This window comes from Thermogutta hypogea (genome assembly GCF_055386265.1).
Window position 1 is genome coordinate 3,056,592 of record NZ_AP042425.1, and the last position, 57,671, is coordinate 3,114,262.

Here is a 57,671-nt window from a genome sequence, read left to right on the forward strand (position 1 = left end):
CTCCGGAGAAATAGTACAAGCCGTAAATGGTGCTGAACCAATGGGGAGTGAGCGACATCAACCAGTCGATCGCCGCGACGGTGACGGTGAAAGCGTAGAGCAGCAGGGCCGGCCCGCTCCAACGCTCCATGGCTCGCGTCAGATCGGGGTCGCCGGTGGCATCTTGAAGCACCGAAGACCGCCGATAGAAACGGGCCAGCAACCACCACGCCGCCAGGCAGAATACCGCCCGAACCGTAAAGAAAGGCACGTTCAGATAAGGGGCCTTGTGCCGCAGCAATTCATCCTGCAAGACCGTCTGGCGATTCACCCACGGATACATCGCATCGCTTCCCAGCAGCACCGGCAGGCCCACCGGCAAAAACAAGACGCAGAGCACGGGCAGGGCCGCCGCGGCCTCGGCCGACCGCCGCACGGTCACGCTCCACCCCGCCCGGGTCGCATGCTGCAATATCACGAAAAACAGGGCGCCCAAGCCGATACTCAAGACCCAAGCGAACTGGGTGAGATAGGCGTGGAAGAAATAATCGCGGTTCTGGAACTGGAAGAAGGCCAAGGCGAAGGCAACCGCCAGGCAACCCACGCCGGCAAACCCTAATCGTCCGACCCAGGGCTTCAGCCCTTGCGGCGGTTCCGCCGCCGCAGCCGCGGCCGACACCGAAGTATGCACCGTTTCGATCGAATTGACGTTGCTCATGGCGCGTTTTGCTGACCGGTCTAGGATTGGATTCCCTGCATCGGGGCAGCCGAGCTTTCCGCCGAACTTTCCCCTGTTCCGCCTTCCGCCGCACGTGCCTCCTCCGGGGAGGTCGGAGCGGATGTCGGGGACGAGGCCGCCGTCCGGGAGGCCGCGCCGAAATCGTCGGGCGACGGCGTCCTCGCCCGTTGAAGGGCCAACAAGTACAAGATGATGGCCCAGCGATCGCGGGGCGGAATTTGCACGGCGTAGGGGGGCATGGAATGGCGTCCTTCCCGCACCACGCCGTGAGTGATGGTATCGAAGATTTTGCCCACCGGTTGTTCGCGGACGGATTGACTGGTGAGCGCCGCCGGGGGAAACCACAGCGTTTCGCCCCGCGCCCGTGCCCTCCGAGCCGTCATGCCTTCGTACATGCCGCCCTCTCCCGTCAATCCGTGGCAGGTGGCACAAAACACGTTGTAGCGTTCGCGCCCCCGCTGCATCAGAGCCGCATCGACGGGAATCGGGAACTCGGTCACGAATTGGTCGCCCTCGCGCCCGGTCTCAAAACGCCCGCGATCGATCGCCGGAGCGGGATTCGGATCGAAAGGCAGCGTTCCTGGGACCGGCGGGCGCATCCCCAGTCGATCCGGGAAAAACGTGCTGATCCGCTGCGTTTTCAACTTGGGTTGAAAATCCATGTCCTTGATGATGTGGATGCGGGGTTGCTCCTGGGGGGCTTCCAGGGTGTGATTGCGTGCCCGCGCTATGAACAGCGGCGGCAGCAAGGCCGATACCGCGATCACCGCCAGCGCCCAATAGACGCCGCGAGGTATCTCCGCCGCGCCCTTGGGGAGAGGACACAATTCGACCTCGACCGCCCCCAATTCGCGGAGAAACGCCGCGGTCCGTGCAGGATCGAACAAGGGATCGGTGGCTTGTACGGTGACGAAGAAGCCGTCCGAGGTGACGCTCGCAAACGATGCCGCCGTCGTGCCGGGCTGTATGAAACGCGGCAGTCCGTTGAGTAGCAGGGCGCCGAAAAAGGCCGTCAGAGCCGCGAAGAGCACGGTCAGCTCGAAGATGACCGGGATATTGGCCGGCAGACTGAACAAGGGCTTACCGCTGATTAGGAATGGGTAGGCCACCGCGTTGGTCCACCATTGCAAGAGCAGGGCGACCAAGGCCCCGGTCAATCCGGCGGTGAAGACCAGCCAGGGCAGGATCGTGGGCCGCACGCCCATCGCCCGTTCCAACCCGTGAATCGGGAAGGGGGAGTGACAATCCCAACGGCGGAAGCCGGCCTGATTCATGCGTTGGGCGGCGGCCAGCAGTTCCGCCGGGCCGGCAAATCGAGCGGCGGCGCCGAGCCATGGCCCGCCTTCCTGCGGACCGTCGTCGGGAGAAATCGATACGGCTTCGCGATTCATCTTCTTCGCTCAAATCGTCGTTTGTGCGATGGCGTTTTCAGCTTCTCAGTTCCGGTCGATCCCCGCCGGGCGTTCGAAGACGCCGAGCTTTATACCCCGTGCGCCCGGGCGGTCGCGACATCATCGCCGACGGGAGCCGCCGAGGCTTCGTGCTCCGCGTGATGGTGCACCTTGGCCTGCGGCAGGACGCCCTTCACCTCCGCCATGGCGACCATCGGCAAGTACCGGCAAAACAGCAGAAACAGGGTGAAGAACAGGCCGAAACTCCCGGCCAACATGCATAAATCCACCCAGGTCGGCATGAACATGCCCCAACTGGAGGGAAGATAATCCCGCGTCAACGACGTGATGATGATCACAAACCGCTCGAACCACATGCCCACGTTCACCAGAACCGCGATGATCCACATGGCCCAAGGCGTCGTACGGAAGTACTTGAACCACAAAAACTGCGGAATCACGACGTTGCAGGCGACCATCGTCCAGTAGGCCCAGGCATACGGGCCGAGGGCCCGGTTGACGAAGGCGAACAGCTCGTAGCGGCTGCCGCTGTACCAGGCCGTAAAGAACTCCACGGCATAAGCGTATCCCACCATGCAACCGGTGGCCAGGATGATCTTGTTCATGTTGTCCAAATGGCGAATGGTGACCAGCTCCTTGAGGCCGAAGAAGGCCCGTGCCGGCACCATCAGCGTGACCACCATGGCAAAACCGCTGAAGATGGCCCCGGCGACGAAATAGGGCGGAAAGATGGTCGTGTGCCAACCGGGGACCTGCGAGACCGCGAAATCGAAACTCACCACGGAGTGCACGCTCAGCACCAAGGGGGTCGCCAAAGCCGCCAAGAAAAGATACGCCCGTTCGTACACATGCCAGTGCCGCGCCGACCCCGTCCACCCCAACGCGAATAATCCGTACAGCAAGCGGCGGAGGGGCGTCACGGCGCGATCCCGCAGCGTCGCCAAGTCGGGAATCATGCCCAGGTACCAAAACAAGACCGACACCGTGGCGTACGTGCTGACGGCGAACACGTCCCAAAGCAGAGGGCTGCGGAAATTGGGCCACATCCCCATCGGGTTCGGATACGGGAAGAGCCAGTACACCAACCAGACGCGACCGACGTGGATCGCCGGAAACAGGCCCGCGCAGACCACGGCAAAGACCGTCATGGCCTCGGCGAAGCGGTTGATGCTGGTCCGCCAATGCTGGCGAAAAAGGAACAGGATGGCGGAGATCAACGTGCCCGCGTGACCGATCCCCACCCAAAAAACGAAGTTGACGATGGGGAAGCCCCAGAACACCGGGCTGTTGTTTCCCCACACGCCCACGCCCGTCAGGAACAAATATCCCACCAGGCCGAAGAACACGAGCATCCAAACGAAGGCCGCGGCGAAGCCGATATACCAGCCCACGGGCGGACGCGGCCGTTCCACGAGGCCGGCCACCCGATCCGTGACGGTCGCGAAATCCGCCGATCCGAGCACCAAGGGCGCGCGGCGCCGCGGATCGGTAAACGTGTTATCTTCCAAGGAGACGGTGGTAGCGCTCATCGCGATGTTTCGTTCCGCGTTCGACTAAACGACCTTGACTCCCCTGATCTCGCTTTATCGCCGCCGACTCCCGCAGGAGCCAATCCGGCCGGCACGACCTCACGCATGGCCGCCGTGCCCCTCGCCGCGGCGGTCCGCGGCCTCGTGTTCCGCCGCCAAAAGGGGATGGGGGTTACGGACCCGGGCCAGGTACTTGGTCCGCGGCTTGACGTTCAACTCGGCCAGCATCCCGTACGCCCGCGCGGAGGCATGTTCGCGACGGACCGCCGACTGCTCGTCCGCCAAATCACCGAAGACGATGGCTTGGGCCGGGCACGCCTGCTGGCAGGCCGTGCGGATCTCGCCGTCGGCGACGGCTCGACCTTCGTTTCGAGCCGCAATCTTGGCGCCTTGAATTCGCTGCACGCAATACGTGCACTTCTCCATCACGCCCCGGCTGCGTACCGTGACTTCCGGATTGAAAACCAGTTGGAGGAGCCGGTTATCGGGCTGTTCGACCCGCTGGTGATAATAGAAGTAATTGAATCGCCGCACCTTGTAGGGGCAGTTGTTGGCACAATACCGCGTCCCCACGCAACGGTTATAGACCATATCGTTCAGCCCCTCCTTGCTGTGGACCGTGGCGGCCACGGGACACACCTGCTCGCAAGGGGCCAATTCGCACTGTTGGCACATGACCGGCTGATGGACGGACTGGGGATTGTCTTCATCCCCGCGGAAATAGCGGTCCACGCGAATCCAATGCATCTCCCGGCCGCGGACGACGCGCTCCTTGCCGACCACGGGGATGTTGTTCTCGGCCTGGCAGGCCACCACGCACGCCCCGCAGCCCACGCACTTGGACAGATCCACGGACAGCCCCCAGCGGTGCCCGTCGTGGCTCGGCTCGGTCCACAGGGACTCCAACGGAGGATGGTGGACCTCGTGCTCGGCCGAGTAATGGGCGTCCGGATCATGGAGCCGTTGGAACGTGACTTCGCGGACCAACTCGCCCAGACGTTCCGTTCGCGAGGCCAATCCCACCGTGTCGATGAGGTGATGGTCCTGCACGCTGGGAATCGGAACGTTCTTTCCCAGCACACGGACCGGGACGCTCTCGCGGACGAACCAATCGGCCGAAGTGCGCAAGGGATGGACATTGACGCCCACCGGCGGGACGCCCTCATCGGCCAGGCCGCCCACATGTCCGGCCGCCTCGCGACCGTAGCCCAGGAAGACCACGGCCGTATCGTCCGGTACGCCCGGCAAGATACAAACCGGCAATTCCACGGAACGACGGTCGATCTCCAATCGCACCAGGCGGCCGTCTTCGCATCCCAAACGGCGGGCCGTTCCGACCCCGATCACGAGCGGATTTCCCCACGTCCAGCGCGTCATGGGATCCGGGAACTCTTGCAACCACCCGCTGTTGGCGAATCGACCGTCGTACACGGAGGCGTCGCGACGAAAGACGATGGTCAGGTCGGCCGTCGAGCCTGGCTGGGAGGTTCCCGTCCGAATCGATTCCTCGAAGGCCGCGACTGCGTCGCCGCTCGCTTCGGCCGCCGCCGCAAGGTCGGGCACCGCGTGATCTCGGGATGGGCGGTGGCAGCCTCGCTGCAACGTCGCCGCCCAGAGCGACTCGGCGTCCTCGCCCTCTTCGGCCGTCAGTGCGGCGAACGTCTCACGCACCCACTGTTCCGGCGAGCCTCCCAGGTCGCCGAGCATGGCGAGAATTTCCAGCGTGGATTTGCCGTTGCGGAGCGGCGCGATGGTGGGCTGCACCACGGAATACGTACCGTCCCAAACCTGCACGTCGCCCCAACTTTCGAGGAAATGGACCTGCGGCAAGTACCACCCGCACAAACGAGACGTCTCGTTTTCGTAACCGCTCAGATGTGCGGAGAATTCCAGTTTCGGCAACCGCTCGGCGAGGGGCACGTCGGCGGGGGCGTTGAACGCGGGATTGCCGCCCAGGATGAGCAAGCCGCGAATCTCGCCCGCCGCCATCGCCTCGGTCAGACTCGTAACGGCCTGCACGTGGGTCGGCCGGTCGGGGTCGGGCGCCGGGTAATAGAGCAAGGTCGTCCCGCGGTTCTTAAGCAGGTCATTGATCCGGGCGACGGCGGCATGGACCTCCGGCGGCATGGCGGGACCGGCCGCCACAAGCCCCCGCGACCCGGCGGCCCAAAGATCCATCGCCGCCACGGCCAGAAACCTGACCGGATCGGCCTTCCCGGAATTCCCGTCGGATTCGGCCTCGACTAATTGCGAGAGCGTCTCTCCCGCGGCGAGGCGTTTCACGGCCGCCTCCAGCGCCATTGCGAACAGCACGACCCGCCGCGGAGAGAGCGGCAAACGGTGATCGGCCGACGCGCCGGTAGTCGTGTGGCCCGACTCCACCACGTACAACCGACTCATGCGATCCGGGCTGCCGTCCCGCGTCGCGGCGAAATCGCGGGTCCAGCGGACGGACCCCGGCATCCCGCCGAACAAGTCGGCGTCCAACGAAAGGATGACGCGAGCCTGATCCAACCGATAAAACGGCTGCAACGGCCGCCCGAAAGCGGAAGCGGTCCCCAACCGGGCGTTATCGTCGCTCCACGGTTCGTATTCGAACCACGAAATACCCGGTAGGCGGGCGCTGATCGCGCGCCGCAGCCGCGCCAACGTAGGCGAGCAGCTCGCCTCGGCAAGGATCGCCAACCCTCGCCCTTCCGGCGCGGACTGCAAGATCCGGGCCAAGGCCTCGCGGAAGGCGTCCCACGATGCGATTTCCCGCTTCTTGCCTTCGCGCCGTACGACATCTTGCCCACGATCCGGATCGTACAGTTCCAGCACCGCCGCCTGGGCGAAGACGTCGGTTCCCCCCAAACTCATCGGGTGACCGGGATTGCCTTCCAGCTTGATCGGCCGACCGTCCACGCATGTGGCCACCAAGCCGATGGGAGTTCCCGCCAAGTCCATGGCGGTGGCGTAGTGTTCCGCCTTGCCCGGGACGCGACCGACAGGACGGTGCACGAAGGGGGCGATCTCCTCCTTTTCCCAGCGGCAACCGCCGAGACCTGCCAGGGCCAGCGATGCCCCCATCAATTGCAACCAGCGGCGACGGTGCACCCCCTTCAGCTCGATGCCGTGGGGAAACTCCTTCGCCAGCATCTCGCGAAACTGCGGCGTGTCGGCCAACTCTTCCAAGGTCCGCCAGTAGGGACTGCGACGCGCGGATGGGCCGTGATCTGGAGAAGAAATCGGGTCTAACGGTGACATGTCGAGCAATCGGTGGACGGTTGAATGTTGTTCCGGCGACGAATCTCTTGACCGATGCGAAGCTGTTCCTCGGGCGATTCGGCCTGCCAGCCCAAGTTGGTGATTTGATCTTGCGGACGGAGGTGCGGATCGGGGTTGCGATGGCACTCTAAACACCAGCCCATGCGGAGCGTCTTGGACTGGAACACGCGTTCCATGCGATCGACCCGATCATGACATTCCACGCAACTGACGCCTCGGTTGACATGGGCGCTGTGGTCGAAGTACACGAAGTCCGGCAAGTCATGGACGCGGACCCAAGGGACCGGCTTGCCGCTCGCATAACTGTCTCGCACGGCCGCCAGTTTGGGGCTCTCGGCCGCGATCGCGTTGTGGCAATTCATGCAGATTTCAGTCGAGGGGACGGCCGCATGCGCCGCTTTTTCCACCGTGGTGTGGCAGTAACGGCAATCCAGCCCCAGTTCGCCGGCGTGCAAGGCGTGAGAAAACGGGACCGGCTGGGCGGGCGCATAACCGATGTCGATGGTTTGAGGGTCCGCCGCGAACCAAGCCACGCCTAACACATAGATCGGCGTCAGCAATAAGACCGCGCCGAAGATCGGGCGAGCCTGATCGACCCACGGTGGCAAGATCGGTTTGGGCATATCTCAAGTCGAAAACGATTCGGTTTAAGGCTTCGCTATGCTTCCGTCGAAATCCGGCTCGGCAGAAAAGGGCCACAGGCGGCGTGCAACGGCGGACCTTGCTGCGACGGGTATCGCAGTCCGAGATATACCCGCCCGCGACGGCACCGGTTCGGCTCCGTCCCATCCGCCGGCTGTTCCCGCTTCCCCCGCCCAGCCGAGTAAAGTGTCATTATCGCCTGTCGTTAACTTTTTGCAATTGTAGGGGGCGGACGACTGCGACTTCGATCCGGCGAAACCGACGGCTCCCCCTGCCCGCCCTCTCAGCCCGCTGGATCGGCTTCCGCCGGTACGGCGATAAACGGTTTCCAAAATTCCGCCGTCGCTCGTCCTCGCCGCGCGGGGCGCTGCGATTTGACTCTGAACATGCCCGGCGAAAAATGCCCGAAAAAACGCCCGGCCGGGAACCGCGACGTTCCCCACCGGGCCAATGGGAATCGCATGGACATTTTGGAAAGTTGCGCGGAGGTGCCGCGGCGACGCAACATCCCTCGTTCACTTCGGGCCGGGGCTGGAGCCTCGCGCCCGCTCGTCTTACCGCACGCTCTTACGGCACGCTCCCGGCAGACACCGGCGCAAGCCGGCGGTCGAGTCGCTATGCCAAAGCCTCGGCGATCATTTGCAGGGTCTCGTCGATCTGCTCGATCTTGCTGAATCCAATCGTGAAGCAGTCCACGCAACCCAGCCCCAGCACCCACTTGAGGGACTGGAATCGCTGTTCTCGGGATTCGAGGCCGTTCTCGCCGTAGATTTTCATCCCGATGATGCCGCGGCCTGCGTCGTGCATCTTCTTCACGGCGGCGGCCACGTCCTCGGGACTGCCGTCCATCTTCAGACCGAAGGGGTTGATCCTTACGAGCTGCACGTCGCACCAATCGGTCTCGACCGAGGCGGCCAAAGGATCCCAGCCGTGGCACGAAACGCCGATCGCCTTGATTCGGCCTTTTTGCTTTTCTTCGTAAAGCACGTCCATCACCGGGCGCATCTTCGTGGGCCAATCCCCCGTCGTCATGCAGTGCATTAAAACGGTATCGAGGTAGTCCACGCGCAGTTCGCGGCGGAACCGCTCGATGTCCGCCCGAGCGACTTCAGCGGTTTGCGCCCGGGTCTTGGTCTGAATGAAGTACTTGTCGCGCGGCACGCCTTGAAGGGCGATCTGCACAAAAACGTGGGTGTGGTAATTGTCCGCGGTGTCGATGTAATGGACGCCGCGATCCAGGGCCTCCCGGACCATCTTGGTGAAGCCGTCCGTCCCCATGTTGCGTTGTTCGCGGCCGCCCACGGTGCCGGTACCGATGCCGAGCACGGAGGTTTTGATGCCGGTACGTCCGAGCGTCACCATTTCGGTTCCGCTTTTCAGGGCGGGCTGGTGCGGATCCGCCCACGCGCTTGCCCGCAATCCCAAGGCGGCCAGACCGCTCGCAGCCGCCCCTGCCAAGAAAGATCGCCGGGATACGAAGCTCATAACAACCTCCGTCGAAAGGAAATCGATTCTGGTCGGAATTCCGCCTACCGATACCCCAAGGTTTGTTTTCGATTGTATCGCCGTGCCTGGCAAAAAAACACTCGTTTTTTGCCGGCATGGCGCAACTCGGGCCAGACAGCTTATTCTCCCCAAACGGCCCTCGTGCTTCGTCGCCAGCCGCAAGCGGCGGGCGCACTGGGCGGTCACCCCTTGTCCGCCGCGAATGCTAGCGGTCGGCTCCGTATTGTTGAATCATCCACTGCGGGTACGGGATGGGCGTGGCGCTAACGGCGTCGAGCTTCGCCATTTCTTCCGCGGATAGCTTGACATCGGCCGCGGCCAGATTCTGCCGCAGTTGCTCCATCGTGCGAACCCCCAAAATCACCGACGTCACGCCCGGCTTGTGCAGTAACCAGGCCAAGGCGATCGCGGCGGGCGTCACGCCGTGGCCGGACGCAATCTCCTTCAAGACATCGACGATTCGGTAGATCCGCTCCCAATCGGCGGGTAGGAATTGAGCCAGCGGACCGTCGATTCGCGAGCTTGCCGGCCGCTTGTTGCGGTCGTACTTGCCCGACAGGTAGCCGAAGGCCAAGGGACTCCAAGGCAAAATCGCCAGCTTCTGGTCCAGGCACAGCGGGACCAGCTCCGTTTCCAGATCGCGAAAGGCAAGATTATAGAGCGGTTGCAAGGACTCGAAGCGGGCCCAACCGTGCTTGTCGGAAACCCAAAGGGCCTTCATCAACTGCCAGGCCGCGAAGTTGGAGGCCCCGATATAGCGGACCTTGCCCGAGCGAACCAAATCGTCCAGCGTCCGCAACGTCTCCTCCAACGGCGTGACCGGATCCCAGATGTGGATTTGGTACAGGTCGATGTAATCGGTGCGGAGGCGTCGCAAACTGGCGTCCACGGAATTGAGGATATGATGCCGCGAGGCCCCGATCTCGTTCGGTTTGTCGCTCATCCGAAAGCGGACCTTGGTAGCCACGACGACGTCCTTCCTCACCCCTTGCAAGGCCTGGCCGAGGAGGTCTTCCGATTCGCCGAAGGCGTAGATGTCCGCCGTATCGATGAAGTTGACGCCGGCATCGAGCGAGGCGAAGACCAGCTCCTTCACGGCCGGCAAGTCGAGGTCGCCGAAGCCGAACTGGTTCTTACCGAAGGTCATCGTGCCCAAGCACAGCTTGGAAACCCGCAGACCGGTGTTTCCCAAGAATCGCGTATCCATGCCGAAACACCCCCTATGTCGTCGAGATGCGTACACCCCCTTCGCCGGCGGACGCCGCCGGCCGGTGCTTGTGCATTTTACAGCCCGTCCCCCCTCGTCACCACATGAGCCGGGAGCGTCGCCTCGCATCGCACAGGGAGCCGCCGGGGGAAGTCGGCGGGCGAGGCCGATCCTTGCGGAGACATTCTCGTTCCCCGCACGCCGTCCGAAACTTCCAACCCGAACTGATGTCTGATGCTCGCGTCCCGGCAGATCGGCCGCCGGGTCATTTCGAACGGAGACGATTTTGCGCGTCCACCTTGACGACTTTCGGTCGATAGGACCGGGCTTCGTCGTCCGACATCGAGGCATACGAGAGAATAATGACGAGATCGCCCTTGCAGCCCAGTCGAGCGGCGGCCCCATTCAGCATGATCGTGCCGGAACCGGCCGGGGCCTCGATGACGTAGGTCACCATGCGGTTCCCATTGTTGATGTTCAGCACGTGGACCTGCTCTCCCGGCAATAGATCGGCGGCTTCCATCAGCAGCCGGTCGATGGCGATGCTGCCTTCGTAATCCAACTCGGTGCCCGTCAAGACGGCCCGATGGATCTTCGATTTCAGCATAAACCGTTGCACGTCGGAAACCTCTCGCCGGAAGATCAAAAGGGAAACCTCTCAGCTCGGTACGCCGCGAGCTGCAAGGAGGGGCCCGGCGGGAATGAAACCGCCGAGCCAAACCGCCTACCCCTAATTCTAGGTCGAAAGCCGCCCGCCAAGAAGGTCTCACCCGGTCGTCGCGCGGGCTATCGTTGCGAAGAAGCGGCGATTTTTTGCCGAATCCAGTCGCATAGGCCCTCCGGATCGTCCGTCCCAATCCAATAAACCCGCCGCTTTGTCTGTATCCGTACACACCGGTAGCCCCAAACGTTCAAGATGGTCCCTTTGTACAGGCTGTAGTGCAGTCCCCATCCATCCGCAAACCGAGTCCGGGCCGGTTCCGCCGACACGATGTCGCTGTAGCGGATCCTCGTACCCCAAAGCGGGAGGGGACCGAACCGGACCGCCAAAGCGTCTCCCTCGTCGCGGATAGTGAGGGAGCAAAAGGTGAGAAACACCGCGGCCGTCACGCCCGTGGCGAACAGGTACACCCACCACGGCACGGCGGGCCCCGGCGCGATCGCGTCAACCAGCGTGATCAGAACGGCGGGAAACGGAATCAAGAGGTACCACTTCCCCCACTGCGTCCGCGCATAGGACATTGCTCCCTCCGGACAGCCCCCTCCGGCAGCGGAACCGTACCGGGCCGCCCCTCGCAAAGGCCGCAGCCCCCTCCTCATTAGAACTGATACTACTTCATGCCGCAATCTTTGGGGGGTGACATCGCGTTCTCGGTCTGGTCCAATAAAAGATTCTTAATCGTAACGTTACTTACCACGAAATTCGTGATTAGAATTGTGAGAAAGAGCTGATTCGCCGTGAGCTGGAGCGGCGGCCGGAATCCGGCGTCCCCACCGCCCCAACCATCGCCCGCCGTCGACACACCGGATGCCTCGCTGTGTCAACGAACGAGCCGTGACTTGCGCTTTTCCGGGATTGCGGAAAATACCGCCCGCAACCGCGATGCCGCACTTTCCGACATTGGGCAGCCGAAGGAACTAAAGACGCAACCGTACGCTTCGGCGATTTGCCGAAAAGGTCGCATCGCAACGATCGGGAAAACGCCCCTCGCGGGTTACCCGTTTCCGTAGACATCCTCGCTCCGTGGTGACAAAGTCGGTGTTGATCCGCGAGCGACGCAGGAAAGGCTTCTAAGGAGGGGATGAAGGGGGCGTTTTAAGCCTAAATCTTTTCGATCCGCGGAAGGGAGTCCCGGTCTCGAAAACGCGCCTATCAGCATCATTCGTGAGGACACGAGGTCCGAACGGAACGACAGGCCAAGGTGTCATATTCGATGTCGGATTTTCGCTCCGCTGACTCGGCAAAGCCCGGTTTCTTTGCCCGATACGGCCTCGCCATCCTCTGCGTCGTCGCGTTCCTTGCCCCCTTCATGTACCTGGGCACGGAACGCAGCTTGATGAGTAACAAAAACGACGTCAAGTCGTGGTTACCCGCCGAGTACGAGGAAACTACCACCTTCGAGTGGTACCGCCAACGATTCGAAAGCGACCTGTTCATCCTGGCCAGTTGGGAGGGCTGCACGCTGGACAGCCCGAAGCTGGAGCTCTTGGCACGGCGTCTGCGGCCGTCGCCCGACGCTCCTGCCGAAGATCCCCACCGCTTTTTTAAAAGCGTCATCAGCGGGGCGGATGTGGTGCGTCAACTGCAAGACGAGCAAGGGTTGACGCGCGAGCAGGCGATCGATCGACTCCGCGGTTTTTTGGTGGGGATGGACGGCCGTCAAACCTGCTTGGTGATGACGATCGACCCCCGGGCCGAGGAAATCTGGGACCGCTCCTTCAAAGGCAATCCCACCAGGAAGTTCATGCACGCCGTGATCGACCACATCCACGAAACGGCGCTGCAAGTCTGCGACATCAAGCCGGCGGATTTGCACCTGGGAGGTCCGCCCGTCGACAACGTCGCCATCGACGTCGAGGGACAGCGGTCTCTGGTTCGGCTGGCCGTCGTTTGCGGCGTGGTCGGATTGGTCGTGTCTTGGTGGTGCCTGCGGAGCTGGCTGCTGACGGCCATGGTGTTCACGACCGGCATCTTCAGCGCCGGCCTGAGCATGGTGGCGGTGTGGCTCAGCGGCAACGACATGAACGCGATTTTGCTGACCATGCCCGCCCTCGTCTATGTCGCGGCGGTGTCCGGGGCCATTCACATGGCCAACTATTACCGCGATACCTTGCGGAATCACGTGGCGGCCGGATTGGCCGATCCCGCCGTCGGTGCACCCGACGGAGCGGTCCGCGGGGCTTGGTTGCCCCTTTTCCTCGCTACCGGGACCACGGCCTTCGGTTTGGCCTCGCTCTCCGTCAGCGAACTGGTGCCCGTCAAGCAATTCGGCGTCTTCTCGGCGGTGGGAGTGGTGCTGAGCTTCATCTTCCTCTGCCTTTACATGCCCTCCCTGCTGCAAGAGTTCCCCATCCGTTCGCTCGTCAAACCGCGGAAGTCGTCCTTCTTCGACCCCGGTCGGTGGAGCGGTTGGAAATACGTCGGCAATTGGATTCTGAGCCGCCACGGCTGGGTGATCGCAGGTTGCCTCCTGCTCATGGCCCTGGGCGCGTACGGGGCTACGAACATTCGGACTTCCGTCAAGCTCATGAAGCTGTTTTCGCCGGAAGCCGACATTATCCAGGATTATGCCTGGCTGGAGGAAAAGCTCGGACCGCTCGTCCCCATGGAGATCGTGCTTCGCATCGACAAGGAACGATGCCAACTGGACCTCCTGGAGCAGATGCGGCTCGTCCGCGCGATCCAAGAGGCGGTCGATCGCTTGCCGGACGTGGGCAGCGCGGTAGCGGTGCCGACCTTCGTACGAAAGATCCCCAGTCGGCCGGGAATGGTCGAACGACGGACCTGGATCGTGCAACTCCAGCGGCATCGCGATCAACTGAAGGACTACTGGCAGACGGAGGGCAATGAGGAGCTGTGGCGCATCAGCGCCCGGGTCAAAGCCCTGACCGATCTGGATTACGGCGACTTCGTGGCGGACATTCGCCGCGCGGTCGAGCCGATCTTGGCCCGGCACCGGGCGCAGGGCGCGGAAGGGTTGCGAGCGGAATACACCGGCCTGGTGCCGTTGGTGTACAAAGCCCAGCATTCGCTGCTCAACGGCCTGCTCACCGGTTTCGCCGGCGACCTCGTGCTCATCGCCGTGGCGATGATGCTGTTGATGCGCGATTGGTCGTCGGGCTTGCTGCTGGGATTCTCCAGCGTCTTCCCCATCGCCGTGGTCTTCGGCGCGATGGGCTGGTTGGGCGTGGTCGTGGACGTGGGAACCGTGATGACGCCGGCCGTGGCCCTGGGCGTGACCGTCGATGACGCCATCCATTTCATGCTCTGGTGCCGACACGGGCAAGAACGCGGCATGAATCGCCGGCAGTCCATCATGTTCGCCTATCAAGACTGCGCTCAGGCGATCTACCAAAGCTGGGGAGTCATCGGCTTGGGGCTGTCCGCCTTCGCGCTCAGCTCGTTCGTCCCCACCCAGCGATTCGGCTACCTGATGTTCTTCATGTTGACCGTCTCGTCCTTCAGCAACTTGGTCCTTCTGCCGGCTTTTTTGGCCAGCCCGCTCTCCAACTTCTTCTGGCGGAGCGGCGCCAAGGTGGCGGAGAAAAAGCGTGCCAAGGAACGCGGCGACACGGAGCGCTCGATGCCGCCGGGACCGCACCTGGATACGGCGGAAGTTTCGGAGACGGTACGCGACCTTCCGCCGATCCGCGACATCATTCTCGACGACGTGCTCCACGACGAAGTGCCGGTGGGAGCGGCCGTGGAGGGCCATGCCGGACCCCATTTGAAGTCGGTCGTGTCGGCGCGGCACCCGGGGCGGCTGCTCCGTTCCGATGCCCCGCACCGCAAAGGCAAGAACGGCCGGCCTCGCCGTCCCCGCTAGGGTCGACGGTTCCCCTGCCGGACCGATCCGCCGCCGAGCCGGAGGTTCATAATTCCAACCACGAGGCGGCATCCGCTTCTCCGCGCCCGCCTCGCCCCGCGCGCTCCGACGAAATCGATCCGCGGCTCGTCTCGATCCCGCGGCAGGAATCGAACAGCGTCTCCAGCAGTTGGAGGTATTCCTGCCGTTGGATGCGCGTCAATTCGTGATGCACGCGAAGCGCGATCAGACGTCCCGAGTAGCGGCAACACTCTCGCCGAATCCGCCGAAACGCTTCCGCCAATGCGGCCTCGGCCCGTTTCCGGGCCCGTTCCGAACCGTTCCGGCTTTTCGCCAGAAGCCGCTCCAATTCCGGGGAGGCGTGGACGGCGATGCGTAGTGCGCGCAAGACCTCGGCCTCGCTTTCGCTCCCGTTCCGCGTCGCGTCCGGCAACGCGGCGCGAGCGGCGGGGCACGAGGAGAGCAGTTCGCGATTCCGCAATGCGCGGCGCGTCAAGCGGCGAAACTCCTCCGCCCGCCACGTCGACGCTCCCGCCCAGCGGAGATCCGACCAGAGGTCATACCCGAGACTACCGTCCAGGTACTCCGGGTCGTAGGCCGCCCGCAAGGCACTCGCCAACAAGAATCGGGGAAGCAGAAAGCGGTCGAGCATCCGCCGTCCTTGCGCAGGATTCCCGAACACGCGTTCCAGGACGCGGCGACGCTGAGCCAGCAGGGCGGATCTCGCGTCCGGTCCGAATTGCGCCACCCACGCTTCGTCCTCCTCTCCCGGCCAAAGGAGGGCCTGGACGTTGAAATAATCGGTATCAAAGCGGCGATTGAGGAGCAGCACCGATTCCCCCAACCGCAGACTAACGGCCTGGGTCACAAGCCGGAACCACAGCTTGGCCGACAGTTGCAGCGGCAGATCGCGGAGCGAGCGTCCCACTCCCCAGCCCAGCTCTTCCCGAATGGCTTGGAGCGTGATCGAGGCGGCGTATTGTTCGCTCAACTTCTGATCGTCGGGATCGAAGTAGCCGCCGTTGTACCAGTCTTCCAGCGATCGCAGATCGACACCCAGGTAGTAGCGCTGCCGGGGTTCCGGTTGCGGTCGGTCCAGGGCGAAACGGCAACGCCTGAGGAACAGCTCACGATTGCGCTCGGCCGCATCCTGAGGAAGCCCTTCCTCGCCGTTGAGCGATTCCGGGCACTCTTCCGCGTGTTCCCGAACGCGGCAGGCATGGCTGCCCAAGGCCCATTCGTGGCGGAAGACGTGATCCCACAGCGCAGCCAAGTGCGCTCCCTGATTCCATTTGCGGTAGTTTTCCATGAGATCGAGATCGGCCGCCTGAGCCACGCTCGTCAGCCGCGATTTGAAGAGCAGCGGCACCAGCCGCAAGGTCAGCCCCAGCCCCAGCATGGAAAGCCCGACGCAAAGCGGCAGTAATAGGACGACGCGGGCGTCGTACGTTCGCACCCCGGGGATCAAGTTGCCCAAATAGCCGGCCGCGGAGACCATCATCGTCGCCAGCGTGTACCGCAAACTGCGGCGCATCAGAAAGTTGCCGGCAAAATACACCGCATCCAGGAAGCTGAACAAACGATAGGCTTCCCTGAGCCATTGCATGTCGGGTCCCTCTTCGTGCTTTCCGCCCGCCGTTTTCGGCGGCCGCGCCCCTTGCTCGTCCCGTGCCGCCGGCGCCGCGGTGTCGCCGCCCGACGTAAAAGACTTTATACTGATCGTTGTTACTGTGATTCCGCCGCCGTCGGAAATCAATGTCCTCTCGTGAGGATTCGCGTCCCATGTCCGCCATCAGCGTCGTATTGAGTCGTCCGCGCAGCGGTATTCCCGAGCCTGCCTTTCGCGGGATGGCGGAGAAAATCGCGGCGGCCGTCGGCGAGGAGATTCCCTTCACGGTGGTATCCCATCTGTATGATGCCGACCCGCAAGGACCGGTTTTCCAGTTTCTCCGGGAATTGCCGGGCGACTTGTTGATCTTGGCGCCGCTCTATCCTCGCGCTGCGCACCTGGTGTTGCGGGCCAACGGCGTGGACGTGCAATTGGGCGGTCATGCCGACCGTGAAACGGCAGGCGAACCCACCGTTGCTGCGTCCGGTTCCCGGATCGCCTGGTACCTCGACTACCGCGAATATTGGATCGTGGACGAGCTGGTCGAGAAAGTCTCCGCGTTCCTGCGTACGCGCCGCTCGGCGACGGTTTCCGCCGCCTCCCTCGGCGGCCCGACCGGCCGGCCGTGGCGATCCGTCGAGGAAGAGGTTCGGCCGCGTTGGTACCCGGTGATCGATCCCGACCACTGCACGCAATGCTACGAGTGCCTGAACTTCTGCCTATTCGGCGTATTCGACCTGGACGCATCGAATCGGATCTTCGTCGCCCAACCGGAGGCGTGCCGTCCCGGCTGCCCGGCCTGTGCTCGGGTCTGCCCGGAGGGCGCGATCGTCTTTCCCTTGTACACGGATCCGATCATCGCGGGGGCCGACGGCAACGGAAAGAACGGTGCACCCGGCCTCATCTCGCTCTCGCCGCCCGGGCAACGTCCCGCCTCGCCGGGGGCGGATTCCATCAAGGAGCAAGCGGAAGCGGAGCGACGGCGCTATTTGGCGGATGCCGGTTCGGACGCGACGAACGGCCGCAGCGGCCTACCCTCGGGGCCACCCGACGCGGAGCGATCTTCTCAGCCCCCTTCGAACACATCCGACATGGATCGCTGGATGGACGAATTGGAGCATTGGGATCCGTGACGCCGGCGCTTGCGCCGGGAGGCTCCCCTCTCCGGCCGGCGTGCAGTCCGGCTCGTGCCTCGACGGTTGAGTCACAGCGTTTTCACTCGACCGAGGCGATCAAGTACGGTCCCTTGGGCATGACGGCGATGCTTGCCTCGGGGCCGTAGCGGCGCAGGCAATCGGCCACCGCCGCTTCCACGCTCGGCTTCGGCGTCACGAACAGCCTGCTCAGCACATCCGGCGAAAGTCCTTGCGTTACGACCATGATTTCCGCCTTCCGGCGAACCTTGGCCATCTCTTCCAATTGCCATTGGTCCATGCGGAAGTAGTCGTCACCGCTGATTCGCTCCAGGAACAGCTCCAAGGACTCGTTTTCTTGGAAGATGCGTTGGAACTCGGGACTGCCGATGCCTTCAGAAATCTCGGCAGCCAGAATCACCGTTCCGCCCGGCCGGACGATCGGCTCCGCGGCCACCATGCCTTTCACGGATTGATAAAACGTGGCGTCCAGGGGATACCCGGCGGAGGAGGTCACAACGATATCCACCGGCTTCGGAACGGTGTCCCGAACCATCCCCTCGACGAAACGGACGCCGGCGGCAAAGGCGGCCTCCATGTCGCCGGCCACGGCATGCATCACGCGCCGCTTTTCATCCAACACCACGTTGACGATGAAATCGCAGCCCACTCGGCGCGCGATCCAGGTATTCTCCTCGTGGACCGGGTTGCCGTCCAAGCATCCCGCCCTGGCATTGGGATGCTCCAAGAATCGCGGCGCGTGCCAAGCGCGGACCGTCTCCAAAGCCGCCAGACCGGGACAGATCAGCTTGCGACCGCCGGAATAGCCCGCCATAAAGTGCGGCTCGATCAGCCCCAGCGTGATCTTCAGATCGGCTTCGACGAAGCGGCGGTCGATGTAGATCGGCACGCCGCGCGGGCTTTCGCCCAGATAGGCGTGCTCCTCGACCCGTTCGCCCGCGTGATTCGCGACCCGATAGCTTCGGGCGATCTCCGGCCCGAGAATCTCGTCCAGTTCCGGACCTAGATTGGGTCGGTGCAGGCCCGTCGCCACTAGAATCAGCACGTCTTCGCGGCGGATCCCGGCCTCATGCAGGACCGGCAAGAGTTGTTGCAAGATGAGCGCGTTCGGAACCGGTCGGGTGATGTCGCACACCGCGATGCAGGCGGTCCGCCGTCCCGCAGCCAAATGGCGGAGGGGCGAACATCCGATCGGCGATGCCAGCAGGTCGCGGATCACCGCCGCGGGGTCTGGTAACGGATCGGCCGGGCGATAACGCAGGATCTTGACGACGTTGCGATCCGGCAAGTCGACCGCAAGACCCGTTCGACCGTAATCCAGAACGACGCGCACGCGGACACCTCCCGCAGCGATCCGGCAAGCTCCGGAATAAGAGATCGCCGACAGAGCAAACGGGGACGGCGGCCGGCCTCGCGAAACCGCCCTTCCTGCCCACGAACATCGCCGCGAAACGAATCCCAGGCGATGACCGGCGACGGAGCCGCCGACTTACTTGCCCTTGCCCTGCTCCGCGGTGTCTTCTTCCTTTTTCTTCTTTTTCTTCTTCATCGAGATCTTCTGCACTCGGACCTTGGGAAGGCCGATCGGCGAGCTTTCCTCGCCCCAGCGGTCCAGGTCTTGAAGGCGTTTGATCCGTTCCGCGCGGGTGAGCACACTGCGCACTTTCACCAAGGCGCGGCGGATCCGCAAACTCTTGTCCATGGTCATGGCAGACACCTTATGCTGGGAATGCCCATCACCCAAACGAGCGGGTTTTTGATTGTCGATTCCAGGGCTCGCTTGAGAAAGCCGCAGCGACGCGACACCCACTGATCCCTCGGCAACGGCAAGATTTTTGAGTATATCAAATCTCCCATCCAAGGACAATTAGGATGCCGCCCCCCCCGCCTCCGGCCCCCGCCGTAGGCCCGGCCTCGCTGGAAAGCTCCTTGGGCTGTTTTCGGGAGCCGTGCCGATCTTCGCACTCGCCGCACCATTTTATTCGTCCCTTTTCGTTCATTCGTCCCTTTGCGAGAATCCCATCCCGGCAAATCATCTTGACGCGAGACGCCGTTGCCGACTACAGTTCGCGCCAAATCCGATTGCGTCAAACGCACGCGCCACCGACGTATTGGCCGTCGCGGTCAGGTTGGCGCATTCACACAATAAACCAATCCACACGAGGGAACCGTGACACGAATCCTGCCGATCTTCCTCACGGTATGGCTGCTGGTGGGGTACTCCCCGATCGGCAGCATCGCAGTTCGGGCAGAAGATTCCGCACCTGCCGCGTCTGGGACCGGCTCCGACCAGACCCAGGCTGGAACGGAGTCCGGCGCGGGCCAAGCCCCGTCCGGTGCCGCACGGACGTCGCCTCCCCTTCCGGCCGTGGGGATTTTGCGCAACCTGCGAGAACCGGGGAAACCCCTACAGACGCCGGTCGTGCCGCCGCAGACTGCCCCCGCGGCAAGCCCCCCCGTCCAGACCGCGCCCAAACCCGCCGTTCCCCCGCCCGCCTTACAGCCAGGCCCGCGCGCCCCCGTTCCCTTGCGCCCCGCGACGCCGCCGGTCACCCCCCAACCCCGCCCCCTCGCTCCCGCGGACATCGACCACCCCGTCGATTGGATCGAGGCTCAGTTGGAGATGTCGGGCACGCTGAAACCGAGCATCCCGGCGGAAAAGCCTACCCCGATGACCGTCCAGGCCCGATTCGCCTATGAAGAAGACATCCTGGAGGCGGGCGACGGTAAGACGCGACCGGTCCGAGCCGTCCGGTGGTACGACGCGGCCTCCGCCAAGTTGAACATCGGTGGTCAAGAGGCCGAGTTGCAACTCGGCCCGCAACGCCGGCACCTCGCGGTCAGCATCGCCGAGGGACGCGTTGAGGTCTTCGCGCCCGCCGGACCTTTGACACGCGAGGAATTGGACCTCCTCGACGTCCCCGGCAACACCGCCGTGATCGATCTCCTACTGCCGCCGCCGCCCATCGGGAAGGGAAGCCGATGGCAACTCACCCCCGACCTGCTGGCCCCCCTGCTGGGTCTCGAGGTCGTCACCGAAGCCGACGTCACCGCCACGGTCACGGAGATGCTGCCCGGAGGCATCAGCCGGGTCGAATTCTCCGGAAAACTGGGTGGGCGGGTCTTGGGCGCCAGTACGAAAATGGAGGTCTTAGGCCGGTATCAATTCCCCTTAAGCCAACGCAAAATCACCTGGCTGGCCATGTTGGTACGGGAAAACCGCGAGCCGGGGGCCGTGGACGGCGGATTCGAGGCCGTCGCCCGATTGCAGCTCCAGCGGTCGGCACGCCCGCGTCCCCAACTCCTGCCCCTCGACTCCGTCGCGCAAATCACGTTTCCGCCGCTCGACGACGACAAGCGATTGCTCTATCGTGACGAAACGGCGGGGTGGCAACTGCTCCATGACCGGCGGTGGTATCTCGTCAGCAAGACCGACCAATTGACGGCCTTTCGTTTCGTGGACTCCTTGCGCAGCCTGGCCCAGTGCAACCTCGCACCGATCGCGGACGGGTCGAAGGACGTCTCCCTGCCGGGATTCCAGGAACTCGTCAAGCAGTTGCTCGGCTCGAGCTTCCGCCGTATCGTCGATTTCGAAGAGCGGACCAGTCCGAGCGGCCACCGCATGTTCCGCGTCCACGCCGCCGGATCGGTCAACGATCTGACGATTCACTGGATCTATTATCTCGTGACCGCTCCCGACGGGAAAAACTACGTAGCCGTCTTCACGGTCGAGGATCAAGATCTTCCCCTCTTCGGAGAAGCGGACAAGGATTTCGTGGCGGGGCTGGCGTTCTTGCAACCAACGGGCGCCGACCGTCCGGCCCCACCCCCGGCAGCAGGAACTGCCGACGGCGCCGAACTGTCGGCCAAGCCTGGCAGCGCCGCGGGCATCAAGTAACCGCAGAAACTAACGGCGGTCCCTCCGTCAGTTGCGACCGGCGAAGATTCCCGTGGCGTACCACACGCCGTTGGAACCCCGTTTGATGTCGTAACCGTACGCCCTTTGCGGCGAAGATACGGCCCGCCAGTGACCGGAAGACTGCCGCCAACTCCGGACGCACTCGATGGCGGCCGCCAACAGCCCCTGCCCGGGCCAACTCTCGGCGCAGACCTCGCTCGCCAAGGTCCCCGGCGGGATGCGGCCGAGAATACGATGAAATCGTGTTTCCCAAAAATGATGCCCCTGAAGGCGAATCCTGGCTTGATAGCGAGAATGGCCCTCCGCCTCCTCGAATAGATACGGGTCGGGCTTGCCACGCACGCTGGCGGGATGCTCCGGATGCGTGCTCACCGCATACACCATCGTCCGCTGCGTCAATGTCCCCTTGGGCAGGGTCAGAATCACCTTCATCTGCTCGACGGAATACGGTCGCGCGTTCAAGAACGGAAATACGCTGACCACGGTCCCGAAATACTCTTCGCCCTCCGACTCGTAGTCCACAATGAACAGCCCCGGCCGGTGCTGCATCTCCTGCAACGACGGATGATCCAGCAAAGCGACCTCCCGATCCCCTTCTTTCATGGCGGCCGACTGGGGTAACCGGGCCAAGACGAAGGGCGTCAGCAACTCGGCCACCGCGGGGTCGGCCAACGTCTTCTCGAATTGGTCGCGCAAGGCGGCCTTGTCCCCTCCTTCCGGCGCCAAGTACACCAGCATCATTCGTTTCGCTTCCTTCGCCGCTCGTGTGGCCGCCGCGTAGTCGGTCAGCCATGTCAAGGTGGGCAAGCTCGGGCGGAAGGCTGCGGCCGGCCGGACCGCATCATCTTGCATGACCTTCGGCGGAGCGGCATCGTCCTTGGCCAACGCCGCGGCGGAATTCGGTTGCGGCAATTCGCCGGGCAGCGCCGTCGCGGCCCGAATCGCCGCTAGCTGCTCGTCCGACAAGGTCCCGGATTCCGGGAGCGGGAACACCTGCCGGGCACGACCGTAACCGGGAGAATCCTTCGGCAGACTGAAGTCGACCACCGCGACTCCCGGCTTACCCTCCAGAAGGGCGAAGGCCGGATCGTCGCTCAGCACGATATCCTTTCCCCCGCTGCGAATCGTCCGGCCGATTTCGACCCACGCGACCCAAGTTTTGCCGTCCCATTCGCCGCCCCATTTCGCCGTCACGGCCTCGCACCAGTCTCGTTGCCCCGGAGCATGAAAGCACACGACGAGCGGCCTATCCGCCTGCCGCGCGGCGCGAAAGGCTGTTACGTAATCGGTCGCGGACGGCGTAACTGCGACCTGCCCCTCCTGGGAAGCGCTCTCGGACTGATCGTCCGCAGACACCGATCCGACGAGGAATATGGACCCAACGACGCAAGCCGTTACGGCGGCGCGCCACGGAGACCGTTCAAGGGCAAGAACCGACATACGCTCCTCCAAACAGAACAACAACTCGAACTGCCAAAACCCGGGAACCGGGAACCATGCCCGGCGCGGAAGCTTTTATTGAATACAGAACATAAGCGAGTTTCAACATCTGCACAGCATATAACGACAGAGAATTTTGCGCAATAAAACCCCCTCTTTGGTAGCATGTCGCCAAAGGCAACCCAGCCTTTGCACTTTCACTCCCGACGCTTCCGGCATAAACTAATCGCTACCGTACCCTGGGCACCGGTGGCACCGTTCGCGCTACCCGTCCCCCTCCACTCCGTCGGAGATTAGCGGTTGGCAGGTCTGGGTGATTTGGAGCACACGCGGTCGAGTCTCATCTGAAACAGGAGGATGGCTTCATGAAGGAGGTACGATTCGATTCGGCGGACACCTGTCCTCGGAGGGTGACCGGCAGGGCGGGAAAGCGACGCTACATCCTTCTTGGCGGGGCCGGTTGGTGCATCTTGGCGGTCGGCATTTGCGCCCTTGGTACCCGTGCCGGGGCGGACGAATCCGCCGTGGTTCCGGCGGTGGCCGACGGCTTGACCGAGGCCATAGCCCAGGCACGCCAAGAGATCGAGCCGATTCGCCCCGACGACGTGTCCGCGGCGAAACAACGGCTGATGGAGGCCTTAGACCGACTGCAACTCCGTCTCAACCGCGACAAGGAACAGGGTGACAACTGGCGGAAGTACCTGCGGCTGGATGAGCTGGCCGCCGAACTCAAGAAGCCCGCCGCGCCCGCCTCGGAAACGCTGGAAGCCGTTCACGCCAAGTTTGCCGCCGGTCACGAGGGCCTGAATCTCGCCTGCTTCGTCGAGGTCCGCCGTGCCCTCCGCCGATTCATCGTCCGGTCTCGAGCCGTGGGCGACGCCTCGCTGCCGGAAAAGCTGGGCCAAGCCCTCGACGAGTTGCCGGGTCTCCTTCAGGCCTATCGAGAGTCCCACGATCCGGCCGTCGCCGCCCGTGTCCAAGCCGTCATGGAATGGCTCGATCTCATGGACCGAGGACGCCGGGTCGTGACCGCGCTGGAGCGGGAATTCGGGCAATCCAACCTCTATGTGGAAGTGTCGGCCGACTTCCTGGCCAAAGCCTTCACCGAGCCCGTGGACACGACCGAGCCGGTGCGAGAAATCATCCTGGGCACGGATGTTCGCGGCACCGGCCACATCGTGGGACGACGCACGCTCCGTCTCTTGCCGGCCTCGGACCGTGCCGAACTGGCCATCGAAGTGACCGGCTCGATCACCGCCGACACGGTCGGCTACAACGGGCCGGCTCGCATCTATTCTCAAGGAGACACGCCGTTTACCGCACGGAAGACGGTCCGCATCTCCGCCGAGGCCGTCGAGATCCTGCCCGCTGACTCGGATGCTCGCACCCGTACCAAAATCACGGACGTGGACGTGACGTGCCGCAGCGATTGCGTGGAGAAGATCGCCTGGAAACGAACTTTCAAGCAGAAGCCGCTTGCCGAGCTGGAGGCCTCGCGCAGGGCGGAACTTCGGCTCAACCGTCGCATCGACGGCGAAGCGGACGAACGGCTGAACGAATTGCGGACGGCCTTCGCCGAGCGGTTTCGCCGGCCGCTGCTGGATCGCAATCTATTCCCCGAAACGCTTGTTTTCCGCACCGATGAGACGGCCTTGCATGTCGAAACACGCCGAAGCGGCCCGTTCGCCTTGGCGGCGGAGGCCGGCCCGCCCGCGTCTCCCGGGGGCGACATCGCCGTGCGGCTGCACCAGACGTTCTTCAACAACATGGCCGAAGGAGCCTTGGGCGGCATGTTTTTGCGCGAGGAGCGTCTGCGAGAGATCATCACCCGCCTATTCGGCAACCTTCCCCCAGAGTTGGAGGCGGAAGATTCGGAACCCTGGGCCGTGCGTTTCCCTTCGGCCCGACCCATCACCGTTCAGTTCGACGACGGCCGGGCGATCGTTCAATTCCGCGGGGAGGCCTACGAGAAAGGGGACCGCACGTATACCGGTATGGATGTCACGGCGGCCTATCACGTGGAGCAGCGCGACGGGAACTTCGTCCTCGTCCGAGACGGAGAGCCGACCGCCTTCCCGCCGAATTTCGACCCCCAAAAGGATCGGCTGTCGGTCCGGCAGCAGACGCTGCGGCGGTTGTTGGAGCGGCGATTCGGCAAAATCTTCCGCCCGGAAATCGCCCTGGAGCCGATGGCACTCGAAGGCCCATGGGCGGCGGCCGGCCCCCTCGCCGTGGCGAGCATTCAATTGGACGACGGCTGGCTGACGATCAGCCTTCGCACCGTACCGAGCGACGCCGTCGCAACACGCTGACCGGGGCTGCGGGCGTCCGCATGAGCCTCGGGCGTAAGCCCGAGGTGCCGGCCGCGCCGCCGATCCCCGAACGCACCACGTGTTCGCGGCGATTCCACCGCCGGCTCACGCCGGCGGCTCGGCATCCGCGTGACGCGGCCGAAGGCGTCAGAGACCAGGTGGCTGACCACGGTCGTGGCCCCGTCTGCGGGTCGTACTTGGCGATGCCCCGCACCGTGTTCAGGTGGTCCGTCAACAGCAATTGAACCAGGTCCGCCGTGCGGGTGTCAAACAAAAGGATGGCTGCGATTCCGCGTGACGGATGGAACGCTGTGCTTCGCCCGCTGCCATTGCGAAAGGGTAGCGAGCGCCGGCGAGCCGGGGGAGCGACAACGAACCGGGTGAGCGTTAACCAGCCAGTTGAAGGTCAATTCCACCGCCGGGCCCCATAGGTAGCGCTCGCGCAGGTGGCTGATCTGCATGTCAGCCTCCGCCCGTGAGGCAGCCGGGGACTACCGATGAAATCCTAACCTCTATAGGGGTACGGTTATCCCACATAGAGGGGTGCCGGATATTTGGTTGACATCGACTTTTCCGTTGGTATGATGAATGCGATTAACTGTTGCGTGCGGGAAATCCCCGTGCGCTCTCCCTGAAGAGGAGATTGCCGCCATGAAACGCTCGCTTGGGTTCGTCGTCCTCTTGTTGCTGCCGGGATTCGCCGCCGCAAGCCCTTTTGAATGGGCTCCCGAGGATTACCAACCGTGGTCCGGCGGATTTCCCTATCAGCGGAACATCGACTGGCAATTCGACGTGGATCCGGCAGGCGGTCCCAGTCCCGCCGGGACGCCGGGCGCCCATTACGAGGGCACCGCCGACTCGTGGTTGCGCGCGAGCGATTTCGTCACCCTCGGCGGGAGCATGACGTGGTTCTCCTCGGTAAGCGGTTTGCCCTACCAGGGATTGGTCGGCATCGACAACCGATCGGGCAACGTACCGACCAGCGGGCAAATCGTCTTTCACCTGGACAACATCCCCACCGTCACCGCCCTGAAGCGGATCTGGATCGAGTGGGACTTCATCGCTTCGTCCTCCAACGTGCCCGTGACGTTCTTCGTGGGCGACTCGGAGGGTAATTTACCGCAGGCCGAATGGGCAAGTAACGTGCGGCAGATCGACCAGTTCGGCCTGTTGCGGCAGAACCTTTGGTTCGAGCTGCGTCCGAACCCCGTTTGGGAAGAGATCGTCATCCAACTGCCTTTCGTGCCGCGCGACGGCTATTTCTTCATCGACCGTTTCCACGTGGCGACAGAGTGCATTCCGGAACCGGCGTCGGCCTTGCTCGCGGGGCTGGGCGGCGTGGGACTGGTCTGGTTCGCCCGCAGGCGACGCATGAAGACCGCCTAGCGCTGTCCGGCGGTCGAGGCGGGAGCCGATCGCGCGGTCGCTTGTAAGCGAAGACAGGCAAAGAGCGGAGCAGCCGGGTTCGGCCCTCCGCTCTTCGACTTTTCAACCGCACCATCGGCCGGGCGGATGCTCCCGACGGGCGATCAGGCGGGAATCTCGACCCAGCGACCTTGCTTGGCGCTTTGCAGGACGGCGTCGCACACGCGTTGCGTGCGGAGGGCCGACCGCATGTCGGGTTGGAATTTCGGCCCGCCTTCCAGGCTCGCCAAGAAGTCGGCGAAACTGTTGATAAACGTGTGCTCGTAACCGATGGTGCAACCCGGCACCCACCAATTCTTCATGTAAGGATGCTCGGCGTTGGTCACGTGGATGCGTTGCCAGCCGGTCAAGTGATCCTCGATCTTCTTGCCGGTATCCGGGTCGGCGTAGCGGAAGTACTGCAAAATATGCGGATCTTCCAGGTCGAAGAAGACGGCTCCGTTCTCGCCGTTGACTTCGAGGGTGTTGTAGTTTTTTCGGCCGCGGGCATAGCGGGTGCTTTCGAACGTCCCCAGCGACCCGTTTTGGAAGACCGCCAGAAACATGCAGGCGTCGTCGATATCGACCTTTTCGACCTTGCCGGTCTCGGCGTGGACGCGTTCCTTGACGAAGGTTTCGGTATAGGCGGTGACCTTTTGGATCGGGCCGTTGAGCCATTCGGCCGTATCGATGGAATGGGCCAGCAAGTCGCCGGTGACGCCGGAGCCGGCCACCTTGGCATCCAGCCGCCAGAGCGCCAAGCCTCCTTGGGGCACCTTGGTGGAAATGGTGTAGTCCTGGTTGTAGGTGGCGCGATAGTGGAAGGGCCGGCCGATCCGCCCCTCGTCGATGATCTGCTTGGCTAGGGAGATGGCGGGCACGCGGCGGTAGTTGAAGGAGACCATGTTGGGCACGCCCGCCTTTTCCACGGCCGCCACCATTTCCTCGGCTTCCGCGGCGTTCATCGCCAGCGGCTTTTCGCAGACGATGATCTTGCCCGCCTCCGCCGCCGCAATCACGCAGTCGTGGTGCATGTGGTTGGGAACGCAGACGTCGATCAGGTCCACGTCGTCGCGTTCGATCACCTTCCGCCAGTCGGTTTCGATGGACTCGTAACCCCAGCGGCGAGCGAACGGCTCCAGCTTGTCCATGTCTTCCTTGCGGCCGTAAATCGCCTTCAGGACCGGTTTGTGCTCCCGATCGAAGAAATGGCCGACTTGAGACCAGGCGTTGGAATGGGCCTTGCCCATGAAGCCGCAGCCCAACATACCGATGCGAAGTTCTTTCGCCATGGCGTATGCCTCCTGAGGAAAATCTGATCGAAGGTCCGTGAATCCCATCCGTCCGCCGAGCGGAAAGCCCGGCTTGCGGTCATTCCGCCTCGTACCACCCGTGCGCGTCGCGCACGGCGATCATCGCCCGCAAGATGTCGTTCCAGGTTTTGGGGTCCATCATCACGGCGTTGGGGAACATGCAGCCGTCCCAGCAGATATGCCGCATTTTCTTGGTGATTCGCCCGGTCTCGTCGCGGAGCCAATAACCGGCGGCGCGAGGGATATCGAGCTTGCCGTTGGGATCGGCGGCCAGGCAATGCCGGCCGGTCTTGTCGTGCGATCCCGACCCGTGCACCGTGCAATCGTTTTGGGCGATGTGCAGATCGATGGTCCACGGGCGGAGGGCGTCCGTCAATTGCTTGTAAGCGGCGTAGAACCGCTCCTCGTCGTGCCAATCGAAATCCTGCGGCAAGAGGGCGTCCTCGGGGGCGTTGTAGCCCAACAGGTAGAGCAGGGTGTGGGCCATGTCGGCCTGGAAGCCCAAGATATCCGGCCGATCAACCAACTCGAGGAGCTGGATCATGCGCCGCCAACTATGCATGCCTCCCCAGCAGATTTCGCCCTCGGCGGCCAGCTTTTCGCCGTGGTCGGCGGCGATGTCGCAAGCTCGGCGGAAGGTCTCGGCGATCTTCCTTTGGTTTCCCTCGGGGTCGGCCAACCAATCGTGGACGCCGCAGGCCGAGTCGATCCGCACGCACCCGTGGGGGCGAACGCCCAATTCGCGCAGGACCTGAGCCACGCGGCAGCCCTTGCGGACCTGATCCAGGAATCGCGCCCGCTCGGAGTCGTCGCCCATGGCCGACCCGCCGCCCGTGGGAGGCCAGATCGGCGCCACCACCGTCCCGATCTTCAGGCCCCGCCGCTGGGCCTTCTCCGCGAGTTGCTTGATCGCATCGTCGCTTTGCACGGTGGAATCGATGTCGATGTGCGGCAGGTAGAGAAACAGATCGAAGCCGTCGAATTTGACTCCGTCCACCTCGGCGGCCGCCGTGAGATCGAGCATGGTATCCAGCTCGATGGGCGGCTCTCCGCCGTCGCCTTTGCCCACCACGCCGGGCCAGGCCGCATTGTGAAGCTTCGGATAGTTATTGCGATGGTCGGTACTCATCCGGCGGTCTCCCTCGCTCGTCAGGAACGCACAGCTACCCGAACGACGATCCTCGCGGCGACTGCGTCCGACGACGGGTCGTCGCGGTCGCGCTCGCATTGCCTCCACGGCAAGCAAACATCCTAACAAACGCCGTGGGGGTTGTCACTACGCGCGGAAGGTCGGAGGCGACAAGCCCTCGGATCCTGCCGGCAACGCCTTCGCTTCCCACCCGCCACCCGGCAGGCGCCGCCGAATCAAGCCGCGGCCGGATGCGGGTTCGGCAGGCCGTCGCCCGCCGCACCGCAAGCCGTCAGTATTTGCCCCGAATATGGCAGGCCACCTCGCGTTCGTAGAACCGCCCCAAGCGGTTGTGCAATTCGCCGGACAGCGGCGGCAAATCGCTCGCGGCGGCGTTGGACCGAGCCTGATCCGGCCTGCGCGCCCCGGGAATGACCGTCGTCACCGCGGAAAAGTCCAAACACCATCGCAAGGCCGCCTGAGCCAAGCTCGTGCCGGCGGGAAACCACGGCCGCATGCGCTCCACCAGCTCCAGGCCCTTCTCGAACGGCAATCCGGCGAACGTTTCGCCCACGTTGAATTTCTCGCCGTCGCGATTGAAATTGCGATGATCGGTGGGGGCGAATCGGGTGTCGCGGGTGAACTTGCCCGCCAACAATCCGCTGGCCAACGGCAGCCGAACGATGATCGCCACCCCCTTCGCCTTGGCTTCGTCGAAAAGCTCGTCGATGGGCTTTTGGCGGAAGATATTGAAGATGATTTGCAGCGACGCCATGCCTTCCACGCCGAGGCAAAAACGCGCCTCCTCGACGCTTTCCACGCTGGCGCCGAAGGCCTTGATCTTGCCTTCCTCGCGCAGTTCGCGGAGGGCGTCGAAAATCGGCGTATCGCGCATCGCCTCCAAGGGCAGGCTGTGCGTTTGCGTCAAATCCAAGGCGTCCACGCCCAGCCGGCGAAGCGAGTCCTCGGTATGCCGGCGGACGACGTCGCGGGTGAAATTGGCGGGCCAACCCGGCTCGGGGTGACGCCCCAACTTGGTGGCCACGAAGAAGCGATCGCGATCGGACCTGCCCCGGAGGAACCGGCCGATCAGGCTTTCGCTGCGTCCCAAGCCGTAGATGTCGGCGGTGTCGAGAAAGGTGATGCCGGCATCGGCGGCCGCGGCAAGGGTATCCAAGGCCTCTTGTTCGGGCACGTCGCCCCACTCCGTGCCGCCCAATTGCCAGGTTCCCAGGCCGATTTCGGAAACTGCTCGCTGCAAAGAGGGAAACAAACGTTCTTTCACGCGGACCTCCCTTTTTCTTCTGGTGCGCCCGATACCCGTCCGATCATGCCAAATCCATTATCTTGCGGAATATACCCGAAGCATATTCTGTCCGATGCCGGCGGAGGAGGACATCCCCCCGGCCGCTGGGCCGTGCCCCGCTTGGATCTCCGCTGCGGCGAAGCCCGACTCCGCTTCATTCGCACGCCAACGCGACATCGACATGACGCAGGATCCGTGCGACCGGATCCGGGCCGTCCAGCGGGTTCTGGCCGCTGGCAGCGGGGGGCTCTACAATAAAAAGCTTGTTGTTGCAGCCGTTCTCAACGGCGAGTCGCGGACGCTCGTGGGGGCGTTTTCGAGGTCGGCCGGTTCCCGCCGTTGCGGACCTCGCCGGCCCGGTCTCGCGTGTCTTCAAAAACAGGACTTTCGCCATGCGTTCCGATCAAGTCAAACTGGGGGCGGCCCGTGCGCCGCATCGCAGCCTGCTACGTGCCACCGGCGTGCAGGACGACGATTTTCGCAAGCCGTTCATCGCCGTCTGCAATAGCTATGTGGACATCATCCCCGGGCATGTTCACCTGAACGAGGTCGGGCAGTTCGTCAAGGAATGCGTCCGCGCGGCGGGCGGGGTGCCCTTCGTCTTCAACACCATCGGCGTGGACGACGGCATTGCGATGGGTCACACCGGCATGAAGTATTCGCTCCCCAGCCGGGAATTGATCGCGGACTGCGTGGAGACCATGCTCGAGGCCCATTGCTTCGACGGCATGATCTGCATCCCGAATTGCGACAAGATCGTGCCCGGCATGTTGATGGCCGCCGTGCGCTGCAACATCCCCACGATCTTCGTCAGCGGCGGCCCCATGGAGGCGGGGCGCCTTCCCGACGGACGCAAGGTCGATCTGATCGACGTATTCGTGGGCGCGGCGGCCCGGCAGGACGGAAAAATCAGCGAGGAGGAATTGCTGGAACTGGAAAAGGCCGGCTGCCCCACCTGCGGTTCGTGCTCGGGAATGTTTACCGCCAACAGCATGAACTGCCTATGCGAGGCCTTGGGGATGGCCTTGCCCGGCAACGGCACGCTGGTGGCCACCAGCGCCGAGCGACGGCGTCTATTCCGCCGCGCTGCCGAGCGGATCGTGCAAATGGTGAGGGATTTCGAGAAGCACGGCCCCGGCCGCGGGCTTCTGCCGCGGGAAATCGTCACCACGCAGTCCGTGGACAACGCCATGATCCTGGATATGGCGATGGGCGGAAGCACGAACACCGTCTTGCACATGCTGGCCATCGCACGCGAGGCCGGCATCGAATACGACATCCATCGCATCGACGAGCTGAGCCGCCGCACGCCGAACATCTGCCGCGTGGCCCCCAGCAGTCACTACCACGTGGAGGACGTCCACAATTCCGGCGGAATCCACACCATTCTGGGAGCCTTGGAACGCGGCCGGCCCGGTTTGCTGAACCTCGATTGCGCCACGGTGACCGGCAAGACCTTGGGCGAGAATATCGCCGCGTACGACATTCGCCGCACGACCGCCGCGCAAGAGGCCTTGGCCATGGCCGCCGTCACGGCTCGCGGAGAGCGCAACGTCCGCGGCATGAGCGTGGAACGGACGTTCGGCGACGTCCGCGAGCTGAAAGACGAGGAGTTGGGCTTCGATCCGTACGATTGCGTCCGCGAGGTCGAGAACGCTTACAGCCCGGAGGGCGGGTTGGCCATTCTGTACGGCAATTTGGCTCCTCGCGGCGCCGTCGTGAAAACGGCCGGCGTGTTGCCGCAGATGCTCCGCCACACGGGCCCGGCCGTCATCTTCGAGTCCGAAACCGAAGCGTATCAGGGGATCGTGAACGGCAAGGTCAAGGCCGGGGACGTGGTGGTGATTCGCTACGAAGGCCCCAAAGGCGGGCCCGGCATGCAGGAAATGCTCGCCCCCACCACGGCCATCAAGGGCATGAAGTTGGACGATAAGGTGGCGTTGATCACCGACGGACGGTTCTCGGGCGGCACGGCGGGAGCCTGCATCGGCCACGTCAGCCCGGAGGCCGCCGCGGGCGGGCCGATCGCCCTGCTTCGCCCCGGCGACATGATCGAAATCGACATCCCCAAGCGAACGCTCAACGTGCTCCTCAGCGAGGAGGAGCTGGCCGCGCGGCTCAAGGAATGGAAGGCCCCGCCGCCCCGATTCACCAAGGGCTATCTCGCCAGGTACACGCGAATGGCCACGAGCGCCGATACCGGCGCCGTCCTCCGTTGGGACTGATTGCGCCCCGCGGCCCGTCCATCCATCATCCGGCTCGCGTGACAATCGTTTTTGGGACGTAAGGTTCCGTCGGACCGAGGCGGAGTTCTGACGCTCCCTTCGCGCATTCCTCGATCTCGGGTGCATACCTCCATGTCCGATTCCCATGCCGATTTCGATGACCGCTCTCGCTCCTTGCTGCGCGACGGCGACGCCGTTCCCGACGATTTGGTCCTGCAAGGTCCGGGGCCCGAGGGCACGCTGCCGTTGAGCGACGAGCTGCTGCGCTATGAACCGAGCGGCCATGTTTTCGGGATGAGTCAAGACGCGGGCATGGGCTGGGATCCTGCGCGGACCGACGCCCCGCCGTACGTGATCCTGAGTACGATGGGCGGGTTGAGGGAGCCTTCGGGTCGCCCCATCGCCTTGGGATACCATACCGGCCACTTCGAGCTGGACGCTGCGGTCCGCGAGGCCGCCGAGGAGTTCTCCCGCGCCGGCGCGATCCCCCACGCCGGATTCTGCTCGGATCCCTGCGACGGTCGGACCCAGGGCACGCCCGGCATGTTCGACAGCCTCCCCTACCGCAACGACGCGGCCGTGATCTTTCGTCGCTTGGCGCGCTCCATTCCGCGGGCCAAGGGCGTGCTCGGCATCGCCTCGTGCGACAAGGGCTTGCCCGCCATGATGATGGCCCTGGCAGGGCTGCCGCACCACGCCTGCGCGATCATGCCGGGCGGAGTGATGCTTCCCACGACCGGACCGGAGAACACGGCTTACGTCCAGTCGCTGGGCGCCCGATATGCGAGGCAGGAAATCACCCTGGACGCCGCCCGATCGGCGGCATGTCATGCGTGCGCCTCACCGGGAGGAGGGTGTCAATTCTTGGGCACGGCCGCCACTTCGCAGGTGGTGGCGGAGGCCCTCGGCTTGACGCTCCCGCACGCCGCACTGTCGCCGTCCGGCCAGAGCATTTGGCGGGAATTGGCGCGGCGGACCGCCCGCGCCGTGATGTTGTTGACCGAGCGAGGCCTGACGGTCCGGGACATCGTGACCGACGACGCCCTGCACAACGCCATGGTCGTTCATGCGGCCTTCGGCGGCTCGACGAATTTGATCCTGCACTTGCCCGCCGTGGCTTTCGCCGCAGGTATTCGCCGTCCCGCTCTCGACGACTGGGAGCGGATCAATCGCCGGGTGCCCCGGCTGGTGGACGTCCTTCCCAACGGTCCCAACAACTACCCCACGCTGTTTGTCTATCTGGCCGGAGGCGTGCCCGAGGTCATGCTGCACCTACGTGACCTGGGTTTATTGCGGACCCACGCCTTAACCGTGACGGGGAGGACGCTGGGGGAGAATCTGGAATGGTGGGCAAATTCGCCGCGCCGCGCTCGATTACGAGAGCGATTGGAACGGGAGGCGGGCGTCAAGCCCGAGGATGTCATTCTTTCTCCCGATGCGGCCCGTGCGGCGGGCATCACCTCCACGACTTGTTTTCCGCGGGGCAATCTGGCGCCGGAGGGTTCCGTGGTCAAGAGCACGGCCATCGATCCCGGCTTGTTGGACGAACACGGCGTGTACCACAAAGTGGGACCCGCGCGCGTCTTCACCAGCGAGTCGGAGGCGGTCGCCGCCGTGAAAGGACAAGGGGATCGCCCCGTCCGGCCGGGGGACATCGTCGTGCTGATCGGGCGGGGACCGCTCGGCTCCGGTATGGAGGAGACCTATCAACTCACCTCCGCTCTGCGATACCTCTCATGGGGACGTGAATGCGCGATTCTGACCGACGCGCGCTTTTCCGGCGTGAGCACGGGAGCCTGCATCGGATTGATCGCCCCGGAGGCGTTGGCCGGCGGGCCGGTGGGAAAGCTCCGGGACGGCGACCGGATTCGGATCCGGATCGACACGCGACGTTTGGAAGGCTCGGTCGATGTGGTGGGCGACGCCGACGAGGCTTGGTCGCCGGAAACGGCCGCGGCGAAACTGGCCGCGCGGTCGCCGCATCCCGATTTGCGCCCGGACCCCCTCTTGCCGGAGGATACCCGGCTCTGGGCGATCCTCCAGCAATGCAGCGGCGGTCCGTGGTCCGGTTGCGTGTTCGATCTGGAGAAGATCCGGGCTAAGCTGTCGGACTGACATCCCGGCTGAGGCCTTCCGCGGGGCGCGGCCCGGGCACTTCAACCGGTCCGGTTTCTTCCTGCGGCTGGGGAGCCGTTTGTTCGCCGAACCGTCGGCGAAAGGCGTTTGCAATCAGGTCGGCGGCCGCCTCGTTGCCCCATCGCTCCATGTTCAGCACCAAGTCGTAGCAATGGGGATCGGCCACGTCACGGTGGAAGAATCGGGCGACGAATTCCCGGCGTCCCTCCTCCCATTCCCGGATCAGCCGTCGCGCTTCGGATTCGCTCACCTGGTGATCGCGGCGGACCCTGGCAATGCGAAAGCGTTCGGAAGCGACCAAGCGAACGGAAAGGCTTTTCTCGGCCGGCAGAATAAAATTGATTCCCCGTCCCACGAAGACCGCATGTTCGCGTTTGGCCGCCTCCGTGATGACCTTTTCCAGGCAGGTCAGGAACTTGTCGGTCGGAATGAGGTGGGCGTCCAACCACGTCCCCAGCATGTCGCGGATCCAGTTTCCCCGGGTTTCATCGACGGCCTCAAGCAGGGAATGTTCCACGCAATAACGTTCGGCGATGAGCTTGAGCACGTCCTTGTCGATGACGGGAAACCCCAATCGCTGACCGACCAGCAGGGCCACCTCCTCCGCCCCGCAGCCCGCCTCCCGAGAAATGACCACGTGCTCCTTGTAGCCGGGCGCGGGCGAATGCGGCCGATCGACGCGGAGCAGGTGCTCCGCCACTCGTTGGGCGACGTCCCAGCGTCGCATTTCGCGCTCGGCCTGGGCCGAGACCCTCGGTTCGCGCAAATCCGTCATGGCACCCCTCCCATAGGCAAGAGAAGAAAAACGGTCGCAATAGGCTATGTGATAGGGGAGACGAATCCCCCTCCGCCTTTCGCCGCTCGGTGCCGATGAGGCCGGATTCTCAGGCGCCCCTATTATACCATGGCGAAGCGAAAAGCCACGGAAAAATCTATGCGGAACCCGGGGTGCTCCGCGCGTCCAGCCACTGGATCAAGTCCGCCAAGACCGCATCTCTTTCCGGCTCACTGATGACCTCGTGGTACAGACCGGGATAGATGCGCAGCGTTTTGTCGGGCGAGGGGGATCGCTCGTGAAAATCCCGCGCTCCGGAGGCGGCGGAGAGCTTATCAGCCCCGCCCTGGAGAAAGAGATAGGGCAAGTCGAACTTGGCAGCCGCCTGCTCCAACTTGGCCGGCAAATCCAGGATTTCCACCGCCGTGCGGACAGGAAAGCGTCCGCGGTAGACCAGCGGGTCCTCACGGAGGGCCTGAATCACATCGGGATTGCGCGACACGGCATGGGCGCCCAGCCGTTCCGCCGTTCGCAGCCGCGCCAGGCGAAAGCCGGGCCACAGGTAACTGAGCAGGCGAGCCACGGAGCGGAGCGGAGGCAGGACCCGCGCGGCGATGCGGATGGGGGGGCCGCTCAAAACGGCGCCCCGAACCGGCGGCCGGCGCGTTGCCGCGTGAAGGATCAGCACCCCGGCCCCCATGCTGTGGCCGAAGAGGAAGTCCGGGACCCGACCGCGACGTTCTCGCCACTGATGAAGGACGCCGTCGAAATCTTCCACCAACGTCTCGATCCGCTCGATGTACAGCCGGGGGCCTTCCGAGCGACCGTGGCCCCGGTGGTCGATCATCTGCAAGGCGTATCCCGCGGCGTTGAGGCGAGCGGCCAACTCGGCGTATCGCCCGCCATGCTCCAAAAGGCCGTGCAACCCCAAGATCTCGCCGCGAATGGGGCCCGACGGCTCCCAGCGGCGGGAAAATAGAGTCGTACCGTCCTGGGTGATGAAAGTGGAGGTTGATTCGCTCATGGCGGCGGGCTTGCGATCGGAAGGCGTGCTGCGACAGCGACCGGGAACAGGCTTATTCGCCGATGATTTTAATCAATACCCGCTTGGGGCGTCTCCCGTCGAACTCGCCGTAGAAGATTTGCTCCCACGGCCCGAAATCGAGTCGCCCTTTGGTGACCGCCACGACCACCTCGCGCCCCATGATCTGCCGCTTGTGGTGCGCGTCACCGTTGTCCTCGCCCGTGCGGTTGTGTTGGTAGGCCTGCGGCGAGGGATCGAAGGGGGCGAGTTTTTCCAGCCATCGCTTATAGTCTTGGTGCAGTCCCGGCTCATCGTCGTTGATGAAGACGCTAGCCGTGATGTGCATGGCGTTGACGAGGCAGAGTCCCTCGCGGATGCCGCTCTTCTCCACGGCGGCTTGGACTTGCCGCGTAATGTTGATGAAGTCCATCCGCTGGGGAACGTTGAACGTAAGGTATTCCGTGTGCGATTTCATGAGAGGATATCCGTGACTGCCCAGCCGGCACTCTCGACCGAAGCCGGCGCGAAGCCCGCCGCCCTCGCCGCCCTAATCGCAAGGTACGGACAAAGGCCCCGGCACGCAAGTACCGGAGTTCGCGAGTGCAAGCCGGGGGAGCGGCGCGAGCCGTCGGCGTGAGCAGGCAGCGGAGCGGGCAGAAGGCCGTCGCCGGCCCGCACCGGCCGCGTCGAAGGAAACGGCTCCCACCCCCGGAGCCGCGGGGCCTGCACGCCTCTCATGCGTGGACCAGTTCCCGCGAAGCACGGCGGCGTTCGCGTGCCGCGGTCGTATCGGCCACCAGACGCATCGTCACCGCCCATTGGCCGTTCTCGTCCGGGCGAACCAACCAGTATGGTTGTACGGCGACCGACTGATGCACCAACTCGAAGCCGCCCTCCGATTGGCTGACCGTCTCGACGGGAAAGGCACGAATGCCGCCGGGAACGGAGATCAGCAGTCGCAGGTCGATCCCTTGCCAGCCGTCGATCAAGCCCAAGCCGGCGGTTTCGGCCAAGTGCACGCGCGTGCCGAGGTGCCCTAGCCGCTTTCCGAAGGGGTCCACGAAATAGCGATCCTCGGCCCCGCCGGGCAGACCCGCGAAATTGAACTCCACGGCGAATTGGCAGGCGAAATGGGGGGGAAGATTCTCCAGCCGATACGCGATCTCCAAAACGGAACTGCCTTCGCTGAGGAGGACGGCCTTGGTCAGCCGAATGGATTGTCCCGCCGCCGTGCCTTGTCGCGACATCATCACGCGAACGCGGTCGGGATTGGCGTGGATGGCGGCTTCGTAGGGCGCCGTGTGAAAATCGCTGACGAGAACGGCTTCGCCCGCTTCCACCGCCTCCGGCGTGGTATCCGGATTGAAGAACAGATCGACCAAGCTCTTGCGCGGGTAGCGATCGTAACGCACGTGCCGGTCGAGATTGGCCTGTTTGAAAACGACCCGATCATGAATGCTGGCGCAACCCGCGTCGCCGCGATGCTCGCCTTGAAGAACCTTCTGATGATAGGCCTCAGGCCGCCGCATGATGCCGGCTCCCAGGTTCAGCCGGATTTCACGGACGTCCAGCTCGTACATCATGCCGCCTTCATGCGGGGCCAGGAACGCCGCGAACTGATCGTTGGCCAGCCGGATTTCCGGCTTACCGTCGAAGTTGTAATCCTCCGCCCGGGCATCCACCCAGACCTCGCTTTGTCGGGACCACTTCTCCAGAATCGTGTCGGCGGCGATCAGGTGATGGTAGATCGCATTGCGGAGGTGCGGCAAGTAAATGCCGCCGAAAGCCCCATGCCAATAGGGGCAATTGCACTGGCCGCGGTACAGATGGAGCTGCGCCTCGCGAAGATCGGGATTGGCGGAATCCGCTTGCAGGGCCGATTGGAGGCGGCGGCTGACGTTCATCATGCGAGCGTACATTTCATCCGCTTCCCGGTACTTGACCCGGAAGTTCCGCCAGAATCCGCCCCGGAGGAAGGGCCGGATGCGGTGCCACCGCGGATCGTGCTCCATCTCACGGCGAACTGACTCCAGCTCCAATTGCCGGGAAACGGGCAACGCCCACTCCGTCATTTCGCGGTAGCTGCAATCCGGCAGATAGACCTTGCCCCGGGGAGCGACTTGGTCGTAAACCTCGCCCAAGGTGGACACGCGGAGCCAGTCGGCGTTGGCCGACAAGGCGTCGAAGAACCGCTCCAGCCAGCGGTCGTGATAGACGTGTTTTTGGGTCTCGGGCCAGGTGCCGAACTTTTCCCCGTCGTCGCCGAAAACGACCACGGCGCCGGGCCGTCGCTCCGCCAAAGCGCGGACGTGATCGATGGTAGCTTGCGGGTCGGCGAAGGGGATGGTGTAGCGAAGGCGTTCGCTGCCGGGAAAGACCGCCATCAAGCGACCTTCGTCCTCGGTCAAATAGTAACCGTCCAGCTCCTCGTCACGGAGTCCGGCGGCTTTGAAGTGGTAGTCGTCCAGCACGGCGTACTCGATTCCCGCGTCCGCCACGTCCCGCGTGAAGGATTGTTCCCACACGCGCTCGGGAAACCACATGCCGCGGACCTCGGCCCCAAGGCGATCGCGAAGCCACTTGGTATAGCGGCGAATCTGACCGATGCGATCCGCGGAGGGGATCATCGCCAGAATCGGCTCGTAAAAAGGACCGCCGATAATCTCGATCCGGCCTTCCCGAACCAAGGAACGTACCCAGTCGAGGTAGCCGGGTTGGTTCTGTTCCAGCCACTCCATCAGGGGACCGCTGGTGTGAAGGGAAATCTTGATGCCCGGATAACGAGCGAAGACCTCCAAAAAGGGTCGATAGCTGTCTTCGTAAGCCTGACGGAAAACGTGGTCGAAGTTGCCGATGGGTTGGTGATTGTGTAGGAGCAAAACGAGGTGGGCCGTCGGTGTCATCGCAGTTGCTTCACACGGGGCTAGGGGTCAGGGTGGTACCTTGCGAGCGGCACCTGCCGCAAGCAACCTCTCTTGTTATGGCATCGGCAATCTCTCGCTGGTCACTTCAGTTTGCCTAATCGATTCATCTTCAAATTTGGAGGGCCTTGCAAGGGTTTGCCTCAACTCCTGGGCCGCTTGTTCCGGATAAACCGGATTGATGTGGAACCCGCTTCCCCATTCGAACCCCGCCGCCCGCGCAAACGCCGGCAAGACCTCGATGTGCCAGTGGTAATGCTCCAAGGGCGGTCCGCCCAAGGGTGCGGTGTGAAACACGAGGTTGTACGCGGGCGGGCGGACGGCCGTTTCCACCGCCTTCAAAACCTTGGGCAGAACGTCGGCCAGGTCGCGGATTTCGTCGTCCGTAATCGCCGAGAAGTGCGATGCATGCCGGTTCGGCAGGATCCATGTCTCGTAACCGAATCGGGACGCGAACGGGCAAAAGGCTGTGAAGCGGTCGGAAACCAGGACGCCTCGGGGCGAGACGCCATCCGAACGCAACATCCGGCAAAAGACACATCGTCCCGATGCGTCAAACCGCGCCTTCGCTCCCTGCAATTCCGCCGCTTGAAGGGTGGGAATCATGGGCAGGGCGATGAGCTGGCTGTGCACGTGCTCCAAGGATGCCCCCGCCTCGGCTCCCATATTCTTGAAGAGCATGACCGACGACAGCCCGGGATGGGACTCCAAGGCCTGAAAACGCCGACGATACGTTTGCAGCACCAGGATGATTTCGTCCCCGGTCAGTTGCGTCAGACTGGAGACGTGCCGCGGAGATTCGATGATGACCTCGTGGATGCCCTGCCCCGGTCCGGCCTGGTGAAGTCCGTCGTCGCGGTCGGTGATTTCACCGCGTTCGGCCTCCCAAACGGCGGGGAATTTGTTGGGCACGACACGGATTCTCCAGCCCGGCCCGTTCGGCGACGAATGCGGTTCACGAACACATAGGACCTCACCGGGGGTCTCGCTCTCGTTCCCCTCACAGAACGGACACAAACGGCCGGCCGATCGCCGTGGGGCGATTTCGAAGTCTTGCGGGCGGCGGCCCCGGTTGTCCGCGATGATCACCCAGCGATCGACGACGGGATCTTTGCGCAACTCGGGCATGATGATCCTCAAGCAGGGAAATACCCTTATTATCCGCACCGTTTGCTTTTTGGGAACGCCGCTTCTATCCTGATCGTACCGCCGCCGGCAGCAAACCGCGCGTCGCTTTCACGCTCGACCGTGCCCCTTGCATCGTCGGAATGCAGGGGTGTCGGGATCTTCGTCTTGGCAAGCAACGCTTTACCGGGGACAAACTCAAGGAGCAACCCTGCCGTGGAGATTCTTGGAACCAAAGGTTTTCATCTGAATCGGGTTCGGCATTCGGCCCTTGGTGCGACGCTTTGCATGGGCTTGCTGTTCGCGGGGATGTCAAGGCCCTGCCGGGCGGAAGGGCAGGCCGTCCTGGACGACGCCTTGCCGGACGCCCGCCCGGTACCCATCCTCCAAGTCCTTCCTCTCCCGTACGATCAGGCGGCCTTCGTCTTGGCGGACGGCCGGGAATTGACCCGCTTCCATTTCGGTCCGCAATTGCAACGTCCGTTTCTATTTCCGCTGGCCGGGCCCGGCGGACGGTCGTTGACTCGAATGGGACACCCCCACGACCCCGTGACGCACAGCCACCACAATTCCGTTTGGATGTCCCATCAAAACCTGGCGGGCGAAGACTTTTGGAAGGACGGGCCGGGACCGCGAATCCGATGCCGCAACATCTTGCGCTACGAAGACGCGATCGGCGACGCCCTCGATTCCCCTGCCGAGGCGCGGCTCTTGGCCGACCTGGAGTGGACGGCCTCCGACGGTTCTCCCCTGCTGCGGGAACTTCGCCGCGTGGCCGTGCGAGTTGCCGTCCCGAGCGGGAGTGCGGCTTGGCTTCGCGACGCATCGGCCCCGCCGCACTTTCTGGTCCTTTGGGATAGCGAATTCCGGTGTCCCGGCGACGCCAGTGTCGTCTTCAACGCCACCCCGTTCGGCTTGATGGCCGTCCGCATGGCGAAAACGATCGGGGTACGGGACGGCGGGGGACGCATCCTCGACAGCGAAGGCCGCCGCAATGAGGCCGAAATCTTCCGAAAACCGGCCCGCTGGGTGGATTACAGCGGTCCGATCGGACCGGGCGAACGGGCGGGGGTCTCCCTCTTCGATCATCCCCTCAATCCCGGCCATCCCACGCCCTTTCATGTGCGAGATGACGGTTGGATGGGGGCCTGCCTGACGCTCAACGGTCCGGTCGAAGTGACCCCCGACAAGCCGCTGCGACTGCGTTACGGCCTATGGGTTCACGGCGGCGTCCCGAATCGGGAAGCGGTGGAAAGCGTCTGGCGGCCGTTCGCCGAGGAGCCGCTCCCCAGCCTGAACCCGTGACCCCAAGACCTTCAGCCGTGTCGCGTACCACGGCCCTGGGGCTGGAGGGGACTTGCAGCACTTAAGAAACGTGCCCGCCGCGGTACAAAAGTCGGTCAAGCGACCGAAAGCACTCGGAGCAAGCGCGCAAAAAAAGGCGCACGCCGTGTCGCTTGCGCCTGGGAACCGAAATCGAACCGAAATCGAAACTGCTTGGCCGCGGAGCTAAGCCGACGCATTCCTTGGAGCGCCGGGCCAAACTCCAAGAAAAAGGCTGGAGAACGAATTCCCGCGTCCGCCGATCGCTCGCCGCTGGATTAAAGAGACGCTCTAGAGGCAACTTGGATGAGGCTCATCACTCGTCTTTTTCCTCATCTTCATCCTCATCCCAATCATCGTCTTCATCTTCTTCATCGTCCCAGTCTTCTTCTTCATCCTCATCCTCTTCCTCTTCGTCCCAGTCACCCTCTTCTAATTCCTCATCCTCTTCATCCCAATCCTCTTCGTCCTCGTCCCAGTCCTCATCCTCTTCGTCCTCTTCCCAATCCTCATCATCGTCATCCCATTCCTCGTCATCATCGTCCCAGTCATCATCTTCTTCCTCTTCTTCTTCATCCTGGGCGACGACGAAGGGCAGGGTCGAGCCGAGCTTGTGCTCGCGAAGGGCCGGTCCGCCTGAACCGAGTTCACTCTCTAGAATCCATTCCGCCTTGACCTTGGTCATGATTTTCACGAGATCACCCCCGTACTGGTACTTGAGCCGTTACCGTTATGTGCTTGTCCGAAGGTCTTGAAGACCTTCCCGTTTACGATTGTTGCTGTACTTCGGGCGGGAAACCGGCCCCCCCGGAAATTTGCCGCACCACCGTCCCGGTTGCGGCGGAGCGAGTAAGTATACTGGCTATTTTTCGTCGGCAAAGCCCTCCTCACTTTTGTCCGGTTTCACCTCGGAAGACACCGTCGTGGAACGTTTTGAGACCGATGAACAACGATATTCGGGATAGGGCAGGTCGTCCAGTCCACGCAGCCCGAACAGCTCCAGGAAACGCGTCGTCGTACCGTAGAGGTAGGGACGCCCCAATTCCTCGGACCGTCCCACGACGCGGACCAGCCCGCGATCCATCAATTGTCGAATGATTTCGCCGCACTGCACGCCGCGGATGGATTCCAGTTCCGCCCGCAAGATCGGTTGCTTGTACGCCACCACGGCCAAGGTTTCCAAGGCGGGAGGCGACAATCGCAATTCGATCGGTTCCCGGTAGCGGCGGGTCAACCACGGGGCGAACGCCGCCCGGGTCCGCAATTGCAGCCCGCCGCCGACCTCCACTACGCAAAAGGCGCAGCCTTCCTCATCGTATAAGCGGTTGAGGCGTCGCACCAACGCCCGGACCAACGCACCGCTCTCCATGCCGGACAATTGCGCGATCTTTCGGATCGGCAACGGCTCCCGCGCTAGGAAAAGCACGGCCTCGATCCGCCGAATCTCCTCGTTTCTGGGGGCGTCGCCGGGCGCATGCTCGACGTCGTCGTCCGTGCCGGCTCGCACCGAACCGATACCTTGCCGCGCTCGGCCGCGCGACGTCTCGCGGATTCCGACGGTCTCCGCCCGACAACCCGTCCACAAGTTGGGGCGGAGCCACGGCATGGCATAGCGGTTGAAAATCATTCCGGATTTCGCATCGCGCGTCCGCTTGAAACACAGAATACAATCTAGCGCGCCGCCGACGGTTGGGCAAGGGTTCCGGCTCCCGCCGCGAATCCGCCGGAAAAAGAAGAGCGGCTCACATCCCCTGCCTTGCCTGGGCCGCCTCGATTTGGGAGAGGACTTGGAGCATCGCCATTTCGGGATGCTCCGCCACGGCCTCCCAGTGCCGCACCATCCCCGGCTGCCCGGCCACGGCGGTATCGCAATAGAAGCGATACAGGCGTCCGTCGGCTCCCCATTTTTCCATCCGGTAGTAGACGGCTCCCAACGACTGAAGCCGTTGCTCCAAGTCGGTGGTGGGCACTCCGGGATTGGGAGTCGGCGTCTCCGCGGAACTCGTCGCCGAGGCTTGAGGCGGCTCGCCGAACGAAGTCTGCCGGGTACCCGGCGGGGCATAACCCGGCCCAACCGAATTGCGGTCCGGCCAGCCTTCCACCGAAGTTTCGTATGACGGATTGCGGTACCCGGGTCGCAAGCCCTCCTCGACCGAACTTTGCCACGGCGGGTATCCCGCCGGGGACGATTCCCAGGCTCGGTCCGGGGTTGCGATGGCTTGGACCGCCGAGTCGCTGCCGCCGTCATTCAGTTGGAACCCGCGGCCCCAGCCTTCGGCCATGCCGGCGCTGCCCGGCTCCGCAAGGATGGGGGCTGACCGACCCTGCGTTTGGAGCGTCGCGTCCCGGTTCGTCGTTCCCAAAGACATCGGTGGTGTGCTTGCGGTTTCGTCCGAGGAGTTCGGGCGATGGACCTCCGCTGCGGCAGGCCCGCCGTCGTAGGCATCGGGCCAAACCAGCCGACACACGGACGGGAAGACGGCTGCCGTTACGGGAAGCACCACAAAAATCCCCAACAATAGCAGCCCGCGTAACGTCTGACCGAAGTCGTTCCGTGCTTCCAAAACCGAGGCTCCTTCCCCTGGGGAGTGTGCGGACCGACTATCGGCCGCCCTCGCGACTCCGCGACACCGAACTCGGACCCTCCTTCTTCCGATGGGGGAATCTTACGCTATTTGGCCGAAAAGCCACAACACCAATGCTCGGCCCCAGGCGACCGGCTGCTCCGGACGGCGGAGCGCTCGGAACCGGCACTTCGCACGAACCTTTTCCCCTGGGCGTTGACCCTGCCTGCGACGAGGGCATCCGAAGACCTTGCCTAGGGCCGCGGACGCGGACGCGATCTTGCGATTGCAAACTGCCGTCCGATACCCTGAAGGACGGCGGCTGGATTGGTCGAGCACGTCGTCGCACGCCGCAGCGCGATCCATGACCGCGGAGCTTCCTTATGTTCTTGGTTTTGCAAAAACTCGCCCTCCGTGGCCGAACGCTGAAAGATAGCCCGAGGTTCGGGCTGAGTCGCGGCGGCTGGGGCCGATCCCGCGGAGATTGGCCCCTCGGCCGAGCGATACGGCGGTGGCTGCGCCGTCCGCTGTCATACCCCACGATGTTGGTAGCCATCGTTCCGCTCTGGACCGCTTGGCCGACCGACTTCGCGAACCCGATCTGCCGGGCGGCCGTCTTCCAGGAAATTCCCGGCAGAGGGTCGGGACATGCACCGGACAGCCTTGCGGAGGACCGGGTGGCCGACGACCTCGCCGACCGGGTACGAACTTGGATCGAGCAACTGGACGCCCCGCTTCGTTCCCAACGGGATGCCGCGGAACAGGCCCTGCGCGAGGGCGGCCCGAGTTTGCTCGAGCTTCTGCCCCCGGCGGAGGAGGCGTCTTCCGCCGAGCGCCGCCTGCGGTTGGAGCGGATTTGGCAATCCTTGGCCGCGGCCGCCGTCGAGCAGGCTCTCCGCGGGTCGACGATCGAATTGGCAGGTGATGGAGCATCAGCGAGCGAAATCCTGCGGCGGATTCGGCAACAGTCGGGAATCCGCTTGCAATGGGCCGTGGCGGACGCGCCCGGCGCAGTGTCTTCCGACCGGCTCTCAGGCCCTTTCTGGCCGGTGTTGGACGGCCTTCTCGACACTTGGCACGCCGACCTTCAGGCCGCCGAAGAGCCGTTTGCGCTGCGGATCGTTCCGCGGTCGCCGGAGAGGCCTGCTCGCCTAGGAACGGCGAATTATTCGGGGGCATTCCGTCTGCAACCGACCCGGTTTCGACGCTACGCGGAATCGGACGGCACCGTCACCCTGCGGATCGGGTTGAGCGTGGAATGGGAGCCGACGCTTTGGCCGGTCGTGGTGTGGCAAGATCCGGTTTGGAACCGAGTTACCACGGTTTCGGGCGGAGAAGCGACTCCGCGGTCCGGCGGCCGCCGCGAGATCCCGCTACCGCGCATGGTGTACCCCCTGCCATTGACGACCGAGTTTTCGCTTCCCGCCGGAGACGCCGACATACGCCGCTGGACCGGCCGCATCGAAGTGTTGGCGGCGGCCGTCCCGCACTCCTTCGCATTCGACCTTCGCGCCGGGATTCCGAGCCGGAGGAGCCTAGGCGATGTCACCGTCGAGCTGGAGCGGCTGGAAACTTCCGATACTTCGGTGATCGCGACGTTGCGCGTCGAGTATCGCAACGTCGAGGTTCCGTTGAAATCGCATTTGGCGGGCGTCTTCGAAAACCCGGTACGGCTGGAGTACCCCGACGGGACGATTTGCGCGGGGGTCATCCGTGAAACCACGGCGGAGACCGACCGCTCGGCCGTCATCCGCTACGTCTTCCGGAAGCCGGAAACTTCGCCGCCGCACTCGCCGCCGGATCGGTTGGCGGCGACGATTCCCCTCGCCGTGCGAACGGTCGCGGTGGACTACGATTTTGGGGGCGATCAACTGTCGCCCTCGGCCGGGCCGCCCTCCCTCGAAGATTCCCCCCCGTGATCGGATGCGATCTCGGGTCGGGGAGGAACCTGCGATCGCGGAACAGCGGCCGTCGGCGTCCCGGAGGCGTCGCCCCCGCCGGGCCGCATCATCGCCACGGGAAGCATGTTCAGAAGCTCGGCCGTCCCCAAAGGATCATCGGGGTCCAATTGCCGCAGCCGGTCGGCCACCTCCTGCGCGAGGCTTCGTTCACCGAGGAACAGCAGGCATCGCACGAGGTCATGGCCGGCCTCGTGAAAAGGACGATTGGCGGGTCGCGCATACGGCAGCGTCCCGTCGAAACGGTCGCCCAACGCGTTCGACACCAACTCGAAGGCGTAGCCGAGGTGCGCCCGAGCCAGGCTCCAGCGGGCCGATTCCAGCGCCAAAAGCCCTAACAGCCGGTGCGCCTCGAGCAACTCGCGGCACCCATCCAGCAGCCACCGCAGTTCGTCCTCGGCGGCTTCGATCTCTCCCAATTCCAGCATCTTGTAGACTTCTTCCATGTCTTCCCGTCGCTCGCGGACGCAAGCCGGATAGACCAGTTCGAACCCCTTTTGCCGGTCGATCGGCCGAATCCGGATGGCGGTGCGACCGGCGGGGCGGGTTGCGCCCTTCGACAGCCTGCGTTTGCCGGTTCTGCGGCGCGAGGCGGCGCGGTCGGGCCGTCGTCTTTCGGAGCCGCGCGGCGGTCGGGGAGATCGTCTCTGAGGTCGCTTTTTGGGCATGGAGGCGGGCCGTGGAGTCCGCCGACTCGGCTCGCGCGGCGAACGGCCGGCGTCGGTCGGCAATTTCAAGTATGGCGACGGGGTGATCCTGTGGGCAAGCACGGGAAGCCCGGCCGCTCGGCATCCTTGAGGGTCGCGCAGCGACTTCCGGGCGCTGGAGGGTGGCGCGGCAAGAGCCGCCGGGTGAAGCCGAACCGGCCGAAGGCTTTGCGGAAATCGGCTCGGACGGCAAGGCGGCCTGTCCGCCGGTCGCTCCACGCGCGACCGGGTTCCCCTCATCCCCAAAGGAGCAACCCTGTCAAAGCCGAAGCGAAAACGACTTGTACCGGAGAAACTTTGCATCGCCAAAGCAGGATGAGGCACGCGGCGCACAGCAGCGTCGGCAGAGGTTGCGTGAAGACCTGCCGTGCCAGATCCAACCAGACGCCCAAAATCAAGCCGAGGACGGCCGCACTCAAGGCCTCGAAAAGCCCTGCCGCCCAGGTTTGACGGCGTATCTTCCGCACCCAGGAATGCAGCAGGGACGCCAGGAGGACGCAGGGCGTAATAAGACCCGCCGTCGCCGCGACGGCCCCCAAGTGACCGCCGAGCAAATAGCCGATGAACGTGGCGACGGTGAGAATCGGCCCCGGCGTGCTTTGCCCGACCGCCAAGGCATCCAGCAATTGTTGATGCGTGAGAATCCCGGTCTTTACGAAATCATTGCTCAGGTAGGCTGCAATGACGTTGCCTCCGCCGTACAGGAATAGGCCGATCTTAGCAAACGCGAGAAACATACCTAAAAAACCCAAGGACGGCGCTACCGCCGCCGGAGCGAGGCTAATTAACGTTGGAGGAAGTATGATCGACATGCCCGCGTGCCGTTCTCGGTCGGATTGTTCGTCTTGCTCGGCCTCTCCGTCCGCGATCGTGCCGTCTTCCCGCGGTCCGGCGATGGGCGGCCCAGGAAAGATGCGTTTCGCAACCGTCCCGGCAAGAGCCGCGGCGATCAACACCAAGAAAGGGTTGCCCCCGGCGAGAAAACCGATCGCCGTGCCGACCGTCAACACGAGATCGCGCGGTCCGTGCACCACGCCCTTTGCGAGTTCGCCCAGTGACATCAGGATCACCGCCAAGATGGCGGGGCGAACACCCTGAAGACATGCGTCCCACTGAGGCAGGCCTTGGTTCCGCACATACAAGACGGCACACAGCCAAGTGATCGCCGCCGCCGAGCCGACGAAGCCCGCCACCGCCGCGCAAGCGCCCCAAAGCCCCGCTCGGCGATAGCCCAGGTGCAGCGAGAGTTGCACGGCGATCGGGCCTGGGATCAAATAACTCGCCGCCGCGAAATCCAAAAACTCGCGACGACTGAGCCAACCCAGTTTGTGCACCACCACCCGTTGCATGACGGCGATGGAAGCCGCCGCGCCGCCGAAGCTCGTGACCCCTATTTGCGCGAATACCCAAAGCACCTCTAGTAAGGATCGCACCATGTCCCTCACCGAATACCGGAGGACCTGCTTCCCGCCGGAGACCCGCCCTCCGTACGCGCCGTGCAGAGGAACGACGGCTCAAACCGCGAAGCCGCGCCCCCCATTCTAAGCCTCTGCGGAGGATTGCGCCTTGGGCGACCGGCCCGGCGCGCGACCTGCGGCGGAAATCGCCGGAGGCGGCTTCGCGACTGCTTCGCATCGGATCGGGCCGCGTGCCGCTTCGGAAGTCTCGGCGAGGCTTTCCGGCCGGCTCGATCCTCGGCCGCGATGCGACCGAGAAACACGGCGTCTTGACACTGCAATTCCTGAGGATTTAGCCTAACGCTTACGTAATAACGCCGGATCGCGCTGCCGCCCTCTTCTTCGAACGTGCCGGGGCCGACGCCGCGACCTTTTCAAAAAACAGCATGGAGGAACCGCGCAACATGGCGCAAGCACGGAGCAAGGCCCGTCGTCACGACGTCCCCCTGCGGGAAGACATGAAGCCCGACGACTGTTGGGATTTATCCAGCCTTTACAAGAGCGACAAGGCATGGGAGAGGGATTTCCAAAGGTGGAAGGCGCGATTCGCCGAGTACGCGCGCTTTCGGGGCCGCTTGGCCGAGGGGCCGGAGGTGATCGCCGAGGCCCTGGCGCTTCATTTCTCCGTGGACGAACAGAGCGAACGGCTGGGTGTGTATGCGCAACTGCGATTGGCCGAAGATCAAGCGGACTTCGAGCCGCAGCGGATGGTCGGCCGATTCATGGCCGAACTGAGCCGCCTCAATGAAGCGACCAGTTTCCTGCAACCGGAATTGCTCGCGATCCCTGAACCGCGGATGCGGGAATACATGGCCGATGCGAGCCTTCAGCCCTATCGCCTGTTCTTGGAACGCCTGCTCCGTTACCGGCCGCATACGCTGAGCCAAGCCGAGGAGCGGCTTTTGGCCATGCAGACCGAGATGCTGGAGGCCCCGAGGCAGGTCTTCCGGCAGCTCAATGATACGGAACTGGAATTCGGCACGGTACGGAACGAACGCAACGAGCAGGTCCCCCTGACGCACGGGAATTATCTCTCTTTGCTCGAATCGCCTCATCGCGAGGTCCGTCGCGAGGCATTCCGCCGCTACTATTCCCAATACGACAAGCACAAGCGGACGTTGGCGGCGGCCTTGGGCGGCTCGATCCACGGCGACAATTACCACGCTCGCGCACGGAATTATTCCACCGCCTTGGAGGCGGCACTCTTCCCCGATCACGTGCCGGTGAGCGTGTACGACAACCTGATCCGTACGGTCCGCGACAACCTGGAACACCTGCATCGCTATTACGCGATCCGCCGCCGTCGCTTGCGGCTGCGGAGCTTGGAACCCTGCGACCTTTACGTGCCTTTGGTGCCGGGGATGAAAAAACGCCGCACTTGGGAGCAGGCCGTGGAGATGGTCATCGAGTCCCTCGAACCGCTGGGCGAAGAGTATTGCCGTATTCTGCGCGGCGGCCTGGTCGGCCGGTGGTGCGACCGCTATGAGAATGAAAACAAGCAAAGCGGGGCTTTCAGCTCCGGCGCCTACCGAAGCGATCCGTACATCCTCATGAACTACAAAGAGGATGTCTTGGATCACGTATTTACGTTGGCCCATGAGGCCGGCCACTCGATGCACACCTATTACTCGGCGAAAAACCAGCCGTATCCCTATTATCAATATCCGATCCTCGTGGCCGAGGTAGCCAGCACCTTCAACGAGCAGCTACTAAGCCGCCGCCTCTTGCAGCAGGCGGACTCCGATCAAGAGCGGGCGTTGATCATCAACCACGAACTGGACTCGATCCGCGGGACTATCTTCCGGCAGACCATGTTCGCCGAGTTCGAGAAAGCGGTGCATGAGGCGGTCCAGGAGGGCGAACCGCCCACGTTGGAGCTGTTCACGTCGATCTATCGACGGCTGTTGGAGGACTATCTCGGCCCCGACGTTGATATCGGCACGTTTCTAGAATTGGAGTGCCTGCGTATTCCGCACTTCTATCGGGCATTCTACGTGTACAAGTATGCTACGGGACTATCGGCCGCCATCGCCCTCGCCGATCGCGTGCTCCATGAAGGCGAGCCGGCGCGGCGCGACTATTTGCGATTGCTGGCGGCGGGCCATAGCCGGGATCCGCTGGACCTGTTCCGCGATGCCGGGGTCGATTTGGAAAAGCCGGAGGTCGTTCAGGCCGCCATGCGGCGCTTCGCCGAGTTGACGGACGAGCTGGCGGCCTTGTTTCACAAAGTGCCCTGGACGCCGGCTCGCGGCCCTTCGAGGAACAAGAACGGCAAAGCCGCCAAGAAGTGAGCCGGCGGAATCCGGGAGACGCACTTGAGGTGACACGCGCCATGGGCGACGGATCGGATCGGGATGCGATCGCGACGCGGGAACGATTCAGGGCGGTCATGCCGATCGCCGAGCGCTACGCCTATTTCGACCATGCCGCCGTGTCGCCGCTCCCGGAACCGGTCCGCGCGGCGATCCGGCGCTGGTGCGACGAGGCGACGGAGCAGGGCGACCTCCGCTGGCCGCGCTGGGCGGAGGAAGTCGAGTCGCTGCGGCAGGAGGCCGCCGCGCTGGTTGCCGTCGCACCGGAAGAGATCGCCTTGGTTCGTAGCACCAGCCACGGTATCGGCATCGTCGCCGAAGGGTTTCCGTGGCGTGAGGGAGACAACGTCGTGTTTCCCGCCGACGAGTTCCCGTCCAATCAGTATCCTTGGCTGGCCTTGGCGGAGCGCGGCGTGGAGGCCCGCCGGGTACCGCTCCGCGACGGCCGATTGGAGCTTGCCGACTTGGAGGCCGCGTGCGACCGCCGGACCCGAATCGTGGCCGTCAGTTGGGTCAGTTACTGGAGCGGTCGGCGCATCGACCCCGCCGAGGCGGCCGATTTGGCCCACCGCAAAGGCGCGCTCCTCGCTCTGGACGCCATCCAAGGGCTGGGGGTGTTTCCCCTGGACGCACGGGCGGCGGGGATCGACTTTCTCGCGGCGGACGGCCACAAGTGGTTGCTGGGGCCGGAAGGGGCCGGCTTGTTCTTTTGCCGCCGCGAGCACTTGGAGCGGTTGCGTCCCACCGGGGTCGGCTGGAATAGCGTGGTACAGTCCATGCGATTCGACCGGATCGAGCCGAACTGGAAGCCGACGGCGGCACGCTTCGAGGGCGGCTCGCAAAATATGGTGGGGATGATCGGGCTGCGGGCGGCCCTGGGCTTACTCCGCGATTTGGGAATCGAAGCGGTGGCCCGCAACGTGCTGCAGTTCACGGATCTTGCCTGCGACCGGCTGCGGCAAATCGGGGCCGAGATCATCAGCGATCGTCGGCCGGAGGCGGCCTCGGGGATCGTCACGTTCACGCTGCCCGGCCTGGATTCCGAAGATGTCCGACGCCGCTGTTTGTCCGCCGACGTCGTGCTGAGCTGCCGCTCCGGCAGGCTGCGAATCAGCCCCCACGGCTATAACGACGACGAGGATCTGGAGCGGCTGATCGACGTCTTGCGGCACTGCCGCAAGGCGGCCTGATCCACGCGAGCCGAGCGGGGCGACCGTTGACCGCCCGGATTTTCCACGCAAGAATGGAACGCTGTTTTCGGCGATGATTTCGCCGGTGCGGGGACAAGCCGGCTTTTCCGGGTCGATGGCGGCCGATCGTCGCTCACGGCATGGACGGCGCCAGCGGCAGCGACGGTTCACATCGGCTAGCGGCGAAGGCCGCCCCGCGGTATGCCCGTGAAGGCTCGATGGATTCCTATTCCAACTCTTTTTCGTGAGATTCCTGTTTCAACTCTTTTTCGTTAAGGGAGACCGACGATGTCCCTACCGCGTCGCCGTTTTTTGGGGAATGCCGCGGCCGTTGCGGCGGGCGTTTCGCTGGTGCCCGGCCCGGCGTCGGCGAGCCTTCGGGCCGAGGAAAACGCCGTCTTGCGTCTGGGAGTGATCGGCGTGGGCTGGTACGGCATGGTGGATGCCAAGGCCGCCCTCGAAGTCGGCGGCGTGGAGATCGCCGCGATTTGCGACGTCGATTCGGAACACCTGGAGAAGTCCGCCGCGGAATTGCAGCAATTGCAGGGCAAACGCCCTCAGACCTTCAAATTGTACGAGGAGATGCTGGACGCAGCCGACCTGGACGCGGTCATCATCGCCGGCCCGCCGCAGTGGCATGCCCTCCACCTGCTCGCTTGTTTGAAGCGGAATTTGGACGTCTATTGCGAAAAGCCGTTGTCCTACGACATTCGCGAAGGCCGAGCGATGGTCGATGCGGTGCGAAAAAGCGGCCGCATCGTGCAGATCGGTTTCCAGCGGCGGCAGCACGAGAGTTTTCGGCAAGTAAGGGAATTCGTTGCCGCGGGCGAAGCAGGCGACATCGTTCAGGTCGATGCCCAAATCCATTATCGGGCCGGAACGAAGGATCCCACGCCCAAGGATCCGCCGCCCTCGCTGGATTGGAATCTTTGGTGCGGTCCCGGCCCCTTGATTCCGTACAGCGAGCAGGTGGGACATTTCAATTGGCGATTGGAAAAGACGAGCGGGCATGGGCATCTGGTGGATTGGGGGATTCACCTGATCGATGCGGCGCGGATGATCCTGGGCGTGACCACTCCCGGCAAGGTGACGGCGGCGGGCGGCATCTATCGCTTGAGAGACGCGATCACCACGCCCGACACCCTGACCGTCCACTTCGAGTTCGACCGCTGCCCCGTCGTGTGGCGGCATCGCCTGTGGGGCGCCGAGGAATATGCTCCCGAGGTCAATAACGGCCTCTTCTTCTTCGGGACCAAAGCCACCGTCTACGTGACGGATAACCGCTGGGTGGTCATTCCCTCCGGCAAAAACGGCGAGCGCAAGGAGTACACGCCCAAGACGGATGCCGGTGTGAAGCACATGGCCGACTTCTTGGACTCCGTGCGTCAGCGACGCGAACCTTCCTGCCCCATCGAGGAGGGTTACCGTTCCACAACGACGGTCAAGCTGGCCATGATCGCTTACGAAACCGATAGCGTGATTCGCTGGGACGAGAAGGCGGAGGACATTCCCGACCATCCGGCCGCACGCAAACTACTGCGGCGTGAATATCGCGAACCCTATCGCCATCCCTACGCAGGATGAGCCGCGGGCGGCGGCCTTCGGCGGAAGAGGCCTCCGACGGAAGAACGGGCCGGCTCACCCGTCTGCGGATGATGCGTCCAGGGCGGCCAGGCACTTCTTCATATAGGCCAGGCTTTCCTCGGCCAAACGCTGGGGTCCGGGCGAGTAATCGAAAACTTCGACCGATACCCAGCCCCGGTAGTCGATCTCGCGCAGGGCGCGGAAGATGGGACCGAAGTCCAGCGACCCGAACCCCGGGCCTTGCCGGTTCGGGTCGTTGGCATGGAAGTGGGCCATGTCGTCGCGGTGCCGCCGCAAAAGCTCCGGAATCGATACCGCCTCGGTGCTCATGGCCTTGCAATCGAGATGCAATTTGATGTGAGGCGATCCCAACCGCCGCGCGAGTTGCCCCGCTTCGTCCGCTGTGTTGAGGAAATTCGTCTCCTGCGGCGAGAGCGGCTCCAAGGCCAGGATGACCTCCGTCCGCTCCAGCTCCTTGTGCAGGCCGCTCAAGACTTCCACGGCGTAGTCCTCGGCTTGCCGGCGCGTGACGCCGGGCAGGATGTTGCGTTGCTGCGGCGAGCCGAAGACCAGCACATGTCCTCCCAGCTCGGCACACGCGCGAATCAGCTCGAGGAGGTACTCGGTGGTGCGCCGCCGGACCATGACGTCCGGGCTGGTGAGGTGATAACCCTCGGTCTTGGCAAGCAACCAGTGCAGGCCGACCGTCTTCAGGCCCAAGGATTCGATGGCCCGCCGAATCTCACTGCGTCGCGAGGTTGAGACTTCGGTAATGTAGGGGGCGAGCGTGAAGGGGGCGATTTCGACGCCTTCGTAACCCAGTTGAGCGGCCGCTTCGAAGCCCGCCTCCAAAGAGCGATCCGTAATAGTCTCGTTGCAAATGGCGAATCGCATGACGCCTCCTTTTCGATGACGGAAGATAGTGCCGAGGACGCGCGGTCCGATTCGGGCCGCGCCGGCCCTTCGGAAGGGCCGGCGACTTTCCTAGAATATCGAAGGCGGGCGGGAAAAGAAAGCATGGTGCGGACGAAGTCCGGACCGCCGCCCCCGCCGTAGTCTCGCGATCTTGGAGCCGATGATGTACGCCGCCGATCCGGGAGAGGAATTGCCGCCGCAAGACGAGACGGCCGCGGCCGCCGTCGACGAGCACTTCATGGCGCTGGCGCTGCAAGAGGCGGAAGCGGCCGCCGCGGAGGACGAGGTACCGGTGGGAGCCGTGATCGTCCACGCCGGTCGCGTGGTGGCGGCCGCCCACAATCAACGCGAGCGGCTCCGCGATCCCACCGCCCACGCCGAAATGATCGCCGTCACGCAGGCCGCGGAGTCGCTCGGCTCGTGGCGGCTGGAGAATTGCACGCTCTACGTGACCTTGGAACCGTGCCCGATGTGCGCCGGCGCCGTCATCCAAGCCAGAATCCCTCGCGTGGTTTACGGCGCCGACGATCCCAAGGGCGGCGCCGTGCGGTCGCTCTACCGCCTCTTGGAGGATGCCAGACTCAATCATCGCTGCGAGATTCGCGGGGGTGTGTTGGCCGATCGCTGCGGGGCCGTGCTTTCCGAATTCTTTCGCAAACAACGGAGTCTGGGAAAAAAGTGACCCCGGCCGGCAATCAGCCCCGGTGCCCGGCATCCTGACGGCTCGCGGCTTGACGAGGGCCGTCGGCGTTTCCCATGATGTACGGAGTCGTCGGAGCCGAGACCGTCCCGGCAAGGCGATGTTATTCCCGCCACGTCCCTGCGAAGAGGAGATTGACGATGACCGCCCGCCCATCTTATGCCAACCGCACGGAAAGGATCGGCTCCTCACGCCGCGTCTTTTTGGCCCAAGGGGGAATCGCCGCCGGGTTAACGATCTTGCCGAGTGCCGAATCGGTATATTCCGCTCAGGCCAACGACCGGGTCAACTTGGCGATGGTCGGCTGCGGGGGTCGCGCCGGCGGCTTGGGTCCGGACTTCGTAAAGCGGGGCGATTGCCGCGTGCTGTACTGCTGCGATCCCGACCTTCCCCGGGCCGAGGCTCTGGCCAAGACCCTGACCGAGCTTCAGGGCGGCGCGGCGCCGAAGGTGACGGCCGATTTCCGCCGCGCCCTGGAAGATAAGGACGTGCACGCCGTCGTTTCAGCTACGCCCGATCATTGGCACGCGCCGTCCACGGTTTGGGCCTGTCAGGCGGGCAAGGATGTGTACGTGGAGAAGCCGGCCTCGCACAACGCCTGGGAAGGCCGCAAGATGGTCGAGGCCGCCCGCAAGTACCAACGCATCGTCCAAATCGGCACGCAAAATCGCAGTGCCCCGTACAACTTCGAGGCCAAGGAGTACATCGCCTCGGGTAAGCTGGGCAAGATTCACTTTTGCCGCATCTTCGACCAGAAATACTGGGGCAATTTTCCCGCCGTGCCCGATAGCGATCCTCCCCCCGGCTTGAATTGGGACATCTGGAACGGCCCCGCTCCCGAGGCCCGGTACAATCGCAACTATCATCGCAATTGGCATCACTTTTGGCGTTACTCGGGCGGAGACATCGCCAACGATTCCAGCCATCAAATCGACCTGGCGCGGTGGCTGTTGGGCGTGACCTATCCCAAGAGCGTTTACTCGGTGGGCGGCCGATTCAACGAGGAGGGCGCGGCCGAGACGCCCGACACGCAGATCGCCGTCTATGAATTCGACGGCTTGACCGTCTCTTTCGAGTTGACCCTCTACACGCCCTACATGCTGAAGATCGACCCCGAGGTCCGTAATAGCGATATGTTTCCCCTCTGGCAGCACTGCGCCACGCGGATCGAGATCTACGGTTCCGAGGGGGTGATGTTCGTGGGTCGCCACGGGGGCGGCTGGCAGGTTTTCATTCGCCCCAAGGACCGCCGGCCGGTGGTTGCGGCCCAAGCCTACGGGCGATTCCCCGACCCCGAGCACAAAGAGAACTTCATCTCTTGCATTCGCTCGCGGAATCGACCCAATGCCGATGTCGAGGAAGGGCACCTCAGCGCCCTGTGGATTCATTACGCCAACATCAGTTACCGCTTGGGCGGGGTGAAATTGACGATCGACCCGCAAACCGAGCAGGTCCTGCAACCGGCGGAGGCCGCTCCGCTTTTGAAGCGGACCTATCGGGAACCGTTCGTCATTCCGGAGACCGTCTGAGACTTCCCGCCGAACGCCGCCCGCAAACAACGGCCGTCCGCGCGACCGATGCACCTTCCGACACGAGGAACACATGCGATTAAGCCCGATCCTGGATCGTCTTTGGCTGGGGAGTTTTCCCGCCGACTCGGAAGATGTGCGGACGTTGCGCGAGGCCGGCGTTACGGCCGTCTTGAACCTGCAAACCGACCAGGACATCCAATGGAACCACGAAGACCGGGCGGCGGTCGAGGCGGAGCTGGAAAAGGCCGGCATTCTGGAAATCCGCGAGCCGATCCGTGATTTCGACATCGATGATTTGACCGACCGCCTTCCCGAGGTCGTGGCCCGGTTGGACGAGCTGATCGAGGCGGGGCACACCGTGTACGTCCACTGCACGGCGGGCATGAATCGCTCACCCACCGCGGTCATCGGCTATCTGCATTGGGTCCGGGGAGCGGATTTGGATCAGGCGATTCGGCTCGTCCGCGCGCGGCATGCTTGCGACCCGTACACGGAAGCGCTGCAAGCCCGGCCTCGTCCGGATTTTCTTCCGTTCCGCCGCAAGGAACGCCCCGCGGGGTGATGGACGTAACGGCCTGCCGTCGCCCAAACCGCGCTGCATGCCGGGTCGAGCGCGGCGCCGCCTCGGCTTGCCGGCCTACTGGTCGGTGAACAAGTGCGATTGAACTTCGCTCGGCCGTTTTTCCGCCGCCGCGGGGACGGCCTTTTCCTCTTGCGGTACGATCAAGACGGGGCCCGCGAAATCCTCCTCGCCGTCCTCCATGATGGGGTTGCCGTGCTCATCCAGCTTCATGTCGGCGGCCGCGGTC

Annotated in this window: 43 protein-coding genes (2 of these 43 cut by a window edge); 15 read left to right on the top strand and 28 right to left on the bottom strand. The window is 63.8% G+C overall.

Features of this window, described 5'->3' with window-relative positions; translation table 11 throughout:
• The 9 genes from ACZ5B4_RS10995 to ACZ5B4_RS11035 form a co-directional block, all read right to left on the bottom strand.
• Window positions 1-697, bottom strand: the 5' portion of a protein-coding gene (locus tag ACZ5B4_RS10995; RefSeq protein ID WP_464911276.1) for a quinol:cytochrome C oxidoreductase. Its footprint begins 551 nt before the window's first position; the window shows 697 of its 1,248 coding nt (coding positions 1-697); its start codon is at window positions 695-697; its stop codon lies beyond the left edge, outside the window.
• 20 nt (window positions 698-717) lie between these two features.
• Window positions 718-2,109 (bottom strand): quinol:electron acceptor oxidoreductase subunit ActD, encoded by a 1,392-nt coding sequence (locus ACZ5B4_RS11000; protein ID WP_464911277.1) that lies wholly within the window; start codon window positions 2,107-2,109, stop codon window positions 718-720.
• 89 nt (window positions 2,110-2,198) lie between these two features.
• Window positions 2,199-3,659 carry an NrfD/PsrC family molybdoenzyme membrane anchor subunit gene (gene nrfD / locus ACZ5B4_RS11005; RefSeq protein ID WP_464911278.1) on the bottom strand — a complete coding sequence of 487 codons (1,461 nt, stop codon included), beginning with the start codon at window positions 3,657-3,659 and terminating at the stop codon, window positions 2,199-2,201.
• Window positions 3,660-3,758: 99 nt separating this feature from the next.
• Window positions 3,759-6,905, bottom strand: coding sequence for a TAT-variant-translocated molybdopterin oxidoreductase (locus ACZ5B4_RS11010; protein ID WP_464911279.1), 3,147 nt, complete (start codon window positions 6,903-6,905; stop codon window positions 3,759-3,761).
• A complete protein-coding gene (locus tag ACZ5B4_RS11015) occupies window positions 6,893-7,549 on the bottom strand; it encodes a cytochrome c3 family protein (RefSeq protein WP_464911280.1) in 657 nt (218 codons plus the stop codon). The genes ACZ5B4_RS11010 and ACZ5B4_RS11015 overlap by 13 nt, the downstream gene beginning before the upstream one ends.
• A gap of 634 nt (window positions 7,550-8,183) precedes the next feature.
• Window positions 8,184-9,053: an aldo/keto reductase gene (locus tag ACZ5B4_RS11020; RefSeq protein ID WP_464911281.1), complete on the bottom strand. Its 870-nt coding sequence runs from the start codon at window positions 9,051-9,053 to the stop codon at window positions 8,184-8,186.
• 226 nt (window positions 9,054-9,279) lie between these two features.
• Window positions 9,280-10,281, bottom strand: a complete 1,002-nt coding sequence (locus tag ACZ5B4_RS11025; RefSeq protein WP_464911282.1) for an aldo/keto reductase — start codon at window positions 10,279-10,281, stop codon at window positions 9,280-9,282.
• Window positions 10,282-10,546: 265 nt separating this feature from the next.
• The gene (panD, locus tag ACZ5B4_RS11030; protein WP_464911283.1) at window positions 10,547-10,900 is read right to left on the bottom strand and encodes an aspartate 1-decarboxylase; all 354 of its coding nucleotides are present in this window, start codon (window positions 10,898-10,900) and stop codon (window positions 10,547-10,549) included.
• Between the two features lie 167 nt (window positions 10,901-11,067).
• A complete protein-coding gene (locus ACZ5B4_RS11035; RefSeq protein WP_464911284.1) occupies window positions 11,068-11,523 on the bottom strand; it encodes a hypothetical protein in 456 nt (151 codons plus the stop codon).
• Window positions 11,524-12,215: 692 nt separating this feature from the next.
• Here ACZ5B4_RS11035 and ACZ5B4_RS11040 point away from each other — a divergent pair.
• A complete protein-coding gene (locus ACZ5B4_RS11040) occupies window positions 12,216-14,828 on the top strand; it encodes an efflux RND transporter permease subunit (protein WP_464911285.1) in 2,613 nt (870 codons plus the stop codon).
• Window positions 14,829-14,874: 46 nt separating this feature from the next.
• Here the strand turns inward: ACZ5B4_RS11040 and ACZ5B4_RS11045 are convergent, their stop codons facing one another.
• Window positions 14,875-16,434 (bottom strand): hypothetical protein, encoded by a 1,560-nt coding sequence (locus ACZ5B4_RS11045; RefSeq protein ID WP_464911286.1) that lies wholly within the window; start codon window positions 16,432-16,434, stop codon window positions 14,875-14,877.
• Window positions 16,435-16,610: 176 nt separating this feature from the next.
• On the opposite strand from ACZ5B4_RS11045, the gene ACZ5B4_RS11050 reads away from it, so the two are divergent.
• Window positions 16,611-17,570 carry a hypothetical protein gene (locus ACZ5B4_RS11050; RefSeq protein ID WP_464911287.1) on the top strand — a complete coding sequence of 320 codons (960 nt, stop codon included), beginning with the start codon at window positions 16,611-16,613 and terminating at the stop codon, window positions 17,568-17,570.
• Window positions 17,571-17,652: 82 nt separating this feature from the next.
• On the opposite strand, the gene ACZ5B4_RS11055 is transcribed toward ACZ5B4_RS11050, so the two are convergent.
• Together ACZ5B4_RS11055 and ACZ5B4_RS11060 are read right to left on the bottom strand one after the other, a co-directional pair.
• The gene (locus ACZ5B4_RS11055; protein WP_464911288.1) at window positions 17,653-18,924 is read right to left on the bottom strand and encodes a nickel-dependent lactate racemase family protein; all 1,272 of its coding nucleotides are present in this window, start codon (window positions 18,922-18,924) and stop codon (window positions 17,653-17,655) included.
• 156 nt (window positions 18,925-19,080) lie between these two features.
• Window positions 19,081-19,458: a small basic protein gene (locus ACZ5B4_RS11060; RefSeq protein WP_464911289.1), complete on the bottom strand. Its 378-nt coding sequence runs from the start codon at window positions 19,456-19,458 to the stop codon at window positions 19,081-19,083.
• A gap of 303 nt (window positions 19,459-19,761) precedes the next feature.
• Here ACZ5B4_RS11060 and ACZ5B4_RS11065 point away from each other — a divergent pair, with 303 nt between their 5' ends.
• Window positions 19,762-21,489, top strand: a complete 1,728-nt coding sequence (locus tag ACZ5B4_RS11065) for a hypothetical protein (RefSeq protein WP_464911290.1) — start codon at window positions 19,762-19,764, stop codon at window positions 21,487-21,489.
• A gap of 27 nt (window positions 21,490-21,516) precedes the next feature.
• On the opposite strand, the gene ACZ5B4_RS11070 is transcribed toward ACZ5B4_RS11065, so the two are convergent.
• Window positions 21,517-22,950, bottom strand: coding sequence for a CAP domain-containing protein (locus ACZ5B4_RS11070; RefSeq protein ID WP_464911291.1), 1,434 nt, complete (start codon window positions 22,948-22,950; stop codon window positions 21,517-21,519).
• A gap of 365 nt (window positions 22,951-23,315) precedes the next feature.
• On the opposite strand from ACZ5B4_RS11070, the gene ACZ5B4_RS11075 reads away from it, so the two are divergent.
• Both ACZ5B4_RS11075 and ACZ5B4_RS11080 read left to right on the top strand, forming a co-directional pair.
• On the top strand, window positions 23,316-25,262 hold the full coding sequence (locus ACZ5B4_RS11075) for a hypothetical protein (protein ID WP_464911292.1): 1,947 nt from the start codon (window positions 23,316-23,318) through the stop codon (window positions 25,260-25,262).
• Window positions 25,263-25,913: 651 nt separating this feature from the next.
• Window positions 25,914-26,648, top strand: coding sequence for a PEP-CTERM sorting domain-containing protein (locus ACZ5B4_RS11080; protein ID WP_464911293.1), 735 nt, complete (start codon window positions 25,914-25,916; stop codon window positions 26,646-26,648).
• Window positions 26,649-26,791: 143 nt separating this feature from the next.
• On the opposite strand, the gene ACZ5B4_RS11085 is transcribed toward ACZ5B4_RS11080, so the two are convergent.
• From ACZ5B4_RS11085 to ACZ5B4_RS11095, 3 genes are all read right to left on the bottom strand, one after another.
• Window positions 26,792-27,958, bottom strand: a complete 1,167-nt coding sequence (locus ACZ5B4_RS11085; protein WP_464911294.1) for a Gfo/Idh/MocA family protein — start codon at window positions 27,956-27,958, stop codon at window positions 26,792-26,794.
• Window positions 27,959-28,037: 79 nt separating this feature from the next.
• Complete coding sequence (locus tag ACZ5B4_RS11090; protein WP_464911295.1) at window positions 28,038-29,108, bottom strand: sugar phosphate isomerase/epimerase family protein; 1,071 nt, start codon at window positions 29,106-29,108, stop codon at window positions 28,038-28,040.
• A gap of 292 nt (window positions 29,109-29,400) precedes the next feature.
• On the bottom strand, window positions 29,401-30,393 hold the full coding sequence (locus ACZ5B4_RS11095; protein ID WP_464911296.1) for an aldo/keto reductase: 993 nt from the start codon (window positions 30,391-30,393) through the stop codon (window positions 29,401-29,403).
• A 413-nt stretch (window positions 30,394-30,806) separates the two neighbouring features.
• On the opposite strand from ACZ5B4_RS11095, the gene ilvD reads away from it, so the two are divergent.
• Window positions 30,807-32,639, top strand: coding sequence for a dihydroxy-acid dehydratase (ilvD, locus tag ACZ5B4_RS11100; RefSeq protein ID WP_464911297.1), 1,833 nt, complete (start codon window positions 30,807-30,809; stop codon window positions 32,637-32,639).
• Window positions 32,640-32,771: 132 nt separating this feature from the next.
• Window positions 32,772-34,754, top strand: coding sequence for a YjhG/YagF family D-xylonate dehydratase (locus tag ACZ5B4_RS11105; RefSeq protein ID WP_464911298.1), 1,983 nt, complete (start codon window positions 32,772-32,774; stop codon window positions 34,752-34,754).
• On the opposite strand, the gene ACZ5B4_RS11110 is transcribed toward ACZ5B4_RS11105, so the two are convergent.
• The 5 genes from ACZ5B4_RS11110 to ACZ5B4_RS11130 form a co-directional block, all read right to left on the bottom strand.
• On the bottom strand, window positions 34,738-35,550 hold the full coding sequence (locus ACZ5B4_RS11110) for a cytidylate kinase-like family protein (protein WP_464911299.1): 813 nt from the start codon (window positions 35,548-35,550) through the stop codon (window positions 34,738-34,740). The two genes, ACZ5B4_RS11105 and ACZ5B4_RS11110, sit on opposite strands and share 17 nt — an antisense overlap.
• 157 nt (window positions 35,551-35,707) lie before the next feature.
• Window positions 35,708-36,574, bottom strand: coding sequence for an alpha/beta hydrolase (locus ACZ5B4_RS11115; RefSeq protein ID WP_464911300.1), 867 nt, complete (start codon window positions 36,572-36,574; stop codon window positions 35,708-35,710).
• Between the two features lie 52 nt (window positions 36,575-36,626).
• Complete coding sequence (locus tag ACZ5B4_RS11120; RefSeq protein WP_464911301.1) at window positions 36,627-37,049, bottom strand: secondary thiamine-phosphate synthase enzyme YjbQ; 423 nt, start codon at window positions 37,047-37,049, stop codon at window positions 36,627-36,629.
• 259 nt (window positions 37,050-37,308) lie between these two features.
• Window positions 37,309-39,477 carry an alpha-amylase/4-alpha-glucanotransferase domain-containing protein gene (locus ACZ5B4_RS11125; RefSeq protein ID WP_464911302.1) on the bottom strand — a complete coding sequence of 723 codons (2,169 nt, stop codon included), beginning with the start codon at window positions 39,475-39,477 and terminating at the stop codon, window positions 37,309-37,311.
• Window positions 39,478-39,552: 75 nt separating this feature from the next.
• Window positions 39,553-40,623, bottom strand: coding sequence for a galactose-1-phosphate uridylyltransferase (locus ACZ5B4_RS11130; protein WP_464911303.1), 1,071 nt, complete (start codon window positions 40,621-40,623; stop codon window positions 39,553-39,555).
• A 213-nt stretch (window positions 40,624-40,836) separates the two neighbouring features.
• Here ACZ5B4_RS11130 and ACZ5B4_RS11135 point away from each other — a divergent pair, with 213 nt between their 5' ends.
• Window positions 40,837-41,925, top strand: a complete 1,089-nt coding sequence (locus ACZ5B4_RS11135) for a DUF6807 domain-containing protein (protein ID WP_464911304.1) — start codon at window positions 40,837-40,839, stop codon at window positions 41,923-41,925.
• 334 nt (window positions 41,926-42,259) lie between these two features.
• Here ACZ5B4_RS11135 and ACZ5B4_RS11140 read toward each other — a convergent pair whose 3' ends face one another.
• The 3 genes from ACZ5B4_RS11140 to ACZ5B4_RS11150 all read right to left on the bottom strand — a co-directional run bounded on the left by ACZ5B4_RS11140 (window position 42,260) and on the right by ACZ5B4_RS11150 (window position 44,507).
• On the bottom strand, window positions 42,260-42,637 hold the full coding sequence (locus ACZ5B4_RS11140; protein ID WP_464911305.1) for a hypothetical protein: 378 nt from the start codon (window positions 42,635-42,637) through the stop codon (window positions 42,260-42,262).
• Window positions 42,638-42,805: 168 nt separating this feature from the next.
• Window positions 42,806-43,570, bottom strand: a complete 765-nt coding sequence (gene scpB / locus ACZ5B4_RS11145; RefSeq protein WP_464911306.1) for an SMC-Scp complex subunit ScpB — start codon at window positions 43,568-43,570, stop codon at window positions 42,806-42,808.
• Between the two features lie 115 nt (window positions 43,571-43,685).
• Entirely contained in the window at window positions 43,686-44,507 is an 822-nt protein-coding gene (locus tag ACZ5B4_RS11150; protein WP_464911307.1) for a hypothetical protein, read from the bottom strand.
• A 383-nt stretch (window positions 44,508-44,890) separates the two neighbouring features.
• Between ACZ5B4_RS11150 and ACZ5B4_RS11155 the strand changes: the two genes are divergently transcribed.
• The gene (locus tag ACZ5B4_RS11155) at window positions 44,891-46,426 is read left to right on the top strand and encodes a hypothetical protein (RefSeq protein ID WP_464911308.1); all 1,536 of its coding nucleotides are present in this window, start codon (window positions 44,891-44,893) and stop codon (window positions 46,424-46,426) included.
• Here the strand turns inward: ACZ5B4_RS11155 and ACZ5B4_RS11160 are convergent.
• Window positions 46,375-46,911 (bottom strand): hypothetical protein, encoded by a 537-nt coding sequence (locus ACZ5B4_RS11160; protein WP_464911309.1) that lies wholly within the window; start codon window positions 46,909-46,911, stop codon window positions 46,375-46,377. The two genes, ACZ5B4_RS11155 and ACZ5B4_RS11160, sit on opposite strands and share 52 nt — an antisense overlap.
• Before the next feature lie 497 nt (window positions 46,912-47,408).
• Complete coding sequence (gene chrA / locus ACZ5B4_RS11165) at window positions 47,409-48,608, bottom strand: chromate efflux transporter (RefSeq protein WP_464911310.1); 1,200 nt, start codon at window positions 48,606-48,608, stop codon at window positions 47,409-47,411.
• Window positions 48,609-49,033: 425 nt separating this feature from the next.
• Here chrA and pepF point away from each other — a divergent pair, with 425 nt between their 5' ends.
• The 3 genes from pepF (at window position 49,034) to ACZ5B4_RS11180 (ending at window position 53,715) form a co-directional block, all read left to right on the top strand.
• Window positions 49,034-50,920, top strand: coding sequence for an oligoendopeptidase F (pepF, locus tag ACZ5B4_RS11170; protein ID WP_464911311.1), 1,887 nt, complete (start codon window positions 49,034-49,036; stop codon window positions 50,918-50,920).
• Window positions 50,921-50,961: 41 nt separating this feature from the next.
• The gene (locus ACZ5B4_RS11175; RefSeq protein ID WP_464911312.1) at window positions 50,962-52,131 is read left to right on the top strand and encodes an aminotransferase class V-fold PLP-dependent enzyme; all 1,170 of its coding nucleotides are present in this window, start codon (window positions 50,962-50,964) and stop codon (window positions 52,129-52,131) included.
• A gap of 288 nt (window positions 52,132-52,419) precedes the next feature.
• Complete coding sequence (locus tag ACZ5B4_RS11180; protein WP_464911313.1) at window positions 52,420-53,715, top strand: Gfo/Idh/MocA family protein; 1,296 nt, start codon at window positions 52,420-52,422, stop codon at window positions 53,713-53,715.
• Between the two features lie 54 nt (window positions 53,716-53,769).
• Here the strand turns inward: ACZ5B4_RS11180 and ACZ5B4_RS11185 are convergent, their stop codons facing one another.
• Window positions 53,770-54,609: a sugar phosphate isomerase/epimerase family protein gene (locus ACZ5B4_RS11185; RefSeq protein ID WP_464911314.1), complete on the bottom strand. Its 840-nt coding sequence runs from the start codon at window positions 54,607-54,609 to the stop codon at window positions 53,770-53,772.
• Window positions 54,610-54,793: 184 nt separating this feature from the next.
• Between ACZ5B4_RS11185 and tadA the strand changes: the two genes are divergently transcribed.
• From tadA to ACZ5B4_RS11200, 3 genes are all read left to right on the top strand, one after another.
• Window positions 54,794-55,312 (top strand): tRNA adenosine(34) deaminase TadA, encoded by a 519-nt coding sequence (gene tadA, locus ACZ5B4_RS11190; protein WP_464914020.1) that lies wholly within the window; start codon window positions 54,794-54,796, stop codon window positions 55,310-55,312.
• 158 nt (window positions 55,313-55,470) lie between these two features.
• Window positions 55,471-56,859, top strand: a complete 1,389-nt coding sequence (locus ACZ5B4_RS11195; RefSeq protein ID WP_464911315.1) for a Gfo/Idh/MocA family protein — start codon at window positions 55,471-55,473, stop codon at window positions 56,857-56,859.
• A gap of 73 nt (window positions 56,860-56,932) precedes the next feature.
• Window positions 56,933-57,424: a dual specificity protein phosphatase family protein gene (locus ACZ5B4_RS11200; protein ID WP_464911316.1), complete on the top strand. Its 492-nt coding sequence runs from the start codon at window positions 56,933-56,935 to the stop codon at window positions 57,422-57,424.
• Window positions 57,425-57,499: 75 nt separating this feature from the next.
• On the opposite strand, the gene ACZ5B4_RS11205 is transcribed toward ACZ5B4_RS11200, so the two are convergent.
• Window positions 57,500-57,671, bottom strand: the 3' end of a protein-coding gene (locus ACZ5B4_RS11205; RefSeq protein ID WP_464911317.1) for a DNA topoisomerase VI subunit B. 1,949 nt of this gene lie beyond the right edge of the window; the window shows 172 of its 2,121 coding nt (coding positions 1,950-2,121); its start codon lies beyond the right edge, outside the window; the stop codon is at window positions 57,500-57,502.

Excerpts from the sequence above, each read along its gene's own strand:
- ACZ5B4_RS11195 (WP_464911315.1), top strand. The coding sequence starts at position 55,471 with ATGACCGCCCGCCCATCTTATGCCAACCGCACGGAAAGGATCGGCTCC.
- ACZ5B4_RS11160 (WP_464911309.1), bottom strand. The coding sequence starts at position 46,911 with ATGGAAGAAGTCTACAAGATGCTGGAATTGGGAGAGATCGAAGCCGCC.
- ACZ5B4_RS11130 (WP_464911303.1), bottom strand. The coding sequence starts at position 40,623 with ATGCCCGAGTTGCGCAAAGATCCCGTCGTCGATCGCTGGGTGATCATC.
- ACZ5B4_RS11035 (WP_464911284.1), bottom strand. The coding sequence starts at position 11,523 with ATGTCCTATGCGCGGACGCAGTGGGGGAAGTGGTACCTCTTGATTCCG.
- ACZ5B4_RS11080 (WP_464911293.1), top strand. The coding sequence starts at position 25,914 with ATGAAACGCTCGCTTGGGTTCGTCGTCCTCTTGTTGCTGCCGGGATTC.
- ACZ5B4_RS11000 (WP_464911277.1), bottom strand. The coding sequence starts at position 2,109 with ATGAATCGCGAAGCCGTATCGATTTCTCCCGACGACGGTCCGCAGGAA.
- ACZ5B4_RS11075 (WP_464911292.1), top strand. The coding sequence starts at position 23,316 with ATGAAGGAGGTACGATTCGATTCGGCGGACACCTGTCCTCGGAGGGTG.
- pepF (WP_464911311.1), top strand. The coding sequence starts at position 49,034 with ATGGCGCAAGCACGGAGCAAGGCCCGTCGTCACGACGTCCCCCTGCGG.
- ACZ5B4_RS11010 (WP_464911279.1), bottom strand. The coding sequence starts at position 6,905 with ATGTCACCGTTAGACCCGATTTCTTCTCCAGATCACGGCCCATCCGCG.
- ACZ5B4_RS11050 (WP_464911287.1), top strand. The coding sequence starts at position 16,611 with ATGTCCGCCATCAGCGTCGTATTGAGTCGTCCGCGCAGCGGTATTCCC.
- ACZ5B4_RS11090 (WP_464911295.1), bottom strand. The coding sequence starts at position 29,108 with ATGAGTACCGACCATCGCAATAACTATCCGAAGCTTCACAATGCGGCC.
- ACZ5B4_RS11120 (WP_464911301.1), bottom strand. The coding sequence starts at position 37,049 with ATGAAATCGCACACGGAATACCTTACGTTCAACGTTCCCCAGCGGATG.
- nrfD (WP_464911278.1), bottom strand. The coding sequence starts at position 3,659 with ATGAGCGCTACCACCGTCTCCTTGGAAGATAACACGTTTACCGATCCG.
- ACZ5B4_RS11070 (WP_464911291.1), bottom strand. The coding sequence starts at position 22,950 with ATGTCGGTTCTTGCCCTTGAACGGTCTCCGTGGCGCGCCGCCGTAACG.
- ACZ5B4_RS11115 (WP_464911300.1), bottom strand. The coding sequence starts at position 36,574 with ATGAGCGAATCAACCTCCACTTTCATCACCCAGGACGGTACGACTCTA.
- ACZ5B4_RS11045 (WP_464911286.1), bottom strand. The coding sequence starts at position 16,434 with ATGCAATGGCTCAGGGAAGCCTATCGTTTGTTCAGCTTCCTGGATGCG.
- ACZ5B4_RS11125 (WP_464911302.1), bottom strand. The coding sequence starts at position 39,477 with ATGACACCGACGGCCCACCTCGTTTTGCTCCTACACAATCACCAACCC.
- ACZ5B4_RS11155 (WP_464911308.1), top strand. The coding sequence starts at position 44,891 with ATGTTCTTGGTTTTGCAAAAACTCGCCCTCCGTGGCCGAACGCTGAAA.
- ACZ5B4_RS11020 (WP_464911281.1), bottom strand. The coding sequence starts at position 9,053 with ATGAGCTTCGTATCCCGGCGATCTTTCTTGGCAGGGGCGGCTGCGAGC.
- tadA (WP_464914020.1), top strand. The coding sequence starts at position 54,794 with ATGTACGCCGCCGATCCGGGAGAGGAATTGCCGCCGCAAGACGAGACG.
- scpB (WP_464911306.1), bottom strand. The coding sequence starts at position 43,570 with ATGATTTTCAACCGCTATGCCATGCCGTGGCTCCGCCCCAACTTGTGG.
- ACZ5B4_RS11105 (WP_464911298.1), top strand. The coding sequence starts at position 32,772 with ATGTCCGATTCCCATGCCGATTTCGATGACCGCTCTCGCTCCTTGCTG.
- ACZ5B4_RS11040 (WP_464911285.1), top strand. The coding sequence starts at position 12,216 with ATGTCGGATTTTCGCTCCGCTGACTCGGCAAAGCCCGGTTTCTTTGCC.
- chrA (WP_464911310.1), bottom strand. The coding sequence starts at position 48,608 with ATGGTGCGATCCTTACTAGAGGTGCTTTGGGTATTCGCGCAAATAGGG.
- ACZ5B4_RS11180 (WP_464911313.1), top strand. The coding sequence starts at position 52,420 with ATGTCCCTACCGCGTCGCCGTTTTTTGGGGAATGCCGCGGCCGTTGCG.
- ACZ5B4_RS11185 (WP_464911314.1), bottom strand. The coding sequence starts at position 54,609 with ATGCGATTCGCCATTTGCAACGAGACTATTACGGATCGCTCTTTGGAG.
- ACZ5B4_RS11025 (WP_464911282.1), bottom strand. The coding sequence starts at position 10,281 with ATGGATACGCGATTCTTGGGAAACACCGGTCTGCGGGTTTCCAAGCTG.
- ACZ5B4_RS11015 (WP_464911280.1), bottom strand. The coding sequence starts at position 7,549 with ATGCCCAAACCGATCTTGCCACCGTGGGTCGATCAGGCTCGCCCGATC.
- ACZ5B4_RS11175 (WP_464911312.1), top strand. The coding sequence starts at position 50,962 with ATGGGCGACGGATCGGATCGGGATGCGATCGCGACGCGGGAACGATTC.
- ACZ5B4_RS11085 (WP_464911294.1), bottom strand. The coding sequence starts at position 27,958 with ATGGCGAAAGAACTTCGCATCGGTATGTTGGGCTGCGGCTTCATGGGC.
- ilvD (WP_464911297.1), top strand. The coding sequence starts at position 30,807 with ATGCGTTCCGATCAAGTCAAACTGGGGGCGGCCCGTGCGCCGCATCGC.
- ACZ5B4_RS11110 (WP_464911299.1), bottom strand. The coding sequence starts at position 35,550 with ATGACGGATTTGCGCGAACCGAGGGTCTCGGCCCAGGCCGAGCGCGAA.
- ACZ5B4_RS11200 (WP_464911316.1), top strand. The coding sequence starts at position 56,933 with ATGCGATTAAGCCCGATCCTGGATCGTCTTTGGCTGGGGAGTTTTCCC.